This window comes from Butyrivibrio sp. NC3005 (assembly GCF_000424545.1).
GTDB lineage: Bacteria > Bacillota > Clostridia > Lachnospirales > Lachnospiraceae > Butyrivibrio.
In genome coordinates this window covers 1-56,755 of the sequence record NZ_AUKC01000026.1, presented here as the reverse complement: position 1 = coordinate 56,755, position 56,755 = coordinate 1, and the positions used below count along the sequence as shown (strand labels likewise).

Here is a 56,755-nt window from a genome sequence, read left to right as displayed (position 1 = left end):
CTGTGGAAATATCAAAAAAGATTTGAAATTATCTGACAGGATTTATAGATGTGAATGTGGAAATGTCATAGACAGAGATTTTCAGGCATCACTAAACTTAAAAGCTTATGGAGAAAAATTTGCAAGCTAACACTTGAACGTTAATGCAAATGTGTACGGATACGTTAATTCGGAATTTACGCCTATGGAGAGTACAAGAACTTGTGAGTAGATTGATGCTTTCATCGTCAAAAGCATACTCGATGAAGTAGGAATGAAACATAAAAGTTTATAACTTTTTATAAGTTTTCAGTAACGGGTGAATATGAATTTTGGTTTTTCTTACATAGGATTATTATGGATTATTATGCTTGTTGTTCCTAATCTAATTTGGGTAAAAAATAAGCCCACGGATTATGAAAAATATGTTGTGAATGAAAATAAAGTTCTTCGAGCGCTTGAAAGAACCGGAGAATTTTTAGTAACACCAATTGCTTTGATTTTTTCTGATTTTAACTTCAAAGGCTTTCATTTTTGGAGTATAGTTCTATTCATATCATTTTTATGCATGGTGCTTTATGAAATCTTTTGGATTAGATATTTTAAAAGTCCAAAGACTATGGAGGATTTTTACAGTGGTATCTTGGGAATTCCTGTTGCAGGAGCAACGCTTCCAGTCATAGCTTTTTTTCTACTTGGTATCTATGGCGGCAACATACTTATGCTGATAGGTGCTATCATTCTTGGTATCGGTCATATTGGTATACATCTTGCTCACAGGAAGGAAACATATGGTCCTAAGAAAAAGAGAAAGCTTTCTCTTCGTATACTTTTGGGAATACTAAAGGCTATTTGTATTCTTATCCTTGGGGTCGTCTTCGGAGCTTTTATATTTTTTATTGGATGGCGTAATATCAACCAGCTTTCACATGCAATCAGGTATAAGAATGGCATAAATGAACAGATATATGTAAAGCTAAATGATCAGGAAGAATATATTTCGATAATAGGTAAGTCACTAGACAATCCAGTTATTATATCTCTTCATGGAGGGCCTGGAGAGCCGACTACATTCATTGATTATTGCTGGCAGGATTATCTTGCTGACGAGTATACAGTTATCAGCTGGGATGAAAGGGGATGCGGCAGGTCTTACTATCGTAATATAGCTGTTGATCCTGATAACAAGACTTTGACTTTTGAACAGCAGCTTTCAGACCTTGATGCACTTGTAGATTATTCATGCGAGCGTTTTGGAAAAAATCAGGTAATTATTCTTGGACATTCATACGGAACTATGCTTGGCAGCAGGTATGCTCTTTCTCATCCTGAGAAAGTATCTGCATATATCGGAGTAGGCCAATGTGTAAATGAGCAGAATTACTACGGAGAGACTTATTCTTATGAAGATGCGCTTAAAATTGCTAAGGAAAAAGGTGATAATACTTCTGAAATGGAAGAAGCATATGCTAAGTTTTCTTCTGATATGAGTATTAAGAATCTCTTGCAGCTTAGAAAACTTGTAAGTAAGTATCATCCGCAGTCTGTAACCAAAGATGTTTCGACACTTGCGGCATTATCAAGTCCTATTGTGGGTGTTGATGATATCAGATGGTATATGATTGAAATGGAAGTATTGATGGGTGGCAAAAGGTATAATCAACTTGTTGAAAAATCTCTTGGCGAGTATATGATGAATTTCAATATCCTGCAATCAAATGATTCATATAATATGCCGGTACTTCTTTTGTCAGGATCTTGTGATTGGGTATGTCCTGTTGGTCTTGTTAAGGATTATGCTGATAGTATTTCTGCTCCAAAGGCTTGCGTAATTCTTATGGATGGCTGCGGACATTCTCCTCAGGGACAATTACCTGAGGAATTTGCACAGAAAATCAAGGATTTTTTAAAAACAGTTAAATGATTTTTGAGACTATCCTAAATCTCAAGTTCTCTTTTGGCATTTAAACGCTTGTAAATCATAGGAAAAACCAATGAACCAACAAGCATGCTGGCAACGAAGATAGCGCCGAAGGCAGATAGAAAGAATGCATCGCCATGAAGCAGTTCGCTGACCTATGAAGAAAGAACCCTATTTTTTGCAAAATGAGGATTAGCAGGAAGGGAATGCTGAACTTCATTGAGCATTCTATATTGAGAAGGCGTATATCCGGTACTTTTTTTGAAAGCTCTGGTAAAGGCTATGCAGCTCGAAAATCCAGCCTGATATGAGATGTCTGTAATCGACAATTCAGGATTGGACAATAATGTTTGAGCATAGCCTATCCTCATTTGTTGAAGATATTGATAAAAGGACATACCGGTATATTCATTGAAAATCCTTTCGAAATGATATTTACTAAAGCCTGCATATGCAGAAATACGTTCCAAAGATATATCTTGGGTAAAGTGATCTGATATATAAGAACATACGTTGCTAAGTGATACATGGTTCTTGAAAACGGAATAAGGTTCTTTCTTCTGGGAATTGTGGAATAGATTTAAGTTTTTGCCGCATAGAGAGATGAAGAGCATGAGATTAGAATAAATCTCAAGTTCTTCGTAAGGCGCAAGTTCAGTATATGCTATTATAGCATCATCTAGTTCTATTTCTTCGGGAGCTGAAATAGAAGGTCCAAAGTACAATTTCGAAATCATATCAATATAAGTACAGAGCTGTTCATATATCTTCTTTGGACAGCTCTTTTTCTTTATAAGGAGTGCTGGAGACATAAGACGGAAGGCTTGTTCTAATTCTTTTAAAGTGATAATTCCAGAAAAGTCGGCTTGAATATATAATCTGGAACCTGGAGCTATAGAGAAGATTTCGTGAAGTACAGCAGGGCATATAAGCAGAATGTCTCCGATGTCAACTGTGTAAGTCTGATTACTGCAGATTACCTTATAAGGGGCATCTATAGGCTTAATGATTTCTATATCAGTATGCCAATGCGGCGGAAAATCAGAATGAAGTCTGTTCACGAATACTCTTAGATTGGTTCCAACTTTGTGATAGACTATTTCTTTGGCATTCATGTTTAGATTTAAATCACTCTTCATACTTTTTCTCCCATTACAAAACATAGCAATATTGATATGTCTAAAAGTCTTATGGTAATACTGATAAGAGAATCCTTACAAGATGTGGTAATTATACCATATTTTTGCAAAGAAAACGCATATATTATAGGTATACTGTATACAAATAAGCTGCTCTGACCAAAAAAATATGGCATATATCATGAAAAATAGCAATATTAGTACCATATATAGCAATTTTTGTAATGCATTATTATCAAATCTACATTAAAGTATTTATAGGTTCTTGTTTTCATCAGGAAAATCAAGAACCGTATCAGACCAAAATTTGTCGTCAAGAGAAATTTTGTCCTGCGAAGCAGGATTCTTGCTGATGATTATCCTAAATCTCAGCAAGAAGTCAAGGGTTCTTGTTTTCATCAGGAAAAGCAAGGAGTTATTAGATATAAAAAAGAAAATTAATAAAAAATCAGTATTCAAAAATAACAAATCAAACTACTAATCCAAAATATTCAAAGTTTCATAAACGTAATCACATTAAGTAAACCAAAATAAACTACATCAACAATGCGAAAAGGAGGAACGGTATGAGAAGAAAGATAATGTCCTTAGTATTTGCATCCATCCTTACTGTGTCGGCACTATCAGGTTGCAGCAATTCATCATCTACTCCGAAAGGTTCTGAAGAAGGCACTGACAAGAGTGCATCATCAGGTGCCAAACAGACAGATGGCAAGAACCTCCCACAGTTAACAACAGAACCACTCACGATAACACTTTGGGATATCTCAACAGAAGATCCTGGCAAGTCGAATGTTGAAGGTGCAGTAAAAAGATTTATGGCAGACTATCCTAACATAACGGTTAATCAGGTTCATCAGCAAAATGATAATTATAAGCAGCAGCTTGTAGTTGCAATGAGTTCAGGACAAGCACCTAACATTTATTGTCATTGGGGCGGAGGACCTATGGCTGAATACTACAAGTCAGGTTTTGCTAATGATATTACTGAGATGTATGCCAAATATGACCATCCTGATTTTGTAGATGCAGCTGTTGCTCAGTCAACATATGATGGAAAGATGCTGGCTATACCGTATAGTGGACTTACGGGATGCGATATTTTCTATAACAAGACAATCTTTTCAGATCTTGGACTTGAAGTCCCTACAACAATTGATGAACTTGAAGATGTCTGTGACAAACTTAAGGCAAAGGGAATTATTCCTTTCTCATTGGCAAATGCGTCAAAGTGGACAGGATCTATGTACTATATGTATCTTGTAGCACGTCATTCAGGCAATGCTGAATTTGATGCAGCATACACTCAGGAAAATGGCGGAACATTTACAAGCCCTGCCTTTATATATGCTGGTGAAAAGATCCAGGAATGGGTAAAGAAGGGATATTTCCCGGATGGTGTTAATTCTCTTTCGGCAGATGATAATCAGGATAGAGCACTTCTATATGATGGTTCAGCAGCTATGATGCTTCACGGTTCATGGCAGGTTTCTGGAATAAAGGCTGATAACGAAGAATGGTACAACAAGAATATTGGTGTTTTCCGCTTCCCGGAAGATTCAGAAGCTAAAGCGTCCGGTGTACCACAGAATGTTGAAATCGGTACAGCTATTGGAATGGGTCTGACATTTAACTGTTTTAAAAAAGACGGTTCTGTAGATCAGGAAATGCTGGATGCCTGTTACGTGCTTGCAACACAGTATTTCAACGATGATACCTACAATAATGCACAGTTTTCTACAGGAACAATTCCTTCAATAAAGGGATTTAACGAAAACATTGATGATCCTAACAATAAGTATATTATTGATGAATTCTTTAAGGCATCTAATGTACAGTTGTGGTATGATCAGTATCTTCCTGCATCAGTTACAGAAGTTCACAAGAATTGCATGACAGAACTGTTCGGACTGGAAAAGACTCCGCTTGAGATAGGAAAAGAACAGGATGAAGCTATGAAGAAGGCGTTAAAAGAATAGCAGATAAAGGCAGGATAAACTGTGACCAGGTTAAATGGTCGTTGCCCGCGGGGAGATTCTTTCCTGCGGGCATTTTCGCAGAATCATCCCGGAGGAAAATGATATGGAGAAAGTCGAAAAAAACAGCCTTGCCAAGGCCAAGGCAAGAAGTACTGCGATAGCTGCTACTGTATTTTTATTGCCTGCACTTATTCTAATAGCAATATACATAGTATATCCGGTTGTTGATACTTTTATTATTAGCGGATTCAAATGGAACGGAATTTCTTCTGACAGGATATACATAGGTTTGGAAAATTGGAATACACTGATTCATGATTCTATGTTTTGGAAATCTTTTGGGCACAATCTTATCGTAATGGTTTGTTCAATAATATTACAGATTCCGTTGGGAATGCTGCTTGCAACCTTCCTTGATGCAGGTGGCAGGAAATTCAATATATTCAAAGTAATATGGTTTCTACCATATCTAATGAGTTCAGTTGCAATAGCATTTCTTTTTGTATATGCACTGGCAACAAACGGAGGACTTGTTTCATCTCTTGTAACCCTTATCAAGGGGCAAAAGACTACTATAGATCTTCTAGGATCGGCTCCCAATGCATTATTTACAATAATAGGTGTAATGGCGTGGCAGTTTACACCCTTTTACATGGTCTACTTTATAGCAGGATATGGAAATATAGATACTACAATATATGAAGCTGCCATTATAGATGGAGCTACAAGGCGGCAGTATCTTAGACACATAGCGATACCACTTCTTGGTCCAATATTTAAGACAGCATGTACTATGTCGCTTATAGGATCTCTTAAGTATTTTGATATGATATGGAACATGACACAGGGAGGTCCTGCAGGAACTACAGAACTTATGGCAACCTACATGTACAAGCTCTCATTTCAACAGTTTAATATGGGATATGGTTCTACAGTAGCCGCTGGAATGTTCATACTGATAACTGCTATAGCTCTGTTCTTTAACAGGGTATTCAAGGTCAAGGAGGATTACTAGAATGGTAGATGAAATAAGGGAAGTCAAAATGGAACTGATTGTAGATAATACAGAAAATAACAATCAGAAGAATAAGGAATGTAGAATAGATACTATTAAAAATATAGATAAAGTTCAAAAAGACGAGTATCGAATATCCAAAATAAAATCCAAAGTAGCCTGGACTATAGCTATACTGTTTGCAATTGTACAGCTTGTAATAACGCTGACACCTTTTTTCTTTATGATAATGAACTCTTTCAGAAAGCAGTTCGACATGCTGCAGCAAGGTGTCTTCCATCTGCCTGATCCATGGTATTTTCAGAACTATGTAGAAGCTATTACACATGGATTTTTCGGATATTTTTTAAGAAGTGTCATAGTAGTAGCTATATCACTACTGCTCATGCTGATTATCTCTTCTTTTGCAGCATATCCGTTATCTAGAATGAGATTTAAGTTAAGTACTGTTATATTTGCAATAATAGTTGCCATGATGTCGGTACCTATGCATGTAACTTTGATCCCTATATTCAAGCTTACAACTAACATAGGGTTATATGATACCCTTGGATCTTTAATAGGGCCTTACGTGGCGTTTGCACTTCCAATGTCAGTATTTATCCTGACAGCATTTATGAAGACTATCCCTAAAGAAATAGAGGAGTCTGCAGAAATTGACGGGTGTAATATCTACCAGAATTTTTTTCTGATGATACTTCCTCTTGCAAAATCAGGTTTATCGACACTGGCAATATACAATGGTGTTTCTATGTGGAATGAATTTGCTTTTGCGAATACATTTCTGATTACGCCTGCCAAAAAGACACTTCCTCTTGCATTGGGACAATTTAAGGGCGAACATTCACTCAATATTCCAATCAATATGGCAGTTCTTACGTTATCAGTTTTGCCTATGATAATACTGTTTGTTATCTTTCAGGATAAGCTTGTCAAAGGTATGATGGCAGGAGCAGTAAAGGGATGAGGCATTGACAGCGAGTTTCTGAATAAAAGTGACAAGAAGTCATAGATTTTTATTATTATCTCTAATTTGAAATGGATTTGTGATGATACAAGCATCAGTTATTGAGTGTAAATGCACTTGTGCTTTTAGAAGTAGGAATTAATAGAGAAAGAAAATCCTTCTTTGTGATAAAGTAGAAACGGAAGATTTTTTGCAAGAGTTAGAAAAATCAATGATAAAAAATGCAGATAAAAATACCCGAGCCTTAATTCTCGGGTATTTTTTGTGCTATAGAACAACACTTTTGACGTGTATTTAGTTCTCGTTCTTTCGGTTTTTGTGCAATAATGTTGAAAGAACACCAGCCATAATTAATGATGAAATCTGCAAAATATTTTTGATAATATATGCTGCGTTTGGACCAGGTGTAACAAATGAATTGATATATAAACTAGCGAATAAAAATACTCCTGCGCAGACTATAATAAGCAAAATGTAAACAGTGTTTTTTTTCATTTCCTTCCCCTTTCTATTTATAAGCAAAGTGATAATTCGTTGTTTTGTTATCATATATTGTAGTGCTATTTGTACACTACCAATATTCATATGAAATTTCAATACCCTTATGCTTACTAACTGCTGTTGAAAATACTTTGTTGTAATTGTTTGGAAAACGGGTCACTACGGAGAGTTTTATAATGATTGTGGTGGTTAAGTCAAGGATTCCATGAGGATTTAGCTTGTGGGAGTGTTATCTTTCGAGTCAAAAGTTATAAAAAACAGCATCAGGAATATAAGACCAAAACCTATAGCATCATAAAAAGTGAAAAAACTCTTTAAAACAAAAGTTGAAATAAGAGCAGCTGTTATAGGCTCGGCAAAACTATAAAGAATTGCCTTTTGTGGCCCAATCTTGGATACTCCGCTTATGTATAGTGTAAATGCGCAAATATTACCTACAATGACAACAAAGATTATTCCGAATATACCCATAAAACTTGGAACATAGTGCAAATTCCATGATTGAAATGCTATTCCAAGAAGTGCTCCGCCAATTAAAAATGACCATCCCTGAACCACAATAACAGGAATGCTACTGGTAATTCTGGGAGCTAGAACGTTGTATATCATTACACAAAAAGCACTTCCAATACCAGCAATTAAAGCAGGAAGCGGCAATGAAATATGTTTGAAATCACCATGAGTTGTCAATAGAAAAACGCCTGTTAGTGCTAAAAGAATAGATATGATTTCAAATAGTCTGGGTAATCTTTTTGAAACTATGCATGTGAATGCCAATATAAAAATCGGTGCAAGATCCTGAAGTATAGTACCCATGGCAGCATTTGAAAGCTCAATAGTAAGAAAATACAGAAACTGACAGATGCTAACACCACCAATTCCATAAAGAAGCATCCATTTTGCCATTTCGATAGATTTCCAAGGCTTAAAAACAGTTTGTTTATGTTTTATAAGGCAGTATAGAATTATAAGAATACCGGAAAAACTTAGTCTTATAGGTACAAGCCATCGGCTGTCCATTTTTTCTACATTGAATAAATATTGTCCCATTGAGCCTGATAGTCCCCAACAAGATGCTCCAAGTATTGTATATAATATTCCTTTGATATTGTTTTTCATCGTGCTATCACTTCCTGATATCTTAATATAGGTTATTGTTTTCATCAGGAAAATCAATAACCGTATCAGACCAAAATTTGTCGTTAAGAGAAATTTTGTCCTGCGAAGCAGGATTCTTGCTGATGATTATCCTGAATCATGAGAAGACGTCACAAGATATTAGGTATAGCACATTCGTATTATATTTTCAAATTGTTTTGGAAAAAAATTTATATATGCAAAAAGGCAAAGACGCTTTCAGAAATGATAGAGGTCTTTGCCTTTTTGCATGAAGATTTGCGGAAAATGGGAGGTTGTAAATGGTTACATTGAATGATTATCTGTATTCGGGAAATACGGTAATAAACAATTATATTTATCCCCTTTTTTTACATGACAAAAAACGATATGATAAAGAAGTAAACTGATAAAGAAGAAAAGCATGAAATCGGAGGGGTAGGAATGATGTTTGTATTCTTTTTGATTTTTATAGTTTTTTGCTTATTATTAGACTCTTTTATGTCAGAAAGTGTTGAATCATCTGTTAGAACAAGGAAAGTTACTGAGGGAATAAGTAAACTGCTATTATATGTTCCTGCTATAGTAATGGTAATATTTGCTTTCCTTCTGAGCTTTGTTCTAAAGGGACGATTTGTAGAGAGAAGCTCGCATGCACTGATAGTTCTTTGCTTATGGCTTTATGGAACAGTTTTCTATGTAAACGTTCTGAAGTTTTTCACAAACAAAAAGATGTTAGCTATAAGTATACTAGGCATGATATTGTCAGTTTTAGTTGCAATATTTCTTACACCTTTGGATAGATACTGTGAAGTTTTGTTTGCATCAATTCATGAATTTTCTTATGTTGCAGGCGGAGTAATGTTGGCTGTTTGGTATTTTGTAATGCTCACAGCATTCTGTAGTAAAAAGCGTGTTCGCACAATTAATTAAATTGATTTTTTGGAGATATAAAAATGGACGAAAGATTAAAGAAACAGCTCGATTTTGCACTGGAAATCGACAAGGAAAAGAATATTTTTAGACAGACACATCTTTCCGGACATGGAAGAAATGAGAATGATGCAGAACATGCATGGCATATGGCACTTATGGCATATCTGTTGAAGGAGCATGCTAATGAAAAAGTGGATATCGCAAAAGTCATGCTTATGTGCCTGATTCATGATGTAGTGGAAATTGATGCCGGAGATACCTATGCCTATGATGCAGAGGGACTTAAAACTCAGAAAGAAAGAGAAGATAAGGCAAAGGAAAGAATCTTTTCTATTTTGCCGGACGATCAGAAGAAAGAATTGATAGCACTTTTTGATGAGTTTGAAGCATATGAAACACCAGAATCAAAGTTTGCCCATGCAATGGATAACCTCCAGCCTTTGATTTTGAATAACAGTAATGGAGGCGAAGATTGGAAAGAGCATGAAGTTACTGCAAAAAAGGTCTATGGAAGACAGGCCAAAACAAGACTTGGTTCTGAAAAGTTGTTTCAGGAAGTAATAGACAAAGTGATTCAGGAGAATATTAGAAAAGGTAACATTAAAGAAAAGTGACAAAAACCTATAGGTTATTGTTTTCATCAGGAAAATTAATAACCGTACCAGACCAAAATTTGTCGTCAAGACAAATTTTGTCCTGTGAAGCAGGATTCTTGCTGGTGATTATCATAAATCTCAGCAAGAAGTCATACTTTATTGTTTTGAATACTTAGTAGATTAGTTTTACTGGCTTTTAATATTTCATGAGCAGAACTGTTTATAAACGTTGGTACTTGTGCGCTGTTTTTTAGCGCATTACGTACCACTACGTTTATAATCAAGCGGAAGCGTGTCTGCGACGAAATATACAAACAGTAAAACGGACTATATAGAAACAATAAAGTATGACTTTTTGTCACTTATATTCAGAAACTCGCCTTATCCATGCCCATGCAAGATCTGACCATAAGCCTACATCATTTTTTAGACTCATATCAATTCCATTTCCCTGGAAATCATTACCGCTAAAGAACTGTTCTATAAGTTCTTTTCTTCTTTGCTCTGAGACATTAACTCCTTTGTTTTCTTTGACATTAAAAGCAGCACGCATTGTTTGTTCCATTGTGTACTCGCCGCCTGACCAGCCTTTGAAAAATGTATTATTGGCAATCGATAGACCATGGTGTCCCGTTGGAAATACATAGTGTGCAAATGGTATTTTCTTCTTACGAAGAGCCATAGCGAAGAGATAGCTGTTTTCTACAGGAACACCCTCATCATCTTGAGTTTGCCAGATAAAACATGGCGGAGTATTGTCTTTAACTTGTTTTTCCAAAGAAAAATATAAAAGTTCTTCGTCTGTAGGGTTGTCACCAAGAAGAGTCTTTACTGAATCCTTGTGAGTAAACTCGCCTGTAGTGATAACTGGGTAAGATAGTATAACACCAGTTGGCCTATTGGATATTTGGTTGTATTCAGAATCGGTATCTACTATATCTTCAAAGTGAACCGCAAGGCTTCCGCATACATGAGCTCCTGCAGAAAAACCTGTGATAAAGAGTTTCTCAGGATCGATGTTATATTTTTCTGCATTTTTTCTTATAAATCTTACAGCTCTTGAAATGTCGTTAAGTGGCTGTTTCTTAAGCGGAACGGACATGGTGATGTCTGTTGTATAGCTAAGAACAAGTACATTCATGCCACGGTTATAAAACTCCATAGCAGGTAGTTCTCCCTCATGAGAGCAGCACATGCAGTATCCGCCGCCTGGAACGACCAGCATACATGGGCGTATATCAGTGTCTGGATGAAGGTATGCAAAGACATTTGGAATAAAGCCGTAGGATGCTTCGTAAGTATATTCGTTATCTTGCCAGATGTTTTCACGAAACATTTTAATCATAGATTTATTTTGAGGCATACCTTGAACTAAATAGTCTTCTTCCTTGTAGTTTGGAGACCATTTATCTATTGAATCAGACAAATATGCATCTATATAATTTTGTGATGAATTTTCATCATCTGCAGTATTTGTGTCTGGCAGTAATACCGCACTTAATACTGCATAGTATGCTTCTTTTGCTTCGCACTTACCTTTAAATAATAAAGGATAGCTTGTTTCTCTTCTAAAACCGGAAAGCCAGCTGTCTTCATCAAGAAGATTCCAGAAGGTAACGCTTGTAATATTAGCCTTTCCGGATTTCTTTGCATCAAGATAGATTTTGAAGAAATCTTTGTATCTAAGTGCAAGCTTATGCATAGACTCTTTGGAAGGATTTGCATTGTGCATATCAAGTTCGGTTATGTGAAGTTTAAGACCTAGTGCACCGTAGCTTTCGACTGCTTTTTGGTAATCATTAAGATTTGGATGATCCATAAGAAGATGAGACTGCATACCCATTCCATCTACAAGATTTTTCTCTATAAGTGGTGTCAGTACATGCTCTATAATGAAATCTCTCTTCCAGTCAAGGGCTGTTTCGTAGTCATTGTAGAAAAGATCTACGCCATCAGCTACATATTTTCTTGCATATTCAAATGCTTTGATAAAAAAGTCATTGCCGACAGTTTTAGTCCAGACTGATTTTCTGAAATCTCCATCATCAACGATTTCATTTACAACATCCCAGGCATAAATAACACCGGGATAGTTGGTTTGAACAAAAGTAAGAACCCCTTTAATGTAGCTTTCTAGTCTTTTTAGAATAGTCTGCCTGTCAGCAAGAGGAAAGTTCTCATTATAATGCTCACAGAAAAACCACTTTGGAGTTTGATTATGCCATACAAGAGTGTGGCCACGCATAGCTATACCGTTTTCTTTGGCAAATTCCAGGTAAGGTATTGCATTTTCGAAAGTAAGAGCAGGCTCGAAGTTATATTTTTCCGGATTTTCTTTATTCTTGTCCATATCAAGATAATACATAGGCTTCATATCATTTTCACAAGTAAAGCTGTTAAACTGTTCTGTGAGAAGCTTCATGTGCGCCTTGGTATGCAAGTTCCATCTGGAAATTGCAGCACCGATTTTAAAGTATGGTTCATAAGCAGTTTTAAGATTCATAGTACCCCCTCTAAATCTCTATAGTTTTTGATACTTTATCCATCTTATACCAATATTAAAAGACTCACTACGCAATTTTTGCGATTTTATAATCATATATGAGTATAAAACAAGATTTGTAGTAACTCATTTTAGTAAAAACTTTCGTACAACCATCATCATGGATTTTGTACTTGGTCATGGAATGTCTCTGACAACGACTTTTGTGTGTTTTTAGTCTATCAATTAGACAAAAAACAGACGATAAAAAAATAAAGCGTTGTTGTTTTTTTTGCGCAAAAACAAAGGAGGTAATTTAATGAACAAAGAAGTCTTAATTACTCGACTCCGCAGAGTAATAGCCTGTCTTTTGTTCCTAGCTGTTGTGTTATGCCTTGTATGGTCGAAACCTATGTTTGATCCCAATAAAGGACCTAGCGCACCGGCTGATACAAAGGGCAGTTTCAGTCCTGGAACTTATAAGAGCTCAATCAAAGGATTTGGTGGAGAAGTTGAAGTAACTCTTACTATAGGAGAAAATGGCGGCATTGTAGATGCTGAAATTGTTGGAGAAGGAGAGACACCTGAAGTTGGTGGAGCTGCTATTCCTAAACTTAGAGAGCAGATTTTGGAAAAACAGGCAACTGACGTGGATACAGTTTCTGGAGCAACCATTACAAGTACTGCTGTAAAAAAGGCAGCAGCAGTTTCGCTTGCTCAGGCTGGTGGTCCTGCAGTTGATGAAGGACCAAAAGCAGCAGATGGAAATCTGTTTATTGCAGGAACATATACAGGAACATCAAAGGGATTTGGTGGTGACGTTGAAGTAACGGTTACTGTCAGTGAAAACAGTATTGACGATATTAAGATAACAGGTGACCATGAAACTGAAAATATAGGTACTTTTGCAGTGTCTATGCTTCCAGAACGTATACTTTCTGCACAGACTACAAACGTTGATGCTATTTCCGGTGCTACAGTAACAAGTAGTGCAATTCTTCGAGCATTGCAGAATGCTCTTACAGAAGCAGGATGCGATATAGATAAGCTTCCGGCTGCAGTTGCAAAAGATTCCAATGCACCAAAGACAGATAAAACACTTGACTGTGATATCTGTATAATCGGAGCAGGTGGTGCTGGTATGACAGCAGCAATTAACGCTACTGAAAATGGTAAGAAGGTAATACTTCTTGAAATGATGCCATACGTTGGTGGTAATACAACAAAGGCTACAGGTGGTATGAATGCGGCTGAGACACACTATCAGGCAGAACAGGGAATTAAGGATAGCGTTGAAGTATTTATAGAAGACACCATGGAAGGTGGCCATCAGATGAATAACCGCGATCTTGTAACTGTTATGGCTAAGAATTCTGCGGCAGCTATAGACTGGCTCGATTCAATCGGTGCTCCTCTTCCAAAGGTTGGTTTTTCAGGTGGAGCTACAAATGCACGTATCCATGCTCCGGAAGATGGATCTGGCGTAGGTGCTTATCTTGTTACAAGATTTTTGAACAAGATGAATGAACTGAATATAGATGTAATGTATGAAACTAAAGCTACAGAGCTTATAAGCAAAAATGGCAGTATCGTAGGTGTAAAGGCTACAAGCAGTGACTACAATTACACTATTAATTCCAAAGCAGTTATTCTTGCAACAGGCGGATTTGGTAACAATCAGGATATGATTGTTAAATATCGTTCCGATCTGAAAGGAACAGTATCGACAAGTGCTCCTGGTGCAATGGGTGATGGTATCGTAATGGCAGAGGCTGTAGGAGCTGACCTTGTAGATATAGATCAGATTCAGCTTCATCCAACCGTAGAGCAAGGTACTTCCATGCTGATAACAGAAAGTGTTCGTGGTGATGGTGCAATACTTGTTAATCAGGAAGGTAAGCGTTTCACAAATGAACTTCTTACAAGAGATAAGGTATCTGCTGCTGAGCTTGAGCAGACAGGCGGATATGCATATATAGTTTTCGATCAGCGCTTAAGAGATGGTCTTAAAGCTATCGAGAAATATGTCTCTATTGGAATAACAGTTCAGGCTGATACTATTGAAGATCTTGCAAAACAGATTGATGTAGATCCAAACGTTTTATCAGAAACACTTAAAACATGGAATAAGGCAGTTGCAGATAAGAAAGATGCAGAGTTTGGACGTGATACAGGAATGGAAAAAGATTTAAGTGTTGCTCCATACTATGCTATAAAGATTGCTCCAGGAATCCATCATACAATGGGCGGTGTAAAGATAGATACTAAAGCACAGGTAATAGGGACAGATGGAAAACCTATTCCGGGATTGTTCGCAGCCGGCGAAGTTACAGGCGGAGTTCATGGCGGAAACAGAATAGGCGGAAATGCAGTATCTGATATCGTTGTATTTGGTACAGTAGCAAGTAATAGTGCAATAGCTTATTGTGACAAATAAAGCGTTGTAAATGAATAATAGCTAAATCCGAATTTATTATCTATTCCAGAAATTTAAACATATTGTGTAAAATTTTGTTTTTGCGTATAATGTTGTTGCAGCAAAAAAGTGGCACATAAGTACACAAGTATACAAAAATGGAGAGCGGGAATGGTAATAGATAAAGGATTTATGCATGAATCCAAAATTAAAGATTTGGCTTTGGAGTGTCCAAAGTATTCAGGTTTTAATCATCTGGCGATATTCTTGAAATGGTCATACCATAAGGGAATATTGTCAGATGATTTATTTAGTATAGAACCTGGAATTAAAAAGGCTTTAGAAAAAGATGAGGACATCAGAGAAATAATAGCTACAAGCCAGTATATGCATGGAAACATTACAGACTTTCATTTCAAAGATGAATTTAAACCGTTTGTATATGAGTTTTACAAGTTTAACGGACATGGCTATCCAAGCTGCGTTGATGATTATGCCAAAAAATATTTTGGCGAAGAAAAGTATTATAGTAGCGAGTTTAAGAACGAAGCATATCTTTTCGTTCCATTTACAAAAGACTATTATGACGGATTGTCAAAATATATAGATAAAGCATGGGAAAACAGAAACCCGAAACTAAAAAATGAATCAATAGGATTTGAAAAGCTTGACTATTTGTACGAGAAAATGAAGGAAAAGTACAAAGAACCTATAGTAAGTTTCTTGCTTTCTAATGAAAAGACGACCATTTTTGATAGCAAAGTGGGAGGATATCCATATTGGCCAAAGGGGAAAGAGAAGGAATACCCAACAGATGAAAATGGCCAAAAGCTATATCTATTGGCACAGATAAATTTTAGTGATATTGAATTTGAAAGACTACCTTCAGAAGGGCTTCTTCAGTTCTTTGTTTCAGGAGAAGGAGATTTGGGTATATACGAAGACAATAATCACAAAGTTGTATTTCATGAAAAGATAGATACAACAGTAACAGAACAAGATGTTAAGGATATGGGAATTCATTGCAATATGGACATTGAAGAAGATAAAGAAGCATGGTTTCCTACTCAAAAGAGTTTTCGCCTGTGCCCTCGTCTTGCAGAAGAAGAATGCAATCCGGATAATGAAAACTATGACGATGATGCAAGAGATATTCTTGTAGAAAAATACGGATTAGACATTAAAAGCGAATGGCTAAGTGATTACTTATGCAAAGAAGACTATCGGTATCTGTGCAATAAATACAGCCTTCCAAATCACAAGATGTTCGGATTACCGTTTTTTGCCAGTCGGATCCAAGAGAATGTGATAGCAAATATGACACATTACTGTTCCAGCTCGATTCTGAGTTTGATGGAGAATTCGATCTTATGTTTGGAGATTCAGGAGTATGCAATTTCTTCATTAATCATGAAGATTTAAAGCGTCATGACTTTTCTGACGTCTATGCATACATGGATTGTTATTGACAGTGAATTCCATTAGTAATAGTGTAGATTAATGCCACAGAATTCAGCATTTATGCATAATAAATATATTGAAAGAGAGGATGAAAAATGAGTATTAGATTAGGAATAATGGGTTACGGTAATTTGGGACGTGGAGTTGAAATTGCCGTTAGAGAAGCAAAAGATATGGAACTGGTAGCAGTATTCACTAGAAGAGATCCAGAGACAGTTAAAATCTTAACTCCTAACGTAAGTGTTGTAAGCGCAGAAAAGGCTTCAGAATGGAAAGACAAGATTGATGTAATGATTCTTTGCGGAGGAAGTGCAACAGATCTTCCAAAGATGACACCAGAGTTTGCATCTATGTTCAATGTTGTCGACAGTTTTGATACACACGCAAGAATCCCTGAGCATTTTGCAAATGTTGATGCAGCTGCAAAGAAAGCAGGCACAATAGGTGTGATTTCCTGTGGATGGGATCCAGGTATGTTCTCTCTTGCAAGAGTTTATGCAAATGCAATTCTTCCAGACGGAAAAGATTATACATTCTGGGGAAAAGGCGTTTCACAGGGACATTCAGATGCAATCCGTAGAATTGACGGAGTTAAAGATGCAAAACAGTATACAATTCCTGTAGAGAGTGCGCTTGAAGCAGTAAGAAGCGGAGCTTGTCCGGAACTTTCAACAAGACAGAAGCACACAAGAGAGTGTTTTGTAGTACTTGAAGAAGGCGCAGATGCTGCAAGAGTTGAGAAAGAAATAAAGGAAATGCCAAACTATTTCTCAGACTATGATACCACAGTACATTTCATTTCAGAAGAAGAGCTTAAGAGAGAGCATTCAGGTCTTGCTCATGGCGGATTTGTATTTAGAAGCGGCAAAACAGGTGTAAATAAGGAACACAATCACATCATTGAGTATAGCCTTAAGCTTGATTCTAATCCTGAGTTTACTACAAGCGTTTTAGTATGTATTGCACGAGCTGCATATCGCATGCGTAAGGAAGGACAGACTGGATGCAAGACTATTCTTGATATTCCACCAGCATATTTCTCCGACCTGAGCGCAGAAGAACTTAGAGCACACCTTTTGTAAGATATAATGTAAGAGGCGATTTAAGAAAAAATCGCCTCGTTTTTTTAAATAAACAAATGTGAAAACGAATGTTTAGAGCGTTCACAAAACAGGGGGGAGAAAAATGTGTGACAGAAGAGAAATAATAAACGGTTTCTATGATTCCTATGATGAAGAAACGAGAATGGAGAATAGTCGTCAGGCTCAGCTTGAATACTATACCACCATGCATTTTATAAGGAAATATCTTGCTGATAAAGGGAAAGTTATCGAAGTTGGAGCAGGAACAGGCAGGTATTCAATAAACCTTGCAAAAGAAGGTTACGATGTAACAGCTGTAGAATTTGCAGACAGAAATTTTGAAATCCTTTGTCGTAAATGTGAAGAGATACCTAATATAAAAGCCTGTAAAGGTGACGGTGTTGATTTGCATTTTATTGCTGACAACAGTTTTGATATGACACTTATTCTTGGACCTTTATATCATCTGTATGATAGACAAGACCAGGAAGCAGCTATCAAAGAAGCAATACGTGTTACTAAAAAAGGTGGCATTATAATAGCAGCTTTTTTATCAGTCCATGCTATTATGTTCGACAATTATCTACAGGGAAATTTTGCATCGGGGCTTGAGGAGAACTTTACTAGAGATTATAAAGTAAAGCATTTTCCGGAACAGCTGTTTACAGGATTTAACATTGATGAATTCGAAGAGTTATTTACAGATATGCCTGTAGATAAGATTACAATAGCTGCAGTTGATGGAATAATGGAACTTGCAGAAAGAAGAGAAGATTTTTCAATGTCAGAGGCAGAATTTGATGCATTCAAAGACTATCATCTGCATCATTGCCAGAGAGTAGAGCTCCTTGGAAGCTCCAGTCATTTGATATATATTGCTAGAAAAAAATAAGAGAAATACATTAAAAAGATTGTTGTAAAATGTTTTACTTTTTTCTAAAATATAAGTTGTATTTAAAACATATATTGAGGAGAAAATGACATTATGGGTAATATAAAGGGGACAAATCCAATACTGAAAATGGATTTTCCAGATCCTGACGTGATTTTTGTTGATGACACATTCTATCTTGTCAGCACAACAATGCACTTTTTTCCGGGATGTGAAATTCTGCGTTCTTATGATCTTATAAACTGGGAACATGCTGCGTACGTCTGCGACAGGCTAGATGGAACAGATGCCCAGAAACTAAAGGATGGGAAAGGTATCTACGGAAAAGGAATGTGGGCTGCAAGCCTTAGACATCATAATGGAAAATTCTATCTTGTTTTTTCATGTAATGATACAAAGAAAACATATCTCTACAAGTCAGCTTCCATCGATGGTATATGGGAAAAGAGTGAGATAGAAGGTTTTTATCATGACTCATCACTTCTATTCGATGGAGATAGAACATTTATTGTATCAGGCAATACAGATATTCATCTTACAGAGTTAAACAAAGACCTTACAAAGCCAAAAGAAGGCGGAATTGACAGAGTTATTGTTAGTGATAAGGGAAATCCCAACCTGGGATATGAAGGCTCTCATCTATACAAAATAGATGGAAAGTACTACCTTTTCATGATTCATTCTCTTAGAGATAGGTGGAGAAGAGTAGAAGCTATGTATGTAGCAGATTCTCTGGAAGGAGAATTCACAGGTGGTGATGTGTTTAATGATGATATGGGATTTAGAGGTTCAGGAATTGCTCAAGGCGGAATTGTTCAGGGACAAGATGGCAGTTTTTTTGCAGTTCTTTTCCAGGATAGCGGCGCAGTTGGAAGAATCCCGGTTGTAGTACCTGTAACGTATGAGAATAATACCTTCGTTTTCGGAATAGATGGAAAAGCTCCGAAGATACTAGAGAACACAAGTACTAAACCGGATCATATATATGACAATCTTACATGCAGTGATGATTTCAAATATGATATTGATTTTAGTGATTTTTCTATAGAAAAATATATTTCTATGAAGAAAAATGGAGAGATTTCATCCGAAAAAATAAGAAGAAATGGAACATATGGCCTTAATAGTTGCTGGCAGTTTAATCATGAACCTGACTTTTCTTTATTAAGAGTAGATAAGGAAGGAAAGTTATTTATAAAAACAGGAAAAACAGTCAAAGGCCTGGAACAGGCAGTTAATACACTTACCCAAAGAACAGTATATCCTAAATGCGAAAGTCAGGTTACACTTGATTTTGCAAATCTTTCTGAGGGTGATTTCATGGGACTTGCTGCATTTATCGGAAAGTACTGTTTTGTAGGTGTTACCAAAGACAATGGAAACTTTTATGCAGTTAAGTACCACAAAGAGATTGGAAATGGCACTGATAACGAAGTAAAAGAAGTTGAAGAAGAAAGAGTACTTCTTGGCAACGAAGATTTGAAAAATGGTCTCAAAGTCAAAATGACCATCGTATATGAAGATGAAAGAGACGAGGCAATGTGTGCAGTGTATAAAGATAATGAGTGGAAAAGTATAGGACAAAGCACAAAGCTTTTCTTTGGACTTGACCATTTCACTGGATGCCGATTTGCATTGTTTGCATATTCGACGATTAAAGAGGGTGCAGAGGCTGGATTTTCAAATTTTATTTATCGATAGAAAGAGTTTAAGATATGGAAAATAAAATCCCGGTCATTTTAATAACTGGATATTTAGGTGCAGGAAAGACAACACTTCTAAATGAACTTCTGCAGCAGGAAGAGAGAAAAGTTGCACTTATAGTAAACGACATAGGAAGTGTAAATATTGATGCAAAGCTTTTGAAACAAGGAAATATAGCCGGCATGGATACAAACGTTGTAGAACTTTCAAACGGCTGCATCTGCTGCACATTAAGAGAAGAATTCATGGAGCAGATAGATGAGATTTCCAAATGTAGTAATGCTGAGATTATATTTGTGGAAGCATCAGGTGTAAGTGACCCTTCATCAATAGCAGAAGCTTTTCTTGTACATGAACAGACTCACGAAGACCTTCTTTTTTTCCTTGATACTGTCATTACAGTAGTAGATGCAGATAGAGTTCACAGTGAGTTTTTGTATGAACTCGAGGGAAAGACAAAAGATGATGAAGAAAAGATATCTGCAAATGAAGATGTTGATATCATCAATCTAGTCATGGATCAGATAGAGTTCTGTAACGTGATCGTATTAAACAAGTGCGACCTTTTAGGAGAAGAAGAGCTGACTAAAGTAGAAAAAGTTCTTAAAAGACTTCAGTCTAGTGCCAATATTATAAGATCTATACATGGAAAAGTGAAAATAGAAGATCTCTTGAATGACGAACCATTCGATTTCGAAGAAGTACTTGGTGGTTCTGCTATTCAAAGAGCACTCGCACATGCAGAAATCGAAGACGAAGATGAAGAAGAGTATGGTATAACCTCGTTTGTATTTGAAGCCAGAAATCCTCTGATAAGAGAGAAATTCATGGATTTTATCAATAATGATTATCCAATGAATATCATAAGGGCTAAGGGGTATATATGGTTTAGTGACGATGATGTTCACGTGCAGCTATTCGAACAAGCCGGAAGAAATGCTGTTGTAAGTAAGATGTCTAACTGGGTTGCATCACTTTCTGCGGAAGAACAAAAAAATGTCTTCGAAGAATATCCGGAAGTAAGAGATGACTGGGATGAAGTCTATGGAGATAGAATGATTCAAATAGTATTCATAGGGAAAAATATAGACAAGGAACACATATCAGCAAAAATATCTGAATGTATACATGGGGAGGAACAATGGAAAGACCTGTAGTTATTACTGAAAACAAATATCGTTTTGATGATTTTACAAATGGAAAGGTATTGCATAACAAGAAGAAAAATCATCTTCCTGCAATGGGATGGAATAGCTGGAATGCATTCGGAAGCGGGAACACTCAAGAACTTACCAAGGCAATGGCTGACAAAATAGTAGAGCTGGGGCTTGATAAACTGGGATACAAGTATATCGTACTCGATGATGGTTGCTATAAAACTGAGAGGGTAAACGGTCAGCTTGCAAATGAACAGGTAAAGTTTGCTGATGGATTTAAAAGTCTTGCAGATTATATACATGCTAAAGGACTTAAGTTTGGTATGTACAATGACGTAGGAACTAACCTTTGCGCAGGGGCAGCAGTTGGAACCTGTGGACACGAGATAGATGATGCTAAGGCATATATTGAGTGGGGTGTTGATTTTATTAAAGTGGATAACTGTTATTATCCCTGGGACAATGCAACATTTTCAGATCCGGAGAATGCAAGATATACATATGCTCCTAACATAAAGAAGATAAGTGTATCAGGAAATGGATTTAAAGGTGAATACGATGTTGCAGGAAGCGGAGTTATTACAGGAAAAGGTGCTTTTATAAAAGACGATTACGCAACAGGAATCGGAACTTTTGATGGCACAGGTCCTGATAATACACCTGTTGGAGATATGAGCGGAGAGCTGGAATTCACTATAAAGGTAGATAAAGACGGAGAATACGATCTTGTTGTAACCTATGCAACTGGAAGAGAAGTCGGAGTAGGAAGCTGGCTCGAAGTTGCAGTTGGCAAAAAGGAGAATGCAGAAGTATTTTATGACGATTTTCTTCCTGAAACACCAGATACGGAAACATTTATCGAGTCTAATAAGATAACAATTAAACTTAAAGCAGGCGAAAACAGCATAAGACTTATGAATCACAGAAGGCAGGAAAATACACTTTGTTCCTATGCTGCGCTTCTTGAAGGTTTTAATAAGGCAGATAAAGACCACGATGTTATTCTTTCCATCTGTGAATGGGGCAAAACTCAGCCACAGAACTGGGGATATAAAGTAGGTGATTCCTGGAGAATATTAAATGATATCACTTTTCAGGTAGGAGCAGACGGAGATCCTGGAAAAGGAGCATGGGAAAGCGATTATACAACAAGCGTAATGGCGCAGTACAATAAGGCTGTCATAATGGATGAATTTGCAGGTCTTTCCAAAGGATGGAACGATCCTGATATGCTGATGATAGGAATGGATGGAATGGATGATACCATGTGCAAATCTCACTTTGCTATGTGGTGTATGATGAATTCACCTCTTATGCTCGGACTTGACCTTAGAAGAATGGAGAAAGGCGATAAGTGGTACCAGATTATCAGCAATGAAGATTTAATCGCACTTAATCAGGATGCCCTCGGAGTTCAGGCAAAGAGAATATATTCAACTCTTGATAAGGAACATTCTGATACGAATTATATTCGTGACAATAATAGAATCGATGTACTGGCAAAGCCGCTTGCAGATGGAAGCGTAGCAGTAACCTTTGTTAACTGCAGCAAGTCAAAGCAAAAGGAAAGTGTTGTTATAGATCCTGAACTTATAGTAGAGAAGATCGGAGATAAGATTTGCAATAAGCAGGCATTTGAAAATGCTAAAAGATATACTGTAAAGAATCTCTGGACAGGAGAAGAGACAATCGAGAACGGAAAGAGTTTTGAAGTGTCATCTCTTGAAGCCTGTGACAACGTTACTCTTAAGATTACACCAGTTGGAATCTAATAGATAAGACTATGAAAGTTAAGGATTTTATTTGCAGACTTTATCAGGAAGACTTTTCATTGTGGAAAGAGAAAAAAGAAAAAGATAGCATCAGTAAAGAAAATGAGACTATCGATAAAAAATGTGAATATATTAATTTAGATACAGTAGATGATGAATGTGAACTTAATGAATATGAGTTCTTGAATTATCTGTGGCATCAAAGTCTTATAGATGAATATGACTTTTCTCATCCAGAAGAAAATCTTCTTAGAAAAAATGCAGCAAGACTAATTCACATATATATGCGCGATAAAATGCATCAAAAAGATGAAAGAGATATCTCTAAGGCACTAAACCTTAGAGATATTTATGATTGCAGAGTATGCATGAATCATATAGCCCAGGTTTATACAAAGGGAATCATTGAAGCTATAGAAATCCCCGGAATATCATCAAAAGAAAACGAAAAGTTCCGCATATTCGCAGGCTCATATGAAGCAGAAGATGAGGATATAGAAAAGTGGATGGATGCTGTCAATAGTAATCGATAATCAAATTTGACTTTTTGGTAAAAAAGAGTATTATTAAATGGATATTATATATTTTAAAAGCTATGATAGTGCATTAGGAATTGTCATCCCTTCAAGAGAGTGGACTTTACTAGCTGGAAGAGTCCTAAGGTTCAGGCATTTCTCACCTTCACACTGGAGCTGTATAAGTGAATTGTAGTAGCTTATAACGTTGGCATGCGTTAAATGCATAGAGATGTTTTTCTGATAGTATATAGAAAACATAAACACAGAGTGGTACCGCGATTATTCGCCTCTGAGATTGTTTATTCAATCTTAGAGGCGTTTTTTATTTTGAGGAAAGGAAAAAAGAAATGGCAGATTTAAATGGATTAAGAGAACGTGCCAAGGAAATTCGTGAAGAGATACTCAAAAATGCAGAGCAATTGGTTGATTCCAAAGCTGCATATGAAGTGCGTAAAGATTTCCTTGATTCCAAAAAGGGAAAAATTGGAGCTCTCATGAAGGAAATGAGAGATGTTCCGAAAGAGCAGAAAGCAGAGTATGGACAGACAGTAAATGAATTAAAGCAGTGGGCTCTTTCCAAATTTGAAGAAATTGATAAACACATAAAGGCAAAAGAGCTTCAGCTTAGATACGAGTCAGAGAAGATAGATGTAACACGTCCTGCAGTCAAGATGAAACCTGCACACCTTCATCCTGTAACTCAGGTAAGAGAAGAACTTATAGATGTATTCGCATCAATGGGGTTCAAAGTGTATGAAGGAAAAGAAATCGAAACAGATTATTACAACTTCACAGCACTTAACACACCTGCAGACCATCCGGCAAGAGATATGCAGGATACCTTCTACCTTACACCAGAGTTTCTTCTTAGAACACAGACTTCATCAGGACAGATACACGTAATGGAAGCTGAGAAGCCACCTATTAAGATTCTTTCCCCTGGAAGAGTATTCCGTTCAGATGATGATGCAACACACTCACCTATGTTCCATCAGATGGAAGGTCTTGTAGTAGATGAGAAGATTACACTTAGCGATCTCAAGGGAATGCTTGACATGTTCGTAAAGAAGATTTATGGAGACAGTACTGTAACAAGACTTCGTCCTTCATATTTCCCATTTACAGAGCCATCTGTAGAAGTTGATATCAGTTGCTTTTCCTGTGGCGGAAAGGGATGCAGCCTTTGCAAGGGAACTGGCTGGATTGAAGTACTTGGTGCAGGTATCGTAAACCGCAAAGTATTGGAGAATTGCGGAATAGATCCGGATAAGTACAGCGGACTTGCATTTGGTATCGGTCTTGAGAGAATTGCAATGCTTAAATATGGTATCAATAATATTAAGCTTTTGTTCGAATCTGACCTGGATGTTCTTAATCAGATAGGCGATCAAGAGTAATCATCATATAAAGCGAAAGGAAAAGAATATGTTAGCACCATTAAGCTGGTTAAAAGAATATGTTGATATAGATGTTACCCCAAAAGAATTAGAGGAAAAGCTCTTTTCATGTGGTTTTGAAGTAGAAGAGCTTACCGAATTGGGCAAAGATATAAGCGGGGTAGTAGTAGGTCTTGTAGAAAAATGTGATCCTATTCCAGATACACACCTTCATGTATGTCAGGTAAATGCTGGTGAGCATGGAACATTCCAGGTTTGCTGCGGAGCAGACAATGTTGAAGCTGGAAAGAAGTTCCCATTAGCACTTGTAGGCGCACAAGTAATAGAGACAGCTAAAGACCACGTAACTGTAGTTGGAACAATGAAGATTTCCAAAGGAAAGCTTCGCGGATATGAATCTGAAGGAATGCTTTGTTCTGGTACAGAGCTTGGAATAAATGAAGATATGTATCCTGGAGCAGGTTACAACGGACTTCTTGTTCTTCCTGAAGATGCAGAGGTTGGAGCTGATGTTAAGCCGATACTTGGTCTTGACGACTGGATTTTCGATATTGCTATTACAGCTAATCGTCCTGACTGTCAGAGCATGCTCGGTATTGCAAGAGAAGTTGCTGCTGTTCTTGGAAAAGAACTCAAGATGCCATCTCTTGATTATCATGAGACTGAAGTTAAGAAAGATGACTTTGATGTAACAGTAGAGGCAACTGATATCTGTCCTAGATACGTTGGTCACTATGTATATGACGTAAATATCAAAGAGTCACCTGCATGGATGAAGAGAAGACTTGCACTTACAGGTCATACTTCACGTTCCAACATGATTGATATTACTAATTATGTAATGGTGGAAATCGGACAGCCAATGCATGCATTTGACGAAAGCTTTATCAAAGGTGGTAAGATTATAGTTCGTCGTGCGTCTGAGGGAGAGAAGATTACAACACTTGATGAGAAAGAATTCACGCTTTCACCTAAGAATCTTGTAATCTGCGATGCAGAAGGACCGGTAGCACTTGCTGGTGTAATGGGTGGTCTTAACTCAGAGATTCGCGAGGATACAAAGAGTGTTATCTTCGAAGCTGCCAAGTTTGCAAGAGAGAACGTTCGTCATACATCTCACGAACTTGGACAGGTTTCTGACTCAAGTTCAACATTCAGTAAGGGTGTATATGAATACAATACAGAACTTGCAATGAAGAGAGCGCTTCATCTTGTAGAAGAACTTGGAGCAGGAAAAGTTTCTTCAACTCATGTGGATAAGAATACAGGAAATTCAATTCTTCCAAGAACTATGAAGGCTAGCATTGAAAGAATCAATGGAGTACTCGGAATAGAAGTTCCTACAGAGGATATCAAGAGAATCCTTACAAATCTCAACATGCAGCCGGAAATAAATGGCGATGAGCTTACACTTCAGATTCCTGCATATCGTGAAGATATGGAATCATATCCAGACATTGCAGAAGAAGTAATCCGTATGTATGGATATGACCACGTTAAGAGTACATTCCTCAAGAAAGCTCAGGTAACAGCAGGTGGAAGAAGCCTTAAGCAGAAGATGGAACTTAAGATAAAGAGAGCACTTTGCTCTGTAGGTGCATATGAATGTATGCATTATTCCTTCTTCTCACCATCAGATCTTGATTTATTAAGAATTCCAGAAGATGCTGATGAAAGAAAGGCTATTAAACTCATCAATCCTATTAATGAAGATCTTTCACTTATGCGTACAACACTTGCACCTCAGATGGTACGTGCTATTTCACGTAACCAGAAGAAAGGAAACCTCGAAGGACGTTTGTTTGAAATGGCAAGCCGTTTCATTCCAAAGAGTCTTCCACTTAGCGAGTACCCTGAAGAACTTGCTACTATTATGGTAGGTGCATGGGGAGCAAAAGAAGACTTCTTTACAGTTAAGGGAATTCTGGAAACACTTGCTGATACACTGCTTGTAAAGTTTGAGTATGAAGAAATGGAAACAAGCTTCCTTCATCCATATAGATGTGCCAAGGTTATGTGTGATGGCGAAGAAGTAGGTTATATCGGACAGCTTGGATATGATATTCAGGATGAAACATCTATGCGTGTACCTGCATATCTTGCAGAAATCAAGCTTGATAAGCTCGAGAAATACTATGGAAATGTTGCCAAGTTTACACCACTTCCAAAGTTTGCTGTTGAGAAGAGAGATCTTGCTCTTGTTATGGATAGAAGCGTTAAGTGTGCAGATGTCGAGAAGGCTATTTACAGCAGCTGTAAGTATGTGACAAATGTTGAATTGTTCGATATTTATGAGGGACTTCCGATTCCTTCAACACATCGTTCAATGGCATTTACGTTGACATTCACACCAAAGGATGAAGAGCTTACAACTGAGGCAGTAGATAAGTTTGTAGATAAGATTCTTAGAAAGCTTAGCTTTACAATGGGAATTGAGTTAAGAGCATAAGAATTATATGATTATTAAAAAGCTTTTTGTTTTTAATTTTTTAAAAGCAAAAAGCTTTTTTATAAAAAAAACATAGATTGGAGACTACAGATGAATGTGATAATTAGAAAAGCAGTTTTAAAAGACTATGAAGAAGTAGAAGTTTTGATGGAAGAAGTTCAGAACCTTCATATTGAATTACGACCTGATGTATTCAGAAAGACAGATGTAGTTCTTCCAAAAGAAGAGTTTGTTAAAAATATCGAAGATGAAATGATTTTCGTTGCGGAAAAAGATTATGAAGTTGTTGGTGCTTTGATTTTCATGATTCGTAGTGTTGCTAGTCCTCATCAGATAAATAAGAAAGTGTTATTTATAGATACACTTGTGGTTGGAAAGAAATATCAAAGACAGGGAATTGGAACGCAGCTTCTTGATTTTGCAAAAGAAAGAAAATCAAAACTTGGATTAGATAGCCTAGAGTTACAGGTAAATGCTCGAAATGTCAATGCATTGAATATGTATAAAAAGTCGGGATTTACACAGAAATCAATAAATATGGAATTGTTAGATAAATAGTATCATTATAGAAAAACTATCAAAAAGCGTACAATTGTGATTTTAAACGGCAATTATTTGTCCTTTTGGTGGAAAAGTTAAAAAAATTTTCAAAAAATACTTGACACACATATATATATATAAATATAATTTGAACGAATATTCAATCAAAGGGCCTTTGGGAAAGGAATGGACTAAGGACGTAATAAATGAGTAAATGTATAATTGAGTGCAAAAATGTCTGTTTTTCTTATACATATTTCGAAAAACAAGGCGGAATGTGCGGAACAATCAAAGACTTTTTTGGAAGACAGAAGAAAAAGATTACAGCTATAAATAATGTTGATTTTATGGTTGATAGGGGAGAAATTGTTTGCATTCTTGGAGCAAATGGAGCTGGAAAAACAACGCTTATGAAACTGCTTATAGGTATTCTTTCCAATGAAAAAGGTGATATTCATTGTAATGGGTACAAACCTTATTCAAAAGATAAGGAATACTTGAAGAGCATAGGAGTTGTTTTAGGACAAAAGAGCCAGTTGATATGGGATCTTCCTCCTATAGATACGTTAAAAATGTTAAAGGAAATCTATGAAATCCCAAAGGAAGATTTTGAGAAAAGATTAAATGAATTAGTGAATAGTTTAAAAGTTTCTGAAAAACTTTGCGTGCCGGTTCGTAAACTATCGCTTGGTGAACGTGTGAAATTTGAACTGATTTGTGCATTAATCCACAAACCGGAAATCCTTTTTTTGGATGAACCAACGTTAGGCTTGGATATTGTCAGTCAAAAATTTATGTATGAATTTTTACAAAAAATAAACAGGGTGGAGAAAACAACAATTCTATTTAGTAGTCATTATATACAAGATATAGAGAACCTTGCAAAACGTGTAATTGTTATTAAAAAGGGAAGTATTATCTCGGATACATCATTATCTGAATTAAAATCACAGTATACAGACAAAACGTCTTATATAGTGGAAACAGATGGTACTGAATTGTCTATGAGTATGGATGGTGCATCACTTATAAAAGATGAGACTAACAAATATAGGATATTTGTAACAGATAAAGAACCAATCGTTAATTTTATGAATTTGAAAAATGTTATCAGTATTCATAAAGAAGAAATGGAATTGGAAGATATTCTAGTGAGTATTTTTTGTAAGGAATGAAAATGAAAAAATATTTTTTAACATTTATGAATCGATTAATGACAACTATTGTATATCGATTTGATTTTGTTTGTGGATTAGCACTGACTGCATTTAATGTAATGATTTCTGTGTTTGTATGGAATGCAATATATAAAACATCTACTATTGACTCATTTAGAGGTTATTCTTTTAAGGATATGGTAGTTTATCTTGTTTTAACCAATATTTCAAGTATGGTTTTTTCTTTTGATATCTGTTTTAGAATAGGTAATATGATTAGAACCGGGCAGTTTTCAACTTACTTGTTTAGACCTATTAATGTTTTGTATGATAGCTTTTTTGACTATTTGGGAAGGTGCTTTATCAGTATTTTGATATTTATCGGTACGGTTTTTATTTATGATTTGTATAGTGGAATTGGAATATTTGATTTTTTACTGACACTATCATATTTTTTCTTGTGCATTTTTTTGTGGTTTCAAATTGCTTCCATTATATCGCTTTTGGGTTTCAGAGTGATACAGATGTGGCCGTTAAAACCGATACTTAGAGGAGTATATATGCTCTTTGCGGGAATGTATTTTCCGATAAGTTTTTTACCTTCTGGATTCAGTAGAATAATTGCTTATAATCCATTTGGTATGATTGGTTGTAATCTGTCTGAAGTGGTAATGGGAAAATATATTCAATCTAAAGTGCTTACATTAAATATTTACTTAGTGCTTTGCATTATTGTATTAAATCTTATTTATAGAGTATTATATAAAAAGGCTCTAAAGCTATATGAAGGGATGGGGGCGTAATGAGATTTTCAGTTTTCAAAGAACTTGTAAAACAGTCTTTTAGAGAGTTCTTAATATATCGCACCACGGCTATACTTACCGTAGTTTTTTCTATAATGTTCTATCTGATAGAAGTGATAACAGGTATTGTTTACTTCAGTTTTACTGACAGAATTTTCGATTGGACTAGAAGAGACTACATGATACTTATTACTACAGCGAATATTATTCAGATGGGATATCAGTTTTTCTTTGTGGCATCACACGAGGGATTAGAAGAGGCAGTAATTGAAGGCGATTTGGATTATTCACTTATAAGACCAGTTAATTCGTTTTGGTTCTATGCTTTCAACAGGCTGGATATTCCAAGTGTAATCGGAATTATTGTTTCAGTGATTTTTCAGTGCTACTTTTTTAGTTCAATGAAATTATCTTTTTTTAACGTCATGATGTATTCATTTGGAATAATTTTGGGAATCTGGTTTTTGTTTTTAGTGAATCAAAATATTGTTATGCTTTCGTTCTGGTTAGAAAAATCCGGTAAACTAATCGGAATACCGGAGTACATATTTGAAATGGTGTCCAGACCACAAAGTATATATCCTAATAAAATGGTGCTTATACTAACATATATTCTTCCATTTTTTGTTTCAGTTAATTATCCAATTGATGCGCTGCATGGAAAATTTAGCCTAAGCGGTACTGTCATGTATATACTGTATTTGCTTGTTTTGACGTTTATTACTTATAACATTTGGAATAAAGGTCTCCAAAAATATGCTTCATCCAATTAAGAATTGGATTTTTAACTACGGCTTGCGGTAGCATATAGCCGCTTTTTAGTAGTAACAGAGTAGAGTCATGAAATCATTTACCATATGATATCATGACTCTTTAATTTTATTCTGAAATTCTCAAATACTGCTTGGGGCGTCTATCACGAAATAGTCCCCATGAACTACGTTCTTCTTCAATCTTTTCAAAATCAAATTCGGCATATAAGATTTCATCTTTGTCTTTTGAAGCACACTGGATGATTTCTCCGGTTTCATTAGTTATGAAACTGTTGCCATAGAATGTTAGAGCTGAGGATTGATTTCCGTTTTCTTTGCATGGAAGTACTTCTTCTAATCCATATCGATTGGCAGCGACTACAGGAGTGATGTTGGCTGCGGAGTGTCCCTGCATTGTTCTTTTCCAATGACCACTGCTGTCAACATCAAGAATAGGTTCACTTCCAATTGCAGTAGGGTAGAGTAGTATATCAGCACCATCAAGCACCATGCATCTGGCAGCTTCCGGGAACCACTGATCCCAGCATATTCCAACACCGACATTTCCAAATTCAGTTTTCCATACTTTGAATCCGGTATTTCCCGGTGTGAAATAGAATTTTTCCTGATAATAATGGTCGTCAGGAATATGAGTCTTTCTATATACGCCCATTATATCTCCGTGATTATCAATCATAGCTATAGAATTGAAAAACTGTTTTCCGGATTTTTCATAGAAACTTACAGGAATTACAACATTTAATTCGCCCGCAAGTTTTGAAAAAGTCTTTACAGCAGGATTTTCAAGTGTTGGGAGTGCAAATTTATAATAATCATATCTTCTTTCCTGACAAAAATATTGTCTTTCGAACAGTTCTGGAAGAAGAATAATATTAGCACCGTTCTTGGCAGCTTCTTTCACCATCGAAACTGCATGTTCAATATTCGTATTGACATCGGTGGAGCAATTCATCTGAATTGCGGCAACTTTTGTAATGCTCATTTTTTATTCCTTTTTGTTTTTGGCTATATTTAGTACAGGCAGCAATTTGGTTGGAGGTTTTAGCAAAATGGAATTTGCTGTGTTATGCAGTGAATATTTCCGCCTCCAAGAAGTATTGCTGTTGAATCTATTCCAATTACCTTTCTGTCTTTGCAGAGGTCTGTAAGAATATCTATGGCTCTTTTATCACTGGCTTTATTTTCACCACCAAACTGAGGAACAAGGACTATGTTGTTTCCAAAATAGAAGTTGACATAACTTGCAGCAAGTCTTTCGCCTACTTGCCTTGTATCTTCGCCTTCTTCGAAAGTATAATCCATATCTTCATCACTTATGCAGACAGGAACATCAGGGATGGGGAGTTTGTGAATAATAATTTTTCTTCCCTTTGCATCGGTTTGGTTCTGAAGATATTCATAGTCCGCAAGTGACATTTTGTATTGTGGGTCATTTTGGTTGTCAGTCCATGCCAGAACTACATTGCAGGCAGAAGTAAAACAGCACACATTATCAACATGTTCATTGGTTTCGTCATTGTAGATTCCATAGGGTAGCCATAATACTTTGCTTACATTTAGTGCGTCCTTTAGCGTGGACTCGATTTCTGACATTGTAAGCTCAGGGTTTCTGCCTTTGCTTAGAAGACAGCTTTTAGTAACCAGAAGAGTTCCTTCTCCGTCAGTATGAATAGAACCTCCCTCTAGTACAAAGTTTCCGAAATCATAATAGTCTTTTCCTGTGTTTTCGCAAAATAAAGAAGCTACTTTATCATCAAGTTCCCAGTGAGAATAAAGTCCATCGAATTCTCCGCCCCACGCATTAAATTTCCAGTTGATTCCGCGTATTGTCTGTTTGTTCGTAACAAAAGTAGGAGCGACGTCTCTAGCCCATGAGTCGTTTGAAGGAATTTCCAAAATGACTGCATTGTTCTTGACTTTTCTTTTGGCTTCTTCAAGATGATCTTTATCAGTCAGTAAATATACTGTTTCATTTTTGGACAATTCTGTTATTATTTTGCAAAAAGCTTCCTGTGCATTAGATGGGTCATTTCCCCAGCTGCCCGGACGAACAGGCCATATTAGAATAGTACCATGATGCTTTTCATATTCTGCGGGCATATAAAATCCATCAGCAGATGGAGATGAGTATAGTTTTGCCATTAACTGCAACCTCGTTTATAAAATATATAGGTTTTGAAATCAATATAATCCGTTTTGCTGTTTGTATATTTCATCGCAGACACGCTTTCGCTTGATTATAAACGTAATGGTTCATAAGATGCTAAAATACAGCATCTAAGAATGCGACATAATTTAAACACTTTTAAATTATGTTGTCTGCCACAGGCAGATTGAAAGGCATCATTGATGCCTTTCAACCCCAGAAACCAACGTTTATAAACAGTTCTGCTCACGAAATATTACAAGCCAGCAAAACTCATCCATAAAATACACAAAATCAAAACCTATGACTTTTAGGAAAGTCGATTTTTGAAATCTGAATAATCAAAATGTCTTATCACTTCGCAGTCTCCATCCACGTGCATGAGTGCAATGTCGGGAAGAGGCATTCCGTTAAAGGTATTATTTTTGACCATGCTATAGATAGCCATATCTTCAAAGATAAGAGTATCATCAATCCTTGGCATTTCTTCAAAGCTATAATCGCCTATTACATCACCTGCAAGGCAAGTTCTTGAAGAAAGCCTGCAAGTATATTTCTTTTCATTCGGCATAAAACCATCTTTAAGAGGCGGTCTATAAGGCATCTCCAGGACATCAGGCATATGACAGGCTGCTGAAGCATCCAGTATCAGTATAGGCATAGTGTTATCCACTATGTCGAGTACCTTGGTATAAAGATATCCAGCATCAAGAGCAATAGCTTCCCCAGGTTCAAGGTATACTTCTAAATCATATGTTTTCTGAAGGTGCTTTATAATCTTTTCTAAAAGCTCTATGTTATAGCCTTCTTTGGTTATATGATGTCCGCCGCCTAGATTTACCCATTCAGCTTCGTGCAGATATGTTCCAAAATTTTCCTCTACGCTCTTTACTGTTTCGTAAAGAGGCTCTGCACCTTGTTCACAAAGAGTGTGGAAGTGGATTCCTGTGACACCCTTTGGAAGGTGAGGTGGCAAATCTTTTTTGCAGATTCCAAGCCTGGAGCCTTTAGCGCAAGGGTCATAGATTTCATGACCCTCTTGCGTGGAAAACTCAGGATTAATTCTAATTCCGATTTTGACATTACTCTTTTCGAACACGATACGGTGGTGCTCGAGCTGAGAAAGTGAATTGAAGCTTATATGATCACAAATCTGGCATAGATTAACCATCTCGCTATCTGTATAGGCTGGGGAGAAAACATGGTTTTCCTTTCCCATTTCTTCATAGGCAAGTTTGGCTTCGTATAGTCCGCTTGCAGTAGCACCGGAAATGTATTTTCCGATAAGTGGATATACACTAAACATTGAAAAAGCTTTTTGGGCAAGCAAAATATGCGCGTTCGTATCTTTTTCGATTTTTTGTAAAATCTCCAGATTTTTGATTAGCTTTGATTCATCAACTATGTAAACAGGAGTTTGTAATTCGTTTGCCTTCATAGGGTGTCCTTACTGTCTTATTTTTATATGAAAAGTATTACTCTACAGTTACTGGATTTTCATCAACGATCCATGGAAGTCCGAATTTATTCAGCATTTCCATATATGGATCTGGATCAAATTCATCTGTTGTAAGAGCACCTGTCTTGTTCCATACACCACTTGCAACAAGAGCTGTTCCAATCATGGCAGGAACACCTGTTGTATAGCTGATTGCCTGACTTCCAAGTTCTTTGTAGCATTCCTGATGGTCACATACATTGTAGATCATGATAGTCTTTTCTTTGCCGTCTTTAACACCTGTGAAGATGCATCCAATGTTGGTCTTGCCGACTGTTCTTGGTCCAAGTGAAGCTGGATCAGGAAGAAGTGCTTTCAGGAACTGGATAGGTACAATCTGCTGTCCGTTGAAATCTATAGGTGTTGTTGATAACATTCCTACGTTCTCAAGGCACTTCATATGTGTCAGATAGCTCTGTCCAAATGTCATAAAGAAACGGATTCTCTTAACACCTTTAATGTTTCTTGCAAGTGCTTCAATTTCCTCATGGTGGAGAAGGTACATATCCTTTTTTCCTACCTGTGGGAAGTCGTACTCACGCTTGATACTCATAGCAGGAACTTCTACCCAGTGGCCATCTTCCCAGTAGCTTCCAGGTGCGCTGACTTCACGAAGGTTTACTTCGGGATTGAAGTTGGTAGCAAATGCATATCCATGGTCGCCGCCGTTGCAGTCAAGGATATCGATGGTATGAATTTCATCGAAGTAGTGCTTCTTGGCATAAGCTGTAAATACGCTTGTTACACCAGGGTCGAAACCTGTTCCCAGAAGAGCTGTAAGACCTGCTTCTTTGAACTTCTCGTCATATGCCCACTGCCATGAATAATCAAAGTATGCAGAAAAACCAAGCTCTTTGCATCTTTTTTCATAAACTTCGCGCCACTTAGGATCATCTGTGTTTTCAGGTTCGTAGTTGGCTGTGTCTATGTAGTGAACTTTGCATGCAAGGCAGGCATCCATAATTGTAAGATCCTGATAAGGAAGTGCTACGTTAAGAACTGCATCCGGCTTGTAAGAGCTTATAAGTGCCTTAACTTCCTCGACGTTATCAGCATCAACCTGTGCAGTTGTAACAATAGTAGATGTCTTTCCATTAAGTTTTTCTTTTAGTGCATCACATTTTGACTTTGTACGGCTTGCAATGCAAAGCTCTGTGAATACGTCGCTGTTCTGACAGCATTTCTGAATTGCAACCTGTGCAACTCCGCCACATCCAATAACTAATAATCTGCTCATATGTTTTTTTCCTCCTCAGAAAGCATATCTTCAACATATCTTGGCAACATAAATGCGCCTCTATGTAAGTGTGTTGTGTAATACCATGTTTTAATACCTCGTTCATCCCATCTTGTTTCATTGAAATCTTTGAGTGGATGATATTTTTTGGAAGCAAAGCCAAAAAGCCAGTAACCAGCAGGACATGTAGGAATGTGTGCCTGATAAACCCTGTTAATAGGGAAGCTCTTAAAGGCTTTTCTGTGCATTGCTCTGCAACTTTCTTCGTCTTCATCAAAGAAAGGACTTCCGTGCTGGTAGACCATGATTCCGTTGTCGTTAAGAGCTTTAAAGCAGTTGCCATAGAACTCTTTGGTGAACATTCCGGCGGTATGGCCCAGCGGATCTGTACAGTCATTTATGATAAGGTCGTAAAAATCTTTTTTTGAACGAAGGAATCTAAGTCCGTTTTCGTAGTAGATATTTACTCGTTCATCGTCAAGTCCGCAGGCATTGTCAGGGAACCATTCTTTGCATACTTCGACAAAGAGTTTATCTTCCTCGACTACATCTATTGATTCGATTTCTTTATAGTAACTTAGCTCTCTGGCAACACCACCATCGCCACCGCCTATTACCAATACTTTTTTCACATTTGGATGTACTGCCATTGGTACATGAACTATCATTTCGTCATATACGAATTCGTCAGCTTCAGAGAAGACAACGCTTCCGTTTGATGAAAGAAAACGTCCAAATTCTGGTGAGTGGAAAACGTCTATTTGCTGATATTCACTACTTCCCGAAAAAAGCTGTTTGTCAACTCTGATGGACATTTTAGTGTTTAGTGTATGAAATTCTTCAAACCAAAACTGCATTTTAATAAGTCCCTTCTTTCAAAACATTAAGTCTGGAAATATCTTCGCTTTCAGGTCCCTGCATTGAGCAACCTTTTTCTTTTGCGAACTGTATATATTCGACGATATCTTGAGTAATCATTTCGCCTGGCGCCAAAATCGGAATTCCCGGAGGATAGCACATAACTGATTCGCCGCATATTCTGCCTATTGTCTCTTTCAAAGGAAGTGACTCTTTCTGGGCATAGAAGGCCTTTTGCGGAGTTGTAATGACTTTTGGTGAAATGTACTCTGCAGTGAAAAACTGTTTTTCAGGCTTTGAATATAGTCTTTCGATATCCGCAAGTGCCCCTACAAGTCTTTCGATATCCTGCATAGAGTCTCCAATTGAAATGTAGGCAAGAAGATTACTGATATCACCAAATTCCATCTGTATGTCATATTCATCTCTTAGAAGGTCATATACTTCTATTCCTGCAAGACCTATTCTGTGAGTCAGTACTACAAGTTTTGTTACGTCGAAATCGAATACGCTTGAACCATTTATAAGTTCTTTGCCGTAGGCGTAATAACCTCCGATTTCATTGATTTCATCTCTTGCATAGCTGGCCATCTGAGCTACTTTTTCAAAGGACTCTTTTCCTCTTAGTGCAAGGTTTCTCCTAGAAATATCAAGACTTGCCATAAGAAGATAGGAAGCACTTGTAGTTTGTGTAAGGTTGACTATCTGACTTACATATCCAGGGTTCATGTTAGGTCCTAACAGTAGGAGAGAACTTTGTGTAAGGCTTCCTCCTGACTTGTGCATGGAGATGGAAGCCATATCAGCGCCGGCTTCCATTGCAGAGACAGGAAGCGTGTCGCTGAAATAAAAGTGTGTTCCGTGAGCTTCATCTACAAGAGCCAGCATTCCGTGATCATGAGCCATTTTCACTATCGTTCTAAGGTCTGAACAAATACCGTAGTAAGTCGGGTTATTAATAAGGACAGCCTTGGCATCAGGATTTTCTTCCATTGCTCTTAATACATCGCCTGCCTCCATTGAGAGTGGTATACCAAGTTCTTTGTCTACTTTAGGATCTATGTAAACTGGTGTCGCACCGCAAAGAACAAGAGCATTAATGGCACTTTTGTGAACATTTCTTGGCAGGATAATTTTTTCACCTGCTTTGCAGGCGGACAGCACCATAGCCTGAACAGCAGAAGTTGTACCACCTACCATCAGGAAGGAATGAGCTGCTCCGAATGCATCAGCAGCAAGTTCTTCAGCTTCCTTGATAATAGAAACAGGGTGGCATAGATTATCAAGCGGTTTCATGGAATTAACGTCGATTCCTACGCATTGCTGACCAAGGAACTTAACAAGCTCCGGATTGCCACGTCCTCTTTTATGCCCCGGTACGTCAAAAGGAACTACATGCATTTTTCGAAAACGCTCTAATGCTTCATAGACTGGAGCGCTTTTTTGTCTTTCAAGATCCATACTTCCAACTCCCATAATTCTAGATTTTTACAAGCTTCAATTCTAAGTTAATAATCTGCATAGTGCTTCATGTTAACTGCGAACTGTTGCTGGAAATGTCTAATAGCTTGTTCTAAATAGCTAAAAAGAGACAGTACCGCGTTAGTGCAGCACTGCCTCTTGTGAATTCTAACTTAATATTATATAGATAAAACCTGTAGTTTAGATAAAGCTATAAAATATTACGTCAATTTCTATGGTCTATCTGTGTACGGCAGACTGCCCTATTGAACGTTTCACAAGTGGTGTGCGATTAGCACGGGTTATGAAGTAACCAACTTATAAAATTGAGCTTTTAACTCGATCAATATGTGGCAAATTGCCACGTCGGCAGCGGCCAGCCCTGTCCGATGAGCTTTTTTGAATAAGATTCATGACAATCATAAAATGATAAATCATATACAAACCTTATAGTAGGCCTTTGTACAGCAGACAGACATTTGTCTGTCAAAAAATCATAAAAATATGCGTTGAATAAATCTCAACAGCAATCGAAAGATAGTTTAGCAAATATAGACAAAAAGTCAATAGCTTTTTGAAAATTAAGCAATTTTTTTCTGAGTGTTCTCGTTATTAGAAACACCAGACTTTTTTTCATCAGAAGCATAGATTAGCTTCATGAAGATAGGAGTTAAGATGGAACTTATGATGATAAGGAGAATAACTGCAGTAAAGTATCTGCTGTCAATTATTTCAGCCTTAAGACCTCTCTGGGCTACAATAAGAGCAACTTCTCCTCTTGTCATCATACCTACCCCAATCTTGAGACAGTCAGAAGAGTTATAACGAAGAAGTTTTGCTACAAAACCGCATCCTGCAACTTTTCCGACAAGTCCAACTGCAACAAAGGCAAGTGAGAACAAAAGAATAGTAGCATCAACTGTTCTAAGGTTTGTTGAAAGACCAATGCTTGCAAAGAATACAGGTCCGAATATCATGTAGGAGTTGATGTCCATTTTTCTTACAATGTATTTGGAATCAGTAAGTGAACTTAGAATGATTCCTGCAACATATGCACCTGTTATATCAGCAACACCAAAGTATTTGTCTGCAACATAAGCCATTACAAAGGCAAGAGCAAGTCCTATTATAGGAATACGTCTCTTATGAGGCCATCTTTTTACAAGGACTTTCATTGCTTTGTATATAATGATTCCAGATACAATTGATAGAGCAAAAAAAAGAACTGTCTTGACGCATACCATAGTAAGATTTGCACTTGGGTCTTTTAAACCGAGTACAGCTGTAAGAACTACGATACCGATGACATCATCGATAATGGCAGCACTCATTATAGTAATGCCGACATCGGTTGAAATTTTGCCCAGTTCTCTTAAAACCTGAACTGTAATACTAACAGAAGTAGCAGTCAGAATTGTGCCAATGAAAAGAGCTTCCATGAAAGTCTTTGATCCTGGTGCAGCAAAGCCGTAGAAGCACATATAAAGAATAGTTCCAAGAGCAAGAGGAAAAGCAACACCTGCGCAAGCTAAAATTGTAGCCTTAATTCCCGATTTTTTCAGTTTCTGCATATCTGTTTCAAGACCAGCACTGAACATAAGTAGAATAACTCCAATTTCGGCCATTCCTGAAAGAAAATCGTCAGCTTTTACTAAATTGAAAACACTTGGTCCTATTAAAAGACCAGCTACTATTTCTCCAGCAACCTGGGGAGCTTTCAGTTTTCTGGCTACAAGCCCGAAAAACTTTGCTGCAATAATGATTATTGCGAGATTTTTGAGAATCTCTAGCGTATCCATAATAAATTCCTACCTTTTAGATTATTGTTAGCGCAGTAGCTCCGAAAAAATCAGAAACTGCACATACTGATAAATATTAATGGTTTTTGGAAGATTACGCAAGCAAAAAAGAAATTATAAAAGAAAAATTAAATATATTTAATAAATATGTTATTCACGTCGTCTCAGGCACTTTTCACGTCGTTTGCCACACAAACATAAAAAAAGGGTGTATACTTCTAATTGTCTGCAGACAGGAAAAGAAGTAATGAGTATTCTGCAAGAATTAAATAACAGTGGCAAAACGATTATTATGGTTACTCATGATGTAAACATTGCTTCATATGCACATAGGATATTACGAATAGAAGATGGGAGAATACAGGATGAAAGAAAAAATCAAATGCATATTGGCGCTTAGCTTTGTAGTTGTTTTACTGGCTTCGTGTAAGAAAGATGCTGCTACAGTTTTGTATTCAACAAGTTTAAATTTTGACAAAGAGGAATATGAAGAAAAGTATAGCCATTATGAGAAAATACTTCCTAATGATAATACTTTCGATATAATTCGTGTTAAGGGAAATACAAGTTCTGGAAGTATAAATGTTAAGATAATGTCAGATAAAAATGATAAATATACCTTTACAATTTCAGGTACGCTCAATGAGGTTATTTCCGTTCCCGAGAAGTATGATAATGCTAAATGGACGGTATATGTGGATATAGATAAAGAGACTGATGGTGAAGTTACAATATCATTAGAAAACACATAATTGCATAAAAACTAAATACTGTAAAGTAAGCTTGTTACATAAGAGTTTTTAAACGCATTCAGATGAAGTATGTTGTATGGATACTGGCCATTTGAACCAGGAAAGAAGGAATCTCAAATAGTTTCTTTGAAAAGAGTCTAAATACAGCTTCGAACGCTTCTATAATTATCTTTCTTCGCTGCCGACAAAAAGCTGATTACGTCTGCATTTCATAATCGATGCAAAAAGACTTTGCGTTTTCAGAAACCAGCCTTATTTGTCAATGCTTTTTAAAAAAGCCCCCTACACCATTTTGATGTAGAGATCTTTCTGATGTAATCTTAACTTAATGACATTGCGATAAACGATGCGCAGCTTTTTGCGGGTTACGTGGATTTTACATCAAGATATAGTCATCATCACATGTTCCATCTAAACAATATAAACAATGGTAGGTACAGATGCTTGTACCATTTGCTATAACATCAAGTACTACTGCATAGTGCTCGGCAGGCGTATCGGTCTTGTAGCTGATTTCGTATCCGATATTTAGCACTTTGAAAGTTACAAGGTCTTCAAGATTATTCTCACGAATTCCAGACATTTCAAGCCAATCATCGTATGTCTCCCTTGCATCAGATTTACAATTTATGATATATGCTAATGCATTTTCTTTTGTTTCCTGAATTAAATGATATTTTTCAAGGTTGTTTTTTATTTCAATGTAAAATTTACTATATTCCATGTGTGCTTAATGCCTTCCGAATTTTTCAAATACCCATCTACCAGTAGATTCACGATAACCGAATATTCTAAAATCACCATATCGACCCAGAATTTTCAATTCATGTGTGTATTTTCCATAAAAAGTATAGAATTATTTTCATTTCCGAGAGAAATTGTCTCCTTGGCATAAACAGTTTCTCCAAATATAGGCAATGAACAAATCGTCATCATAAATACTAATAAAAATATTACAATCCTTTTACACATAAATTTTCCTTCCGTACTTTCATTTAGAGTTACGCAAAAAATAATATCAAACGATTAATAAAGTTTCAATATATTTTTTTAATGAGGTCATTTCCGTTCCCGAGAAGTATGATAATGCTAAATGGACGGTATATGTGGATATAGATAAAGAGACTGATGGTGAAGTTACAATATCATTAGAAAACATATAATTGCATAAAAAACTAAATACTGTAAAGTAAGCTTGTTGCATAAGAGTTTTTTAGTGTATCCATGTATTTTTTGCTAATAGGGAGCTTGACACCTGTACTGAGGTAAACTTCAGAATCCTGTATCATTTCCACAAAGTCTATATTAACAATATATGATCTATGGATTTGGATAAAAACTGATGGCAAAATATGTTTCAAATCTTCAAATTTGGCTCGTTGGGAGTACTGAGCTTTTGTGGTTATAATTTCAATACTATGATTGTTGCATTCGAAAAAGCAAATATCTTTATAAAAAAGAGTTAATTGTGAACGAGTTGTAGTTTTAAAGGTGTATACTCCATTGGCAAATGATTTTAATATTTTATCTAAAACTTTTTTGAGTTTCTCGTATTCTACAGGCTTGATGAGAAATCCTGTTGCATTAACGTCGTATCCGTCTATTACAAATTCAGAAAAAGAAGTAGTAAATACAATTGCTCTGTTGTATCCATTTTTTCTTATAAGCTTTGCAAAATCCAGACCATTTGATTTATTTATCTTTATATCGAGCAGGAATAAATCAGTTTCGGTGAGTTGGTCTTTGGTATGGTAGGACCAGAAATCTTCAACTGAAGCATATGAAAGTATAGTAAGCTTGTGGTTTGATGAAAGTGACCATTCGTTAAGAAGGCCAATTAATTGTTCTCTGTGATTTTTGTTGTCTTCTAGTATAATAATATTCATTTTGATTTCTCACCTTTATTGGAAAAAGAATATTCACTTTAAATATATTGTTGTCGTCGGAAAATGTTATAATACCGTTGTTTCTTTCTACTATTTTTCTTATATTTTTTATTCCATAACCATGGTTTCTAGTTGTTTTCTTCGAGATATAATTACATTTTGAAGTCTTTTTCAAATCCCCTTCGTATGGATTTTCAATATAAATCAGCAGCATCATATGAGCTGGTTTGATGGTGAATTTTATATATTGCGTTATATCTTTTCCATGCAAAGACGAAACTGCTGTAATTGCGTTTGACCACAAATTGTTGAGGATAGTCGATAAATCGAAAAGATCAATCAAGATATCTTTGGGCCATATTATATTTTTCTCGACAATAATGTTGTTTTTTTGAGCGGCAAAAAAATGTGTGGATAAAATACAGTCTAAAATAGGAATGCCGGTGACGTTGCATAAAGGACAAGTGTCAATATCGTATAAATACCTTTTAATATACTGTTGTACATCGGAATCCTCACATTTGTTGTTTTGTGCTAGCAGCTCTAGCGTTGACAGATGGGATTTGAGATCATGCTTAAGCATTTTCAGTGGTTCTAATTCGGTGGTAAGTTTTAGATAATCGTCATGTTCAAGCGAAAGTTTGTAGTTTTCGTGTTCTAGTTTTGCTTTTTGTGCGTTAGAACACTTTAACAAATAAATATGGTGTAAAACAACATAAAATAAAATCGAGTAAAAAAACAATGACTTATTCAATTCTGATACCATGAATTTACTATGATACTTTTTGTAAGAAAAAATTATCACTGAAATTATATTCTCACAGTAAAAGAAGAATAAAGCATAAAGCAACATATAAAAAAGTGTATGTGAGATAGAAAAGTTAAAATCTTTCCATTTAATGAAATTCGAAAGGTATATAAGTATGGACACAATAACTAGATTTATTATTGTGTTTGCAAAATAATACTTTGCTCCAAATAGAGTCTTAGAAAGGCTCAAATTCGATAAGGTAGTCAGTATGTAAAGACTGATAGAATGAGCTATCAGTAACATAGTCAAATAGTAGTTGACGAAGAATATCTTTTTAGAAATGTGTCCTTCAAAGAAAATACACAAAAAAGTGAATACAGAAAAAACATTACTATAAAATGAAGTTTAAGAGAAAAAAATATGTACTTTTGTATTAAAAAAACAATGGAATAAATTATCGCAAATGATACAGACAGTACATGATAGGTGTTCATGCTAAAACGGGAATTGAGTGTTAATTTTCCCTTGAGAAATAACAAGAATAGAAATGTAAGAACAGTTGTTACCAAAAAACTCCAAGCATAATATATGTGTGTCATCATCATAATATAAGCAATATAAATGGGCTAAAGTTGATAGAAACATAAAAAATATTAAACTTATAATTATGCAATGTCAAGGGGGGAAATGTTTTTTTACAAAAAAAATCAAAAAACGATTAAAAAAATTAAATAAACATGCTATTCACGTCGTCTCAGGCACTTTTCACGTCGTTTGCCACACAAACGCAAAAATAGGGTGTATACTGCTAATTGTCTGCAGGCAGTAACTTAAAACTATTTATGTTAGGAGAAAGGAATGCAATGAAAAAGAGTATTAGAATTATGCTTGTTGTTGGGGTTTGCACCAGCATGCTTTTTGGATGTCAGTCTGCACCAGTAGCTCAGAATGAAAATGGGGTAAGCTTTGCCAAGGACAGTACCCAAAATAGTGAAGTTGATGAGAAAACATTAGGTATAACACAGTCAGATAATGTATACCATTGTAAATATACAGTAAAAGCAAAAGATCGCGAATTTAATATAGATAGCGATATACAAGGATATGATAAAAAAAGTATATGTGTTGCAGAAGTTGAATCTGATGTAAAAAATCTCTCAATGGATAATATAAATAAGACTTTTATGGATGGTAAAGGTGAGGTAAGTATTTCTGATAAAAGTTCTGATATGTCTGTAAATGATGATTTTGACAATGGAGAATCTTCCTCATATAATCATACAGTTGCGAATGGAAGTGCTGAAATAAAAAGTGAAAATTTATCTATAGAAATTATCGGATCAGACTTTAATTTTACAAATGAAACTTTAGATAAAAAATATGGAAATCAATGGGATAATGGCGCTACTGAAGGTGGTTTTGACGGAGTTCCTGTGGCAGATAAAATAGGTGAATATTCAATTAATCAGGCACAAAAAGATGTAATAGATAAATTATCATCAGCATTTGGAGATGGCGGTGTAATAAAAGATGTTAAAAGTGTCGCAAAAGCAGACGGAGACGGATATTATGAATTCAATTGCTATCCGTGTTATCAAAATTCTCCTATAGTATCAAAATTATTTTCTTATAATTCAGGCGTTGAGCCCAATATTGATGTGAAAATATGTAAAGATGGCATCTTTTATATTAATGCTGAAGAATGCCTTTGGAAGACATTGAAGAAAGAAGAAAAGTCTATAATAAGCTTTGGTGAGGCTGTTTCTAGTGTGGAACGTTATATGAAAAAAGGACTTATAGTACCGGACAAAGGATTCACATATAATAAGTGCGGCCTTGGTTATCTGGCAAAAACAAAGGACTGGAAAACTGTAACACTTACTCCTGTTTGGTATTTTATGACCGATCAGAATTCTGTATCTGATAGTACAGATATGCAGTCTTTAATGTCTATGGGTGTTTATATTAATGCTTTAACAGGCGAGATAGAATGATGAAAAAGATTTTTTGGATTGATTTAAAAAGAGCATTTTTATGCAAAGGTTTTTACCTTGCATTTATAATTATTTGCCTGATTTTCGCAAGAGCTATTGAACAGAATATTCCGTTTGACCTAAATCCTAGCTGCTACGAGATTATAGTAGCAGCAACGGCTTTATCAGGTTTCACACCATTTGCGGCAATATTTCCGTCAATAGCGTATTCGATAGCATTTAGCAGTGAATGTTCCAGCGGATATATTAAGATGATAGCAGCCAGAATGGAAGCTAAAAAGTTTGCAAAAATGAGAATTATCACAGTGGGATTTACAGGTGGACTTATAATTGCACTGCCCATGCTGATTATGTGTTTGCTTGCTTATAGTGTCGGAGAACCTGGTATGCCTACAACTGGCTTGTATCAAGGAACAAGAATAGAATATTATATTACTCATTATGGAGATTGGTATGTTCTGTGCGGCAAGGTGATACTGGGATTTTTGTTCGGTGCTATTTGGTCAATCTGTAGTCTTGCGTTTGCAGCGTGGACCTGCAATAAATACATGGCTTTGATATGCCCTTTTATTGTATATGAGCTTATGTGGGTGATGTTTTACAAGATAAAGTTCATAAATCCAATTTTCTTAATAAGAGGAGATGATATTCAGTCTTATCCTCTAGCTGTGTTGATGGAAATTGTATATATAGCACTTATGAGTATAGCTGCTTACATTGGAATCAAGAGGAGAATGAAAGTTGAGTGATCTGAAAGGTGAATTGCAGGTGTGTTCATATCTTTTCAGAGTCCAGGTCAGACAAGTTAAGGTCTGGCTTGGATTTTTTGTTGGAATATGCATTGTGATCTGGAAAGGAATGTCATATCTTCAGTATGCGGATGTTATAAGTGAGAATATCAATGTTTTGGAACTGTTCATTATAATCGGTAATGATAATATTTCTATGTTGTTGATGGCGCTTGGTATTATTCTGGTAATCTCTAATGCCCCTTATCTAGATAAAGACAGTATAAATGTATTTTACAGAACGAAAAAAATAATATGGAATAGAGGAGTTAAGCTATATCTACTTATTCAGGGATTTGTTTATTATTCAGTTATAGCTATTTCATCAATAGTATTCGGATTTGCAAAAGGTTATCTTGCAAATTGTTATAGCAATGCTATGGTAGATATGTGCAAGGGAATAAGGTATGAGAAATCGTTTGAAATAGGATTTAATAATATCGAATTATTGCATTCTGGAGGTCCTTTGACTATTTTTGCAATAACACTGCTTGGCAGCTTATTGTATGGATTAGTTCTCGAATATGCATTGTATATGTGCTGCATAATATTTAAGCAGAATACAGGAGTTGTAATAGCGATTGTTTTTCACTTTGTGAATTATGAATTGATGAAAGAGGGTTTTATGCTGGTGTCTGATTATTCACTCATGGCTAAGGCTATGCCGACAATTGTTCTTCCGGGAAATTCTTTTGTCGAGATTTTTTCATCGGTTGCAGTACTTCTTCTTTGTTTGATATTGTTTTCTTCGGTAACTAACAAGGCTATTAAATATTGTGATATTGTGGGTGCATAGGTTAAGATACGTCATCTTACAATTAACTGTGAGGGAAAATGAAGAAAAAAACTATAATATTTGAAGTTATAATCATTTTTTTATTTTCAGTTTTTATGATTATATGGAATGTGGGATGTAAAAACATAGTTTGTAATATTTATGGTGGAGTAGAGTATAACTATGGTGATATAAATGTACTTGCAATGGGAAAGTGGCTGTTTGTTTTTGCAATGTATTTTCTCATTACCGGCTATGAAATGTTGAATAATCAAAGAATGTTTTTGTTCGAAATATATCGCTATAAAAATTATAAAACATGGTGGAGAAATTATTTTTTTAATACTCAGTTTAGTATCTTTCTGATTTATATATTTAGCGCTTTGGAATTAGTAATAATAGAGCAAAGAGATGGCATTTCATTAATGAATGATTTGTTAATAATAGTGTTTTTTTATATGCACCTGCAGATGTATATTAGTATATTGATATGCAGCGGAGTTCTTTTTAAGAATTCGATTTGTCCAGGTGTGTTGGTAGTATTTGAGGGATTATTATATGTTTTTTCAGTGTCAGATAATAATTTAATAGGCATAAGTGGAATGTATATACGATTGAAGGATATTGACAACACTGTATATTCAGGGATAGGAATTGGAATTATTGAAGCTGTGATATCGATTGTGTTGTTTCTGGCTGTAAAATCATTGATTTCTAATGAAAAATGTGAAAGGCTTGTGTTATGAATATTATAGAGTTGAAAAATGTGTCAAAAAGTTTCAAAAATGAACAGGTATTAAAAGATATAAATCTTACAATGGAATCGGGTAAGATCTATGGAATCATAGGGAAAAATGGTGCGGGAAAAACTGTTTTGTTTAAAATTATATCAGGACTTGTAAGACCGACTTCAGGTAGCATAGTAGTAGAAGGTAAAAGGATAGGAATTGATGTTGACTTTCCGGAAAGCCTCGGAATGATAATTGAGACACCAGGCTTTCTAGGAGAATACAATGCCTTCGATAACCTTCATTATCTGGCTAAGATTAAAAATATCATATCAGATGATGAAATAAGGAAAGCTATTGAAATTGTGGGCTTGGATGCAAAGAGTAAGAAAAAGGTAGGAAAGTTCTCGCTTGGAATGCGTCAGAGACTTGGAATTGCTCAGGCAATAATGGAAAATCCTGATCTTATCATTCTGGACGAGCCTATGAATGGATTGGATAAAAATGGCATAAAAGATGTTAAACGAATTCTTTTAGAACTGAAAAATCAAGGCAAAACTATAATAATGGCCAGTCATTATGCTGAAGATACAGAGATATGTGACATGGTATATGAGATGGATGGCGGGGAGTTAATAATCAGGGATTTGGAACAATCGGCTATGTGATGTATTATAGGGGACTTATAGAGTTGTAAAAATTAACGAAAAACAGTTTGCAGATACACTACTTTGAGATTATAATAGTTTTGGAAAGGATGCAGTATATAAGATTTGTGTTTGATTAAGTAAAAAAAGAGGGTATGCCATGTCTATAAATGTGAATATAACTCGTCAAACTACTGCTAAAACGTCTCCTTATGTAACTACTGTTTCAAAACCATCTTCTGACACAAGTGAATCTGCAATGTGTGGTAAGGCAACATATAAAGTTTCACCTACGGAGGGCGGTGAGCGAATTGGAATTGTTTCTTTTGGCTCAAATGTATATATAGCCAGCTACTCCAAAAATTCTACACCTGAAGATCCTATAGTTTTAATCGGTGATAATTGTGAAGTTAAGGTGAATGAAGTTGATCCTAGAAATGCAACAGAATTGGAAATGTTCGCACTATTAACACATATGGATAAACAGGGAATTGCTGAGAATAACTATAGCTTTGGATCTTTTCATAAACTTAGATTGGATGCTCAATTTGCTGAAAATTATGGATTCTGTACAGGAATCTCATCTCCAGAGTATGCTTTTACTACTAAGCGTGACTGGTTAGAAATACTGCAGTTTACAAAATCCAAGTACATGGAAACTCCAATAATGTACACGCAAGGTCTTGAAAGTGAAAAATTGTTGTTTGATTTTTCAAAGAAGTGGTGTACTAATAAGACACAAAGTGATAAGTAATGGGGACTTTGTATAGATATATTTCATAAAAAAGCGGTGGGTGGTTCAAATTTTATTTTTGAAGCCACTCACCGTTTTTCTTGGTTGACGCAAAGGCTTTTTTCATGGTATTTATTTATTAACACGGTAGTACTGCGCAGAGATGAAAAGAAAGGTGACGGGGATTATGTCAGGAAGAGTATTTGATTTTAGCCAGGATGATAATAAGGATAATGAACAGGAAAACGGGCAGAAAAGTGGTGGGAATATAACATATACAACCTACTATTCAAATGAAAAGACTGCCAGTGCAATATATCCTATATTGGTATTGGATAATAAGGATGGATTTTTTGAACATCACATTACAGGAAGCTTTATAGATCCTGAGAAGAGAACCTGTTTTGAGACCAAAGAGGTAAGATCTGATATTGTAAAGATTGATAAACGTTTCGAGCAGTTTATCAGGTGGATGGGTATTAATCATATTTTAGTTCAGTTATCGGGCACAGATACAGAGGAAGGATTTGCTGTTTATAAGATAAGAGAAGTGGATAATCCTTCACATTCAAAGCTTTCTGCAGGAGATGGATTTTTGCAGTTTATGATGCAGCGTTTGTTTAACAGTCAGCTCCAGAGAGAGGCTATGTGCGCAGGAGATGTGGATGAAGATATGGATGATGACGATGATATGAAACTTACAAGTCTTCAGAGTATCAGAGATTTTTTGGACTGTGCGGGTAAGACTTTTCCATCCAATATCAGAAGCTGGGCCAAGAGAAATCTTATGGTGGCAAGTTCTAGTGAAGTTAGTGAAGAAGAGAGAAGACATGCTCAAAGAGCGCTTTCTATAATGCTGAATATCAGCTGGAAGAGTTCGAGTTTCGAGCCGATAGATCCTGTGAAGGCTAGAGAGATTCTCGATGAGACAATATATGGTATGGAGAAGGTTAAGCAGCGTATAATAGAGACTATTATCCAGATAAATAGAACTCACAGACTTCCGGCATATGGTCTTTTACTTATAGGTCCTGCCGGTACTGGTAAGTCGCAGATAGCATATGCTGTTGCAAAGATTTTGAGACTTCCGTGGGTTACTTTAGATATGAGCGCAGTTCATGATCCGGAACAGCTTACTGGAAGTTCTAGAATATATGCTAATGCAAAACCTGGAAGCATTATGGAGGCTTTTTCTAAAGCAAGAGAGTCTAACCTTGTATTTATTATTAATGAACTTGATAAAGCAGACAGCGATTCTGCTGCAGGAAATCCTGCGGATGCGCTTTTAACCTTGTTGGATAATCTGGGTTATACTGATAACTATATGGAATGTATGATTCCTACAGGTGGTGTTTATCCTATAGCGACTGCAAATGATAAGAGTAGGATTTCAGAACCGCTTCTTACTCGATTTGCGGTGATAGAACTCCCTGACTATACTATGGAGGAGAAGAAGACTATTTTCTTGAAATTCTCTTTGCCAAAAGTATTGAAGAGGCTTGGACTTATGGGAAGTGAGTGTGTCGTAACAGAGGACGGAGCCAAAGAGGTTGTAGAGCATTATAAAAATGTCTCTGGTGTAAGAGATTTGGAACAGGCAGCAGAGCATCTTGCAGCTCATGCTCTTTTTCTGATAGAGACAGAACATGTATCAAATGTCACTTATAATGCAGAGGAAGTAAGAAAACTACTAGACTAAAAGGAGAATTTATGGAGATAAGTAAAGAAGCTTTGAAAATGAAAATGGTTGCACCAAAACTTGCAGCCAGCAGTATTGATACAAGAAATAAGGCTTTAGAATATATTATCGAAGGCCTTTTGCGAAATAAGGACAGAATCTTTGAAGAAAATAGAAAAGATATGGAAAATGCTGTAAAAGATAATGTGGCAGCTTCCATTCAGAAAAGATTAAAGTATGACGAGCACAAGCTTTCTGACAGTGTAGAGGGGTTGAAGCAGCTTATTACATTAAGTGATCCTGTAGGAAAAGTTCTGCTTAATAGAGAACTTGATAAAGACCTTGTACTTACAAGAGTGACAGTTCCAATTGGTGTTATCGGAGTTATCTTCGAAGCCCGTCCTGATGCGATGGTACAGGTGGCATCTTTGTGTATCAAGAGTGGAAATTGTGCGATATTAAAAGGTGGAAAAGAGACTGTTAATACCAATAAAATCCTTTTTGACATAATAAAAGAGAGTGTCATTAAGGCTAATCTTCCAGGTGAATGTCTGATGCAGGTTACTCTTCACAATGAAATTGATGAACTTTTAGCTTGTGACAGGGAAGTGGATTTGCTGATACCAAGAGGGTCAAACAAATTTGTAAGGTATATTATGGAGAATACCAAGATTCCTGTAATGGGACATTCAAGTGGTATTTGTCATATTTATGTTGATGAAAAAGCAGATTTTGAAAACTCTATTAATATCATAATCGATGCCAAAACGCAGTATGTAGCAGCATGTAATGCGGTTGAGACAGTACTTATAAACAAAAAAGTTGCAGATTCGTTTCTTCTGGCACTATATAAAGCTTTGCAAAATAATAATGTGGAGGTTAGAGCCACAAAGGAAGTGTTCGAAAAACTTGCAGCATTGTCTAACGGGGAAATACCAGTACCTTCAGAGACGGATAAGGTCAAGGATTATGAGAAAATAATGCAGGAAGAAGATTTTGCAACTGAATACAACGACATGATTATTTCGCTTAAACTTGTTGATGATGTGGAGAAAGCTGTAGAACATATTAATACCTACGGATCACATCATACAGATGCTATTATGACTGGTGATGATAAGGTGGCAGAATATTTTGAACAAATGGTAGATAGTGCAGGAGTATATCGCAACTGTTCTACCAGATTTGCTGACGGATTTAGATATGGATTTGGTGCAGAAGTAGGAATAAGCACAGGAAAGCTTCATGCAAGAGGACCAGTTGGCTTGGAGGGACTTGTAACATATAAGTATAAGCTTATTGGTAATAACAATATTGTGGGAGATTATGCAACAGGAAAGAAGAGTTTCCACTTTAAAGAACTTTTGTAAAAAGTTTGTTTGGTCTGGGGTTTAAAGGCATAAATAATGCCTTTAAATCTGCCTACGGCAGACGGCATAATTTAAAAGTGTTTAAATTATGCCGCATTTACTTAGGTTCTGTATTTTAGAACCTTATGTACCATTACGTTTATAATCAAGCGAAAGCGTGTCTGCGACGAAATATACAAACAGTAAAACGGACTATATAGATTTCAAAACCTATAGTATTGCAAATTATTCTTTCTTGGCTAAAGTTAGTGAATGTAAATATTTTTGTAAATCCAGTAATAATCGTCTTCAGTATGATCAATATTCATTTGCTGTGGTGAAATAAGGAAATAAGTATATCTTAGAGGAATTCCGATTTCGCCAGTGTCATCCCAGGTTACGTCTATTGCGTAGAGTTTTCCTTCTATCTCTACTTCATTCCATGCATGAGAACCGCTTCGTACTCCGTTACTGGCAGAGCCAGTTGCGATTCTGTCTTCAATTCCCAATATGTGCATAAATAAATCAAACATTTCAGCATATCCCTGACATACTGCTGTCTTTTTGTTCACTGCGTCCAAATAGCTATAGTACTTAAGCGAATTATCATAGGACAAGTTAAGACACATCCAGTCATGAACCGCTTTGACTTTTTCTCTGTCACTCATAGATGAGTTTGTTATACTGGCTGCAATGTCGCATACATCAAGGACACCTTGGATTCTGCGGTCGGTCGAGAATACACGTCTTCCTTCAAGATATCCGGCTGTTTTGTAATGATGTAATAGAGCTTTTGGGGAAGTTCCTACTGCGGCGGCTACGTCAGGATTATCTGTAGCATAGCGTGCGGCATCAAAATTTTTAACTGTTAAGATGGATGGTTTATCGACAGTTGCTATTCTTCCTTCAAGACAACCGCTGCTGGCATAGTGATTCCAAAGGGCATCTTTATTATAGCCAAATGCGCTTTTTAAATCAGGATTTCTATCTGCATAGGACATATATCCAAACGCTTCATAGTTTTCAAATAGAATATATTCACCTGCCTGTGCAGGTATTGTAGTAAGAAAGCTACTAAAAAGAGTAATTCCTATTCCTAAAGCTATTTTCCTAAATATACGTTTCCTAATCATATATTTAACCTTTCTTTTATCAAAAAATAGAATCGATTGAAAATTATAACTGACGAAAATAAAATCAAAATCTTTGAAATATAAAAGATACTTAAACGAAAATACAATATATTTATTATATCGGATTTTCGATAATTTTTGTATAGGTATGCTGAAAGTATCTTGTTTTTGTAATAATTTCGTTAGATTTTTACAAAATCTGGACTGGTATTTGAGCGGGAAATTCTTTGTATACTATATGATTTCTCTGCAGCAGATGAGCCAGGATCATACAGAGGATAATTACTATTGGATATATAAGAATATATAGATTTTTGTCACTACGTTCCAAAAACTACGCAAACTGGCCATTTGAAAAGGCTTCGCCTTGGACCAGTTTGCCACTTGACTTTTGTTCTCACGAAACTCGCAGTAAATGCGAGTTTCTGAATGTAAGTTACAAGAAGTCATACATTCATTGAATGATGTTTTTTAGGGATGGATTTTTTCTAAAAGAAAAAATCCATCTTTTAGTTAACAGAAATGTCATTGATTTAATGTTTTTATCTAGTTACAATGAATTAAAGGTGGAGTGTTAAAAGAGAGAGGTTAAAAAGAAGTTATCGACAGACTGATTAATTCGACATTAGGGGCAAGTACATATCATGATGAAAAGAGTTGAATTTGGCGAATATATCAAGTATATTAGGGAGCAAAAAAGAATCCCCCAAGGTAGGGTATGCGACGGAATATGTAGCAGGGTTTTATATCATTACTATGAAGAGGGAAAATCCTGTCCTGGATTTTGGATTAGAAATAGATTTCTTTCTAGATTAGGAGTTTCGCAAAAGAATAGAATTGCATATGTGCATTATGATGAGTATAGTATGTGGGAAAAATATTGGAGGCTAGTGGAATGTGTAGATATCGGAGCTAATGAAACTGCTTTGAAATTAATCAATGAAATCCAAAAATGTTTTTCTGAGTACGAAGTTAGCTCAATAGAAAGACAAATGATATATGCATTAAAAGCAAAAGTGTTACTTCAGATTAATCCAAAAAGTGATGTTAGATATCTATATTTTATGGCAATTAAAGAAACTATTCCAGATTTTCAAAAGAAAAGAATAGACAATTTTTTGTTATCAATAGAGGAATTATATTATATTTTGGCTTTTTATAAGAGTGAATATGAGTATTATAGTGATAATATAGAAAAAAATTTTTCTGCCGAAATGAATGAATTATCTAATAATGTTTGGGATTTGATAAAATATATTGAACAATCAGAACTGGATACAGATAATAAGTTTTGGCTTTTATATTTTGCTAAAAGATTGGAAAATGAACTGGGGATTGCAAGAACAACTTATGTATGTGGAAATAATAAAACAAGTGAAAGAAGTAAAGTAAAAGAGAACTTTGCTTTATTATGCAATATTCCCAAGATATATTGTGAGTCTCAGGTTATTGATGTATATAGGCGAAAACAAAAAAATCTATTGAAGATGTTTCTGAGTGCGGAGTATCACCAAGAACAATACAGCGAATTGTGAGTAAACAAACTAAGCCAAAGCAACAAACATTAAATGCTATTTTTGATTATTTAGAAATTCCTGAGTGCTATGAACTACCATCTGCTAGTATGATATAGTGAAATATCTGAAGAATTAAATGGGGGAAATAATGCAATTACCTATGGTGAAGGATGTATCTTATATTCCATCAATAACATATCAGGGATGCGCATTTGTGTTGGGTATAATAATATCTAATGAAGGTATTAGAGAAGCATACTACAACAACTACATTAACTTGGAGAGATTATAAAATGAATAATAAGAATTATCATTGGAATCAAATACTAGTAGTACTTATAGAAATAATTTGTGCATTTGCTTCTTCGTTTATTGTTTTCTCACAGGCTAAGTTGATTGATTGTGTGGTATTGAAAATTCAGGGAAAAATCGATTCTAAAACTTTATTTACTGCGCTTTTTTTATGGATGATTACATTTTTTATTCCGATTTTACAATGCTTATCGAGGTTTGAAATCATTCAAATAAACCATATTCTTGATGAAAAGTGGGAACATAAAATCTCTGATACTATAAAAAAAATCCCCTATTACATGTATGAGGAAGAATCAATCAATTATATTTCAAAATTGAAGGAATATAATTTGTACAAGGAGAAGTATGCACTTATAGTATCTTTTTGTTCTGAAATAGTTCAATTATTAGTTTTAATAGCCATTATTTTTCGTATTTCTGTTTATCTTGTATTCACATTTTTTTTATTAGGACCACTTGTTGTCTGGTATTCCTTCAAATTATCGAATAAAGAGTTTTACAGGTCGCGTTGCTTTGATTCTGAAAGAAGACATATTTTTTACAAGTCTTCAATTCTTAGATCAAGAGAATATGCGAAAGAAATAAGAGCTTTTAATTCAGAAAAATTTATGCTAAACGATTGGAAAGCAAATCAGAAGAAGGTTGATGACAAAGTCCTAAAAGTGAAGTTGAAATGTGGTTTTTTAGGGGCGCTATTAGGAAAAAGTGAGTATTTGGTTATGTTTATCAACCTTTTGATAGTACTTGTTCAGTTTGTAAAAGGAAGTATTTCAATTGGAAATTTTGTATCAATATCTGGGGAAATGTTTAGCTTTCATGTTCTTTATAAAGTGCAAAAAATATCGTCAAATTTCAGAAATTATATGAATTATAAGAAGATTTTTTCTGAAGTAAATAATTATAAGTGTGATCTGGATAGAAAAGAAATAAATCTGAAAAAAGAAGATTGTATCGAGTTTAAAAATGTTTATTTTAAATATGAAAAATCTGACGAATTCGCATTGGAGAATATTTCGTTTAGTATAAAAAGAGGTGAAAGAATTGCATTAGTAGGTTCAAATGGAGCTGGTAAAACTACTCTTATAAAGTTGATTTTGGGATTATATAAGCCAACTAAAGGTTTGGTATTAGTAAACGGGGTTAAAGCAGAAGATTTAAGTCCTGCTCAAAGAAAAGAACTCTTTTCAGTAGTATTCCAGGATTTTGCAAAATTTTGTCTTTCTGTCAAAGAAAACGTGTTTTTTGACAACGATAAGGACTCTGATTATGATTTGGATATTTCAAAAAATATAGATCGGCTTCCTGAAAAAGAAAACACTATTATTGGAAAAGATTTTGGCGAACATGTGGATCTTTCAGGAGGGGAGTGGCAAAAAATAGCAATTTGCAGAGCTATGAGCAAACAAAAAGAAGTACTGATATTAGATGAGCCTACAGCGTCTCTTGATCCTATTGCTGAAATCAATACATATAAAGCGATAAACGAAAAGTGTGACAATGATATTACAACTATATATATAACACATAGGCTTGGACTTACCAAAGATGTTGATAGAATATTTGTTATGGATAAAAAAACGATTGTTGAAACTGGATCATTTAATGAGCTTATGAATGCAAAAAAAGTTTACTATACTTATTATCAAACTCAAAAAGAAATGTATTCATATTAAATAATAGAGGGTTAATAACTGTTGAATAATACTTATAAAACTATATAAATAGATGTTGACTTTTATGGTTTGCTGATGTATAATAATATTGAAAGGAGCTAGCACTTTGAGTAAATATTATTCTATACATGAATTTTCAAAGATTATAGGTGTATCTGCGCAGACATTACGAAATTGGGATGCTAACGGAAAACTTCATCCACATCATACTACAGCAAGTGGTTATAGATATTATTCTGATGAACAACTTAACCAAGTAATGAATGTAAAGCCTAAAAATCGTAT

General features: G+C 35.8%; 51 protein-coding genes and 1 pseudogene. 36 read left to right on the top strand and 16 right to left on the bottom strand.

Going from position 1 to position 56,755, the window contains the following annotated elements; genetic code table 11:
- The coding region (locus G634_RS21980) for a zinc ribbon domain-containing protein (RefSeq protein WP_155830539.1) at positions 1-130 on the top strand (130 nt) is incomplete at its 5' end.
- A 174-nt stretch (positions 131-304) separates the two neighbouring features.
- On the top strand, positions 305-1,903 hold the full coding sequence (locus G634_RS20765) for an alpha/beta fold hydrolase (RefSeq protein WP_081676562.1): 1,599 nt from the start codon (positions 305-307) through the stop codon (positions 1,901-1,903).
- Positions 1,904-2,055: 152 nt separating this feature from the next.
- Here G634_RS20765 and G634_RS20280 read toward each other — a convergent pair whose 3' ends face one another.
- Positions 2,056-3,039: a helix-turn-helix domain-containing protein gene (locus G634_RS20280; protein WP_051233776.1), complete on the bottom strand. Its 984-nt coding sequence runs from the start codon at positions 3,037-3,039 to the stop codon at positions 2,056-2,058.
- 566 nt (positions 3,040-3,605) lie between these two features.
- Here G634_RS20280 and G634_RS0108460 point away from each other — a divergent pair.
- The 3 genes from G634_RS0108460 to G634_RS0108450 all read left to right on the top strand — a co-directional run bounded on the left by G634_RS0108460 (position 3,606) and on the right by G634_RS0108450 (position 7,000).
- On the top strand, positions 3,606-5,018 hold the full coding sequence (locus tag G634_RS0108460; RefSeq protein ID WP_026504925.1) for an extracellular solute-binding protein: 1,413 nt from the start codon (positions 3,606-3,608) through the stop codon (positions 5,016-5,018).
- Positions 5,019-5,121: 103 nt separating this feature from the next.
- Positions 5,122-6,033, top strand: coding sequence for a carbohydrate ABC transporter permease (locus tag G634_RS0108455; RefSeq protein ID WP_026504924.1), 912 nt, complete (start codon positions 5,122-5,124; stop codon positions 6,031-6,033).
- Position 6,034: 1 nt separating this feature from the next.
- Complete coding sequence (locus G634_RS0108450) at positions 6,035-7,000, top strand: carbohydrate ABC transporter permease (RefSeq protein WP_242826793.1); 966 nt, start codon at positions 6,035-6,037, stop codon at positions 6,998-7,000.
- Positions 7,001-7,294: 294 nt separating this feature from the next.
- Here G634_RS0108450 and G634_RS0108445 read toward each other — a convergent pair whose 3' ends face one another.
- Complete coding sequence (locus G634_RS0108445) at positions 7,295-7,495, bottom strand: hypothetical protein (protein WP_026504922.1); 201 nt, start codon at positions 7,493-7,495, stop codon at positions 7,295-7,297.
- A gap of 219 nt (positions 7,496-7,714) precedes the next feature.
- Positions 7,715-8,620, bottom strand: coding sequence for a DMT family transporter (locus G634_RS0108440; protein ID WP_026504921.1), 906 nt, complete (start codon positions 8,618-8,620; stop codon positions 7,715-7,717).
- A 441-nt stretch (positions 8,621-9,061) separates the two neighbouring features.
- Here G634_RS0108440 and G634_RS0108425 point away from each other — a divergent pair, with 441 nt between their 5' ends.
- Together G634_RS0108425 and G634_RS0108420 are read left to right on the top strand one after the other, a co-directional pair.
- Positions 9,062-9,550: a hypothetical protein gene (locus tag G634_RS0108425; RefSeq protein ID WP_026504920.1), complete on the top strand. Its 489-nt coding sequence runs from the start codon at positions 9,062-9,064 to the stop codon at positions 9,548-9,550.
- A 23-nt stretch (positions 9,551-9,573) separates the two neighbouring features.
- Positions 9,574-10,167, top strand: a complete 594-nt coding sequence (locus tag G634_RS0108420) for an HD domain-containing protein (protein ID WP_026504919.1) — start codon at positions 9,574-9,576, stop codon at positions 10,165-10,167.
- A gap of 340 nt (positions 10,168-10,507) precedes the next feature.
- Here the strand turns inward: G634_RS0108420 and G634_RS20275 are convergent, their stop codons facing one another.
- Positions 10,508-12,652 (bottom strand): endo-1,4-beta-xylanase, encoded by a 2,145-nt coding sequence (locus tag G634_RS20275; protein ID WP_051233775.1) that lies wholly within the window; start codon positions 12,650-12,652, stop codon positions 10,508-10,510.
- Between the two features lie 298 nt (positions 12,653-12,950).
- On the opposite strand from G634_RS20275, the gene G634_RS18525 reads away from it, so the two are divergent.
- From G634_RS18525 to G634_RS0108340, 14 genes and pseudogenes are all read left to right on the top strand, one after another.
- Complete coding sequence (locus G634_RS18525; protein WP_051233774.1) at positions 12,951-15,068, top strand: flavocytochrome c; 2,118 nt, start codon at positions 12,951-12,953, stop codon at positions 15,066-15,068.
- A 150-nt stretch (positions 15,069-15,218) separates the two neighbouring features.
- Positions 15,219-16,516: pseudogene (locus G634_RS21890) on the top strand (YwqG family protein).
- Positions 16,517-16,603: 87 nt separating this feature from the next.
- Positions 16,604-17,590: a diaminopimelate dehydrogenase gene (locus G634_RS0108395; protein ID WP_026504917.1), complete on the top strand. Its 987-nt coding sequence runs from the start codon at positions 16,604-16,606 to the stop codon at positions 17,588-17,590.
- A 103-nt stretch (positions 17,591-17,693) separates the two neighbouring features.
- Entirely contained in the window at positions 17,694-18,482 is a 789-nt protein-coding gene (locus G634_RS0108390; RefSeq protein ID WP_026504916.1) for a class I SAM-dependent methyltransferase, read from the top strand.
- A gap of 93 nt (positions 18,483-18,575) precedes the next feature.
- On the top strand, positions 18,576-20,183 hold the full coding sequence (locus G634_RS0108385) for a glycoside hydrolase family 43 protein (protein ID WP_035799376.1): 1,608 nt from the start codon (positions 18,576-18,578) through the stop codon (positions 20,181-20,183).
- Between the two features lie 14 nt (positions 20,184-20,197).
- Positions 20,198-21,343, top strand: coding sequence for a CobW family GTP-binding protein (locus tag G634_RS0108380; RefSeq protein ID WP_026504914.1), 1,146 nt, complete (start codon positions 20,198-20,200; stop codon positions 21,341-21,343).
- Positions 21,328-23,115 carry an alpha-galactosidase gene (locus G634_RS0108375; protein ID WP_081676558.1) on the top strand — a complete coding sequence of 596 codons (1,788 nt, stop codon included), beginning with the start codon at positions 21,328-21,330 and terminating at the stop codon, positions 23,113-23,115. The genes G634_RS0108380 and G634_RS0108375 overlap by 16 nt, the downstream gene beginning before the upstream one ends.
- An 11-nt stretch (positions 23,116-23,126) precedes the next feature.
- Positions 23,127-23,648 (top strand): hypothetical protein, encoded by a 522-nt coding sequence (locus G634_RS0108370; RefSeq protein WP_026504912.1) that lies wholly within the window; start codon positions 23,127-23,129, stop codon positions 23,646-23,648.
- A 332-nt stretch (positions 23,649-23,980) separates the two neighbouring features.
- Positions 23,981-25,030, top strand: a complete 1,050-nt coding sequence (gene pheS / locus G634_RS0108365; protein WP_026504911.1) for a phenylalanine--tRNA ligase subunit alpha — start codon at positions 23,981-23,983, stop codon at positions 25,028-25,030.
- A 28-nt stretch (positions 25,031-25,058) separates the two neighbouring features.
- Positions 25,059-27,479: a phenylalanine--tRNA ligase subunit beta gene (gene pheT, locus G634_RS0108360; RefSeq protein WP_026504910.1), complete on the top strand. Its 2,421-nt coding sequence runs from the start codon at positions 25,059-25,061 to the stop codon at positions 27,477-27,479.
- 90 nt (positions 27,480-27,569) lie between these two features.
- Positions 27,570-28,037, top strand: a complete 468-nt coding sequence (locus G634_RS0108355) for a GNAT family N-acetyltransferase (RefSeq protein ID WP_026504909.1) — start codon at positions 27,570-27,572, stop codon at positions 28,035-28,037.
- A gap of 188 nt (positions 28,038-28,225) precedes the next feature.
- Complete coding sequence (locus G634_RS0108350) at positions 28,226-29,194, top strand: ABC transporter ATP-binding protein (RefSeq protein ID WP_155830538.1); 969 nt, start codon at positions 28,226-28,228, stop codon at positions 29,192-29,194.
- Positions 29,195-29,196: 2 nt separating this feature from the next.
- Positions 29,197-29,979 carry an ABC-2 family transporter protein gene (locus tag G634_RS0108345; protein ID WP_035799373.1) on the top strand — a complete coding sequence of 261 codons (783 nt, stop codon included), beginning with the start codon at positions 29,197-29,199 and terminating at the stop codon, positions 29,977-29,979.
- The gene (locus tag G634_RS0108340) at positions 29,979-30,752 is read left to right on the top strand and encodes an ABC-2 family transporter protein (RefSeq protein WP_026504906.1); all 774 of its coding nucleotides are present in this window, start codon (positions 29,979-29,981) and stop codon (positions 30,750-30,752) included. Before G634_RS0108345 ends, G634_RS0108340 begins: the two co-directional genes overlap by 1 nt.
- Positions 30,753-30,858: 106 nt before the next feature.
- Here G634_RS0108340 and aguB read toward each other — a convergent pair whose 3' ends face one another.
- The 7 genes from aguB to G634_RS0108305 form a co-directional block, all read right to left on the bottom strand.
- Entirely contained in the window at positions 30,859-31,734 is an 876-nt protein-coding gene (gene aguB, locus G634_RS0108335) for an N-carbamoylputrescine amidase (protein ID WP_026504905.1), read from the bottom strand.
- A 59-nt stretch (positions 31,735-31,793) separates the two neighbouring features.
- Positions 31,794-32,894, bottom strand: a complete 1,101-nt coding sequence (gene aguA, locus G634_RS0108330; protein ID WP_026504904.1) for an agmatine deiminase — start codon at positions 32,892-32,894, stop codon at positions 31,794-31,796.
- 314 nt (positions 32,895-33,208) lie between these two features.
- The gene (nspC, locus tag G634_RS0108325; RefSeq protein WP_026504903.1) at positions 33,209-34,336 is read right to left on the bottom strand and encodes a carboxynorspermidine decarboxylase; all 1,128 of its coding nucleotides are present in this window, start codon (positions 34,334-34,336) and stop codon (positions 33,209-33,211) included.
- Between the two features lie 37 nt (positions 34,337-34,373).
- Positions 34,374-35,633, bottom strand: coding sequence for a saccharopine dehydrogenase family protein (locus G634_RS0108320; protein ID WP_026504902.1), 1,260 nt, complete (start codon positions 35,631-35,633; stop codon positions 34,374-34,376).
- On the bottom strand, positions 35,630-36,490 hold the full coding sequence (gene speE / locus G634_RS0108315) for a polyamine aminopropyltransferase (protein WP_026504901.1): 861 nt from the start codon (positions 36,488-36,490) through the stop codon (positions 35,630-35,632). The genes G634_RS0108320 and speE overlap by 4 nt, the downstream gene beginning before the upstream one ends.
- Before the next feature lies 1 nt (position 36,491).
- Entirely contained in the window at positions 36,492-37,952 is a 1,461-nt protein-coding gene (locus G634_RS0108310) for an aminotransferase class I/II-fold pyridoxal phosphate-dependent enzyme (protein WP_026504900.1), read from the bottom strand.
- A 581-nt stretch (positions 37,953-38,533) separates the two neighbouring features.
- Positions 38,534-39,751 (bottom strand): cation:proton antiporter, encoded by a 1,218-nt coding sequence (locus G634_RS0108305; protein WP_026504899.1) that lies wholly within the window; start codon positions 39,749-39,751, stop codon positions 38,534-38,536.
- Between the two features lie 247 nt (positions 39,752-39,998).
- Between G634_RS0108305 and G634_RS21380 the strand changes: the two genes are divergently transcribed.
- Together G634_RS21380 and G634_RS0108300 are read left to right on the top strand one after the other, a co-directional pair.
- The gene (locus tag G634_RS21380) at positions 39,999-40,151 is read left to right on the top strand and encodes a hypothetical protein (protein WP_196805316.1); all 153 of its coding nucleotides are present in this window, start codon (positions 39,999-40,001) and stop codon (positions 40,149-40,151) included.
- Entirely contained in the window at positions 40,117-40,503 is a 387-nt protein-coding gene (locus G634_RS0108300; protein ID WP_026504898.1) for a hypothetical protein, read from the top strand. The genes G634_RS21380 and G634_RS0108300 overlap by 35 nt, the downstream gene beginning before the upstream one ends.
- 376 nt (positions 40,504-40,879) lie before the next feature.
- Here G634_RS0108300 and G634_RS0108295 read toward each other — a convergent pair whose 3' ends face one another.
- From G634_RS0108295 to G634_RS22115, 4 genes are all read right to left on the bottom strand, one after another.
- Positions 40,880-41,227 carry a hypothetical protein gene (locus G634_RS0108295; protein ID WP_026504897.1) on the bottom strand — a complete coding sequence of 116 codons (348 nt, stop codon included), beginning with the start codon at positions 41,225-41,227 and terminating at the stop codon, positions 40,880-40,882.
- A 95-nt stretch (positions 41,228-41,322) separates the two neighbouring features.
- Positions 41,323-41,475, bottom strand: a complete 153-nt coding sequence (locus G634_RS21375) for a hypothetical protein (protein ID WP_196805314.1) — start codon at positions 41,473-41,475, stop codon at positions 41,323-41,325.
- A 203-nt stretch (positions 41,476-41,678) separates the two neighbouring features.
- Positions 41,679-42,389 (bottom strand): LytR/AlgR family response regulator transcription factor, encoded by a 711-nt coding sequence (locus G634_RS0108285; RefSeq protein ID WP_026504896.1) that lies wholly within the window; start codon positions 42,387-42,389, stop codon positions 41,679-41,681.
- Positions 42,328-42,972, bottom strand: coding sequence for an ATP-binding protein (locus G634_RS22115; RefSeq protein ID WP_442855637.1), 645 nt, complete (start codon positions 42,970-42,972; stop codon positions 42,328-42,330). Before G634_RS22115 ends, G634_RS0108285 begins: the two co-directional genes overlap by 62 nt.
- A gap of 1,031 nt (positions 42,973-44,003) precedes the next feature.
- On the opposite strand from G634_RS22115, the gene G634_RS0108275 reads away from it, so the two are divergent.
- The 8 genes from G634_RS0108275 (at position 44,004) to G634_RS0108240 (ending at position 51,853) form a co-directional block, all read left to right on the top strand.
- Entirely contained in the window at positions 44,004-45,134 is a 1,131-nt protein-coding gene (locus G634_RS0108275) for a hypothetical protein (protein ID WP_026504894.1), read from the top strand.
- Positions 45,134-45,883, top strand: coding sequence for a hypothetical protein (locus G634_RS0108270; protein ID WP_196805311.1), 750 nt, complete (start codon positions 45,134-45,136; stop codon positions 45,881-45,883). Before G634_RS0108275 ends, G634_RS0108270 begins: the two co-directional genes overlap by 1 nt.
- The gene (locus G634_RS0108265; protein WP_026504892.1) at positions 45,876-46,718 is read left to right on the top strand and encodes a hypothetical protein; all 843 of its coding nucleotides are present in this window, start codon (positions 45,876-45,878) and stop codon (positions 46,716-46,718) included. Before G634_RS0108270 ends, G634_RS0108265 begins: the two co-directional genes overlap by 8 nt.
- A gap of 38 nt (positions 46,719-46,756) precedes the next feature.
- Positions 46,757-47,443, top strand: a complete 687-nt coding sequence (locus G634_RS0108260) for a hypothetical protein (protein WP_026504891.1) — start codon at positions 46,757-46,759, stop codon at positions 47,441-47,443.
- On the top strand, positions 47,440-48,093 hold the full coding sequence (locus G634_RS0108255) for an ABC transporter ATP-binding protein (protein WP_026504890.1): 654 nt from the start codon (positions 47,440-47,442) through the stop codon (positions 48,091-48,093). Before G634_RS0108260 ends, G634_RS0108255 begins: the two co-directional genes overlap by 4 nt.
- 139 nt (positions 48,094-48,232) lie before the next feature.
- Positions 48,233-48,826, top strand: a complete 594-nt coding sequence (locus G634_RS0108250; RefSeq protein ID WP_026504889.1) for a hypothetical protein — start codon at positions 48,233-48,235, stop codon at positions 48,824-48,826.
- Positions 48,827-48,992: 166 nt separating this feature from the next.
- Positions 48,993-50,504, top strand: a complete 1,512-nt coding sequence (locus tag G634_RS18520; RefSeq protein WP_081676556.1) for an AAA family ATPase — start codon at positions 48,993-48,995, stop codon at positions 50,502-50,504.
- Between the two features lie 11 nt (positions 50,505-50,515).
- The gene (locus G634_RS0108240) at positions 50,516-51,853 is read left to right on the top strand and encodes a glutamate-5-semialdehyde dehydrogenase (RefSeq protein WP_026504888.1); all 1,338 of its coding nucleotides are present in this window, start codon (positions 50,516-50,518) and stop codon (positions 51,851-51,853) included.
- 245 nt (positions 51,854-52,098) lie between these two features.
- On the opposite strand, the gene G634_RS18515 is transcribed toward G634_RS0108240, so the two are convergent.
- A complete protein-coding gene (locus G634_RS18515; protein WP_051233773.1) occupies positions 52,099-52,965 on the bottom strand; it encodes a transglutaminase domain-containing protein in 867 nt (288 codons plus the stop codon).
- A 644-nt stretch (positions 52,966-53,609) separates the two neighbouring features.
- Here G634_RS18515 and G634_RS0108230 point away from each other — a divergent pair.
- The 5 genes from G634_RS0108230 to G634_RS21975 all read left to right on the top strand — a co-directional run.
- Positions 53,610-54,500 (top strand): hypothetical protein, encoded by an 891-nt coding sequence (locus tag G634_RS0108230; protein ID WP_026504887.1) that lies wholly within the window; start codon positions 53,610-53,612, stop codon positions 54,498-54,500.
- Complete coding sequence (locus tag G634_RS22110) at positions 54,497-54,598, top strand: hypothetical protein (protein WP_196805309.1); 102 nt, start codon at positions 54,497-54,499, stop codon at positions 54,596-54,598. Before G634_RS0108230 ends, G634_RS22110 begins: the two co-directional genes overlap by 4 nt.
- Positions 54,599-54,630: 32 nt before the next feature.
- Positions 54,631-54,774: a hypothetical protein gene (locus tag G634_RS21370; RefSeq protein WP_196805307.1), complete on the top strand. Its 144-nt coding sequence runs from the start codon at positions 54,631-54,633 to the stop codon at positions 54,772-54,774.
- 1 nt (position 54,775) lies between these two features.
- Positions 54,776-56,470 (top strand): ATP-binding cassette domain-containing protein, encoded by a 1,695-nt coding sequence (locus tag G634_RS0108225; RefSeq protein ID WP_026504886.1) that lies wholly within the window; start codon positions 54,776-54,778, stop codon positions 56,468-56,470.
- Positions 56,471-56,576: 106 nt separating this feature from the next.
- A partial coding sequence (locus G634_RS21975) for a MerR family transcriptional regulator (protein ID WP_155830537.1) occupies positions 56,577-56,755 on the top strand: 179 nt, incomplete at its 3' end.

Coding starts and splice junctions, on each gene's coding strand:
- G634_RS20765 (WP_081676562.1), top strand. CDS start 305: ATGAATTTTGGTTTTTCTTACATAGGATTATTATGGATTATTATGCTT.
- G634_RS20280 (WP_051233776.1), bottom strand. CDS start 3,039: ATGAAGAGTGATTTAAATCTAAACATGAATGCCAAAGAAATAGTCTAT.
- G634_RS0108460 (WP_026504925.1), top strand. CDS start 3,606: ATGAGAAGAAAGATAATGTCCTTAGTATTTGCATCCATCCTTACTGTG.
- G634_RS0108455 (WP_026504924.1), top strand. CDS start 5,122: ATGGAGAAAGTCGAAAAAAACAGCCTTGCCAAGGCCAAGGCAAGAAGT.
- G634_RS0108450 (WP_242826793.1), top strand. CDS start 6,035: ATGGTAGATGAAATAAGGGAAGTCAAAATGGAACTGATTGTAGATAAT.
- G634_RS0108445 (WP_026504922.1), bottom strand. CDS start 7,495: ATGAAAAAAAACACTGTTTACATTTTGCTTATTATAGTCTGCGCAGGA.
- G634_RS0108440 (WP_026504921.1), bottom strand. CDS start 8,620: ATGAAAAACAATATCAAAGGAATATTATATACAATACTTGGAGCATCT.
- G634_RS0108425 (WP_026504920.1), top strand. CDS start 9,062: ATGATGTTTGTATTCTTTTTGATTTTTATAGTTTTTTGCTTATTATTA.
- G634_RS0108420 (WP_026504919.1), top strand. CDS start 9,574: ATGGACGAAAGATTAAAGAAACAGCTCGATTTTGCACTGGAAATCGAC.
- G634_RS20275 (WP_051233775.1), bottom strand. CDS start 12,652: ATGAATCTTAAAACTGCTTATGAACCATACTTTAAAATCGGTGCTGCA.
- G634_RS18525 (WP_051233774.1), top strand. CDS start 12,951: ATGAACAAAGAAGTCTTAATTACTCGACTCCGCAGAGTAATAGCCTGT.
- G634_RS0108395 (WP_026504917.1), top strand. CDS start 16,604: ATGAGTATTAGATTAGGAATAATGGGTTACGGTAATTTGGGACGTGGA.
- G634_RS0108390 (WP_026504916.1), top strand. CDS start 17,694: ATGTGTGACAGAAGAGAAATAATAAACGGTTTCTATGATTCCTATGAT.
- G634_RS0108385 (WP_035799376.1), top strand. CDS start 18,576: ATGGGTAATATAAAGGGGACAAATCCAATACTGAAAATGGATTTTCCA.
- G634_RS0108380 (WP_026504914.1), top strand. CDS start 20,198: ATGGAAAATAAAATCCCGGTCATTTTAATAACTGGATATTTAGGTGCA.
- G634_RS0108375 (WP_081676558.1), top strand. CDS start 21,328: ATGGAAAGACCTGTAGTTATTACTGAAAACAAATATCGTTTTGATGAT.
- G634_RS0108370 (WP_026504912.1), top strand. CDS start 23,127: ATGAAAGTTAAGGATTTTATTTGCAGACTTTATCAGGAAGACTTTTCA.
- pheS (WP_026504911.1), top strand. CDS start 23,981: ATGGCAGATTTAAATGGATTAAGAGAACGTGCCAAGGAAATTCGTGAA.
- pheT (WP_026504910.1), top strand. CDS start 25,059: ATGTTAGCACCATTAAGCTGGTTAAAAGAATATGTTGATATAGATGTT.
- G634_RS0108355 (WP_026504909.1), top strand. CDS start 27,570: ATGAATGTGATAATTAGAAAAGCAGTTTTAAAAGACTATGAAGAAGTA.
- G634_RS0108350 (WP_155830538.1), top strand. CDS start 28,226: ATGAGTAAATGTATAATTGAGTGCAAAAATGTCTGTTTTTCTTATACA.
- G634_RS0108345 (WP_035799373.1), top strand. CDS start 29,197: ATGAAAAAATATTTTTTAACATTTATGAATCGATTAATGACAACTATT.
- G634_RS0108340 (WP_026504906.1), top strand. CDS start 29,979: ATGAGATTTTCAGTTTTCAAAGAACTTGTAAAACAGTCTTTTAGAGAG.
- aguB (WP_026504905.1), bottom strand. CDS start 31,734: ATGAGCATTACAAAAGTTGCCGCAATTCAGATGAATTGCTCCACCGAT.
- aguA (WP_026504904.1), bottom strand. CDS start 32,894: ATGGCAAAACTATACTCATCTCCATCTGCTGATGGATTTTATATGCCC.
- nspC (WP_026504903.1), bottom strand. CDS start 34,336: ATGAAGGCAAACGAATTACAAACTCCTGTTTACATAGTTGATGAATCA.
- G634_RS0108320 (WP_026504902.1), bottom strand. CDS start 35,633: ATGAGCAGATTATTAGTTATTGGATGTGGCGGAGTTGCACAGGTTGCA.
- speE (WP_026504901.1), bottom strand. CDS start 36,490: ATGCAGTTTTGGTTTGAAGAATTTCATACACTAAACACTAAAATGTCC.
- G634_RS0108310 (WP_026504900.1), bottom strand. CDS start 37,952: ATGGATCTTGAAAGACAAAAAAGCGCTCCAGTCTATGAAGCATTAGAG.
- G634_RS0108305 (WP_026504899.1), bottom strand. CDS start 39,751: ATGGATACGCTAGAGATTCTCAAAAATCTCGCAATAATCATTATTGCA.
- G634_RS21380 (WP_196805316.1), top strand. CDS start 39,999: ATGAGTATTCTGCAAGAATTAAATAACAGTGGCAAAACGATTATTATG.
- G634_RS0108300 (WP_026504898.1), top strand. CDS start 40,117: ATGAAAGAAAAAATCAAATGCATATTGGCGCTTAGCTTTGTAGTTGTT.
- G634_RS0108295 (WP_026504897.1), bottom strand. CDS start 41,227: ATGGAATATAGTAAATTTTACATTGAAATAAAAAACAACCTTGAAAAA.
- G634_RS21375 (WP_196805314.1), bottom strand. CDS start 41,475: ATGTGTAAAAGGATTGTAATATTTTTATTAGTATTTATGATGACGATT.
- G634_RS0108285 (WP_026504896.1), bottom strand. CDS start 42,389: ATGAATATTATTATACTAGAAGACAACAAAAATCACAGAGAACAATTA.
- G634_RS22115 (WP_442855637.1), bottom strand. CDS start 42,972: ATGCTTAAGCATGATCTCAAATCCCATCTGTCAACGCTAGAGCTGCTA.
- G634_RS0108275 (WP_026504894.1), top strand. CDS start 44,004: ATGAAAAAGAGTATTAGAATTATGCTTGTTGTTGGGGTTTGCACCAGC.
- G634_RS0108270 (WP_196805311.1), top strand. CDS start 45,134: ATGAAAAAGATTTTTTGGATTGATTTAAAAAGAGCATTTTTATGCAAA.
- G634_RS0108260 (WP_026504891.1), top strand. CDS start 46,757: ATGAAGAAAAAAACTATAATATTTGAAGTTATAATCATTTTTTTATTT.
- G634_RS0108255 (WP_026504890.1), top strand. CDS start 47,440: ATGAATATTATAGAGTTGAAAAATGTGTCAAAAAGTTTCAAAAATGAA.
- G634_RS0108250 (WP_026504889.1), top strand. CDS start 48,233: ATGTCTATAAATGTGAATATAACTCGTCAAACTACTGCTAAAACGTCT.
- G634_RS18520 (WP_081676556.1), top strand. CDS start 48,993: ATGTCAGGAAGAGTATTTGATTTTAGCCAGGATGATAATAAGGATAAT.
- G634_RS0108240 (WP_026504888.1), top strand. CDS start 50,516: ATGGAGATAAGTAAAGAAGCTTTGAAAATGAAAATGGTTGCACCAAAA.
- G634_RS18515 (WP_051233773.1), bottom strand. CDS start 52,965: ATGATTAGGAAACGTATATTTAGGAAAATAGCTTTAGGAATAGGAATT.
- G634_RS0108230 (WP_026504887.1), top strand. CDS start 53,610: ATGATGAAAAGAGTTGAATTTGGCGAATATATCAAGTATATTAGGGAG.
- G634_RS21370 (WP_196805307.1), top strand. CDS start 54,631: ATGCAATTACCTATGGTGAAGGATGTATCTTATATTCCATCAATAACA.
- G634_RS0108225 (WP_026504886.1), top strand. CDS start 54,776: ATGAATAATAAGAATTATCATTGGAATCAAATACTAGTAGTACTTATA.